The organism is Nonlabens sp., assembly GCF_039941875.1.
Classification (GTDB): domain Bacteria; phylum Bacteroidota; class Bacteroidia; order Flavobacteriales; family Flavobacteriaceae; genus Nonlabens.
This window is the reverse complement of the sequence record NZ_JBDVDQ010000009.1, coordinates 173,014-225,397: the sequence shown is the minus strand read 5'-3', so window position 1 is coordinate 225,397 and position 52,384 is coordinate 173,014. Positions and strand designations below refer to the sequence as shown.

The following is a 52,384-nucleotide window of genomic DNA, read 5'->3' as shown; positions in this document are numbered from 1 at the left end:
CTATTCAAATGCACAAACAAAATCAATTAACAAGAAAAACATACAAATCAAAAAAATCTCAACGAAGCTAGCTTCATTGAGATTTAAATAATAAATTTAATCCTTTAATAATCTGTATCGGTTATTTAGGACTAGACAATTACATCATCTTTGTTTTTTTATTCTATGGATAATTCTAGACTCAAATACGTTTACTTAGTTGTTTTAAGCCTTATTTGGGGTTCTTCTTTTATTTTAATTAAAAAGGCTCTGGGTGAGAATAATGGAGAATTAGTATTGCAGCCATTACAATTAGGCGCAGTACGTACCATGATTTCTGGTGTTATACTTATCGCTATAGGGTGGAAATCTTTTATAGCAACTAAAAGAAAAGACTGGCCATGGCTAGCTGTCTCTGGTTTACTAGGTACATTTTTTCCCGCTTTCCTATTTGCCTATGCGCAAACAGAAATAGATAGTGCGATAAGCGCCATTCTCAACTCTACCGTTCCATTAATAACCCTAATCATGGGTGCTGTTATTTTTGGAATTTCATTTTCTAAAAAACAACTTCTAGGTGTGATTATTGGGCTAGCAGGTGCTGTGGGATTAGTTCTGACAGGAATGGATAGTCATCCAGATCAGAATTATCTATTTGCTGGGCTTGTGCTTATAGCGTGTACTTGTTATGCGAGTAATGTGAATATCATAAAGAGGTATCTTCAAAACATTAAACCACTCGCTATTGCGACAGGTAATTTTGTATTCATCGCTCCGCTTGCAGCTATAGTGTTTTTCAGTGCAGACGGTGCTTCTCTAGAGTATTCTAGTCCAGCAGTACAACGTAGTTTAATGTATATGGTAGTCTTATCTATTTTTGGAACCGTTGCGGCAAAAATTATGTTTAACAAACTGGTCCAGATCACCTCTCCGGTTTTTGCTAGTTCTGTTACCTATTTAATGCCAGTTATAGGTCTCACATGGGGAATAATGGATGGAGAACAATTCCATTTCTGGCAAGGAGTCTCGACAAGTGTTATAATTCTAGCAGTAGTTTTAGTAACTAGAGAGAAAAAGGTAGTGGTTAAATAAATTAATCTATAACCTCACTTACTACCATATAGTTTACGATAGCTTCTTTCATTAATAAAGATTGTTCTCCAGCTTTAAGAGGTGGCAAATTTTCCTTAACGATATAATGTGGCCATTTATCATCGTCATAATGAGAAAATTCATAATAACCATACGGTTCTAAAACTCTACATATAGCAATATGCATCAATTGCAATTTTTCATCTTTTTGAAACTTGCGATGTAACTGTCCTAGTTCCTGTAGGCCTATTATAAATAATATAGCATCTAAGTCCATCTCATCACCATCTGCAAATCGGGATTGAAAAAACGCCACTGTACGTACCCATCTATCTTTTAATTGCTCATCTCTAGTCATGGAACAAAGATACCTCTAGATTGCTTTATTAAGGAGTATATCTTTGTTTTAATTCCGCTTTCGCGAAAGCGGAACACCAATAGCCATCTCTATAAAAAGGCACTGTGTTATCTAAAATGTTAGAGATTTAAAAGTCATTTCTTACATCTATACTTCTTTATCTTTGTAAAATAAATAAGACACATGAAACTTTACCTCGTTCCTACACCTATCGGTAATCTTAAAGACATGACCTATCGCGCGGTAGAAATATTAAAAGAGGTGGATATCATTCTAGCTGAGGACACGAGAACTAGTGGTAAATTATTACAGCATTACGGTATTACTACTCAAATGCTTTCTTACCACATGCATAATGAGCATAAAATAAGTGATGTTATTGTAAAAAGAATACAGGCAGGTGAGACCATGGCGCTTATTACTGATGCTGGCTCTCCAGGGATAAGTGATCCTGGATTTTTACTGACTCGCAAGCTTATTGAAAATGAGTTAGAAGTACAGTCGTTACCTGGTGCTACGGCTTTTGTGCCTGCGCTTACGGTTTCTGGAATGCCATGTGATAAATTTATATTTGAAGGATTTCTTCCCGTTAAAAAAGGAAGGCAAAAACGTTTAGAATTTCTCAAAGAAGAAACGAGAACCATAGTGTTCTATGAATCGCCTCACAAATTATTAAAAACCCTAGCCGACTTTAAATCTCATTACGGTGAGGAACGTCAGGTTTCTGTATCTCGTGAAATAACAAAACTCTACGAAGAGCATTTTAGAGGTACGGTCACAGAAGCTATTGCTCATTTTGAGCATAAGAAGCCTAAGGGAGAATTTGTGGTGGTGCTGGCAGGTAAAGCTTGAGTTTATCAAATTATTATAAATGGTAATTTAACTTAACTACCAAGCACGATTGAGTGTTTTGTTTAAGTTGATTGTCATGCTAATCCTATGCTTACCAACATTATGTAAGTTCTGATCATTGAAACTTATTCCATATCCATAGTTCAGATTTATTAAAGTGAAAAGACTCAATCCTATTTCCGGTAGTATTCTGAATTCAGATTTCGCATCCTGAAAATAATTTACTGCACTCAGTCTAAAGCTAAGAAGTTCTGGGGTATACTCGTAACCTATTTTGGGTGCAAAAGTATAATGGTCAGTACTCAAATTAGATTCAATACCTATTCTAAATCCGCTGTAATACATTATGGGTATTTTCCCAGGTACATTAACTACGTTACCGTAAAGTAAATTAGCTTCTACAAACATATTAGATTGTAGAATTATTCCAGGTGAAAATACAAATCCTTTATTTTCAGTAGGTTTTTCCACTTCTTGAGCTGTTATACTGTAAGTAGCAAACAAAAGCAATAAAATAAGAATGAAGTTTTTAATCATATTTTATTTGAATGGTCATCCCAGAAAATTTGGTAATGAACAGCTATTTTTAATATAGAAGCCTTTCCCAAATTTATCAGGGATCGGCTCGCTATATCTTAATTTATTTTCAAAATCTTAATCAATCTCCACCATCACAGGACAGTGATCACTATGTACGGCCTCACTTAGGATTACAGCGCGTTTTACTCTGTCTTTTAAAGAGTCGTTTACCATGTGGTAGTCTAATCTCCATCCTTTATTTCTTACACGAGAACCACCACGATAACTCCACCAGGAGTACTGGTCAGGCTCTTGGTTAAACATTCTAAATGTGTCTATAAAACCACTTTCTACAAAACGGTCCATCCACTCGCGTTCTTCTGGTAAGAAGCCAGATGTTTTCTTGAGTCCAACAGGGTTATGAATGTCTATAGCTTTATGGCAAATATTATAATCTCCACAAACTAATAAATTAGGACGTTCTTTTCTCAATTCTTTAGAATACTCTAGAAACTGCTCCATGTATTCAAATTTAAAGCCCAGTCGCTCATCATTAGTACCGCTAGGTAAATACATAGACATTATGGATAGATCTCCAAAATCGGCTCTAATATTTCTACCCTCAAAATCCATGGTTTCAATACCAGTTCCATATTCTACGTGATCTGGTTTTATCTTAGAAATGATAGCCGTACCAGAATATCCTTTCTTTTGCGCACTGTAATAATATTGGTATTCATACCCAGCCGCTTTAAAAGCCTCTGTATCTATCTGGTCTTCTTGAGCTTTTATTTCTTGTAAACAAAGTACATCAGGATTTGCCGTAGTAAGCCATGCAATAAATTCTTTCTTCATCGCTGCTCTGATACCGTTTACGTTATAAGATATTATTTTCATTTTCTTTTATTTTTTTAATCGTGAGACCTAATCAAAAATCTGATATCGTTAATCGATCTACTCCTTATACATCCCAATGGTAAGCTGCCCATCGTCATCCATCATGGCGCGATACATTCCTGCGGTGTTGAATTCCATGGAAATGTTTCCTAATCGATCCAGTGCAACTATACCGCCGGTACCACCTAGATCAACTAGTTTTTCTTGGATTACTTCTTCTGTAGCCTCTGCTAGTGTGCGGTCACCATATTCCATTAATGCGCTTATGTCGTAAGCAACTTGTGCCCTAATAAAATACTCGCCATGTCCAGTACTCGATACACCACAAGTTTTATTGTTAGCATAAGTACCGCTACCTATAATAGGAGAATCGCCTATACGACCATGTTTTTTATTGGTCATACCTCCAGTACTCGTTCCTGCTGCAATATTTCCATTTTTATCCAGAGCAACACAACCTACGGTACCGTATTTAGAGTCTTTGATAAATGGATCTTGTAATTCTAAAAGAGACGCCGTTTTTTGATCCTTAGCTTTTTCTCGTTCTATAACTCGTTGTAAAGATTGGAATCTTTTCTCTGTATAGAAATATTTATTATCCACTATTTCAATGTTCTTGTCATCAAGAGATTTTGCAAAAGAGTCTGCTCCTGTACCACTTAATAACACATGTTCAGAATCTGACATTACTTTTCTAGCTAGTGAGATAGGATTTTTAACTGTTGTCACACCGGCGATTGCGCCTGCATTGAGTGTTTTACCATCCATAAAACTAGCATCTAGAGAATTGATACCGTCATGGGTGAAAACAGCTCCTTTACCAGAATTAAATAATGGAGAGTTTTCCATGATTCTTATGCTCGCTTCTACGGCATCCATCGCGCTGCCGCCATTCCTTAAGATTTCATGACCTGCTTTTATCGATTCTGTTAATTTCTCTTCGTATTGCGCTTCTAATTCTGGAGTCATGTTATCCTTTTTTATGGTACCTGCACCGCCATGAATAACTATAGCAAACTCATTAGTTATTTCTTCTATTTCTAGAGTCTCAACATCTGGAGTGGCTGTGGTAGCATCGTTAGTTTTCTGATTGCAAGAAATGAGTAAAATGGATATTAGAATGTATAAGAAGTGCTTCATGGTAAAGGGATTTAATATCTATAATTGCGATCTTTCTTTTTATCGCTTTGTTTCTTTTTGTCGTTAAGACGTTTGCGCTTTACAGACTTAGGTACTGTTCTTTTTCTGCGTACTTTAATAATAACACTAGCTTTAGAAAGTACAGCTAGTAATTTTTTAAAAACCAGCTCTTTATTCTTGGCTTGACTTCTCGATTCTTGACAATTCACTTGGAGAATTCCCTCGGTTGTGAGTTGGTTATTTAATGCTGTTATTATTCTTTCGTGTTCCGCTTTCGCGAAAGCGAGACTACTCAAAACATCAAAATACAATTGAACCTTTGTGGCAACTTTATTCACATTTTGCCCACCAGGGCCACTGCTTGCAACAGCTTTGTACTGAACTTCTTTATGTAATTGTTCTATATTCATTAATCTAACTGGTGTGCAGACTTTAATAAGTCGTTAACCGTTTTTACAGGGTTGAAAGTAATAAGAGGTACTTCTACAAAGATGGTGTTCCAATAAGCCATGCCACCATTCCATAAACCAGGTAACTCTTGTGCTTTTATACACATGCCGTTGCGAGATTTATGGGTTATAAAACCGGTTTCTTCATCACAAAAATCCATCAGATTAAATTTGTTTCCTTTGTAATCACGTACGCTGCATATAAGGTCTACTGGGTTAAAATGTGTAGCTTTTACGGCAATCGCTTGCTGACTTTTATTTTTAGGATCTATTTGCGCGCTTTCTATAATTTGAAGAGAGAGTTCTCCCTTTTGATTGTGAATCCAGAAAGGGCCACCTCCAGGTTCTCCTTCATTTTTAACCATACCACAAACTCTCAATGGGCGATTAAGTTTTTCATATAAATACTCTAATTGGTATTCATAAGCATATTTCTTATAATCTGTCGGTAGTACATTGTCGAGCTGTTGGGTGATAAAATTTTCTATTTCTAGTTTTAATTCATCACTTACTTCCTTGCTGTCTATAGCTTTGAGGTAGTCATATGTTTTATTCCTAATTTGTATTAAATAACCGGCAAGAAACTTTTTATATTCACTCACCTGTTTTTCATATGCAGACGTAGTTACGTTATCAATATTTTTGATGAATATCAAATCAGCATCCAGCTGATTTAAATTTTCTAGTAACGCGCCATGTCCAGCAGGACGGAAAAATAAACATCCGTTATCTAGAACAACAGCCTCATTATTATCATCTACAGCAATAGTGTCTGAGCTAGCAGATTGATGTGAAAAACTGATTTTAAATCTAGTGTTTGTTTTCTCCTCTACTATTTTTTGTATGCGATCAAATTCTTCTTTAAAGTGATTTTTAAAAGCTGGTGCTATAGTAAAATGAAGTCTGGCTACCTGATTACTGCTAGCATATATAGAAGCTTCAAATAAATGTTCTTCAAAGGCAGTTGCTGTGTGGTCTTTATATTTATGAAATGGAACTAAGCCTTTGGGCATTGAGCCATAGTTAGAACCGTTTTCAGAAAGCATTTCTTTGATGAATAGAATCTTTTTAGACTGCACAGGTTTTGCAGCCCAATCAGAATGTTTCTTTTTCAAAGATTTTATTATCTTTTTGTAGAAAGGAAATTTTTCCATTCCGATAAAAAAGGTGAATAATTCTGGTGCTTTATTAAGGTTGATATAACTATTTATAGAATCTTCTTGTGGGTCAAACCCATTTAAAAATTCATGTAAAAATTTAAACATACGTGTGGCAGCACCACTTGCAGGGACAAATTTTATAACATCTAGTTGTGGTACTTGCTCTTCATAAAATTTAATCAGCTCTGTTTTGTTAAGTTGTTTCAAAGAGACAATTCCATCGCCGACTGTAGCAGGGCGATTTAGTCTAATGACTGGGAATCCGTTTTTAAATCGATCTAACTGTTTATGTAGTACTTCTTCAGAAATACCTTTTTCTATAAGTTGTTCTTTATTTTGGTCAGTTAACTTCATTAATTTGTAATATTTTCAATGGCGGCTAGAGCATTTTTAAATCGATTTTCTCCAGTTCCTGATATGATTACGTATTTTTTATTAAAATCTTGTAATCCTTGTTTAAAATATTGAAACATTCCTTTGCGATCTTCTGGTTTATCTCTTAAATCGTCTGCGACCCATGGAATGTCTACATCTAGGAGTAAATATAAGTCATAATCACTTTTACTTACAGCTGTTTTAAGCTCTTCTGGTGCTTTGTCAAAATAGGCTATGGAATACACGTAGGTTTCTAAGGCGTCTGTATCGCAAAATAGATAACCAGTAGCTCTTTGAGCGGCATCATTTTCAGTAATGCGCTGACCTATAGCTATGGGTAGAAGATCGTGATATTCACATATTGTTTTAGTCGCGTCATATTTATCTTGTAAATAATCACGTGCAAACTCTTCAACATGAGCAGTTTTAAAATGCTGTGTAAGTTGTTTGGTAAGCGTGCTTTTTCCCGTACTTTCTGGTCCGTAAAGAACTATTTTAAGGCCGTTGAAGGCTTTTTGTTGAGGTATTTTTTCCATTCTTGATAGCCGAAGATGGCAATAATAAAGAGAAATATGTAAAGTATCGCGCTGAAACTATAGCCTTTGTAAAAATACAATGGTATCGATATAAGATTACCTAGTGCGAGAATAAGCCAATGCTCTAGTTTACGTCTGGCCATGAGCCACATTCCAGCAAAAAATATTCCTGTGGTTATCATGTCTACATAAGAAACCCAGTTCTCTAATCTATCTGTGATGTAATAGAGTAAATAGATCGCTAGTCCGGTAGTTATGGATATTACTATTGCTGTAATCCATTCTTGCCTTAATGTTTTTGATATGGATACTTCTTCCTGATTTTTGTTTCCATATAGCCAAAAGTACCATCCATAGACACTCATTATAAAATAATAAGCGTTAATGACCATGTCGCCCAGTAAGTTCCATTGAAATAATAAGTAGACAAAAATTAGAGTACTAATTATTCCAAAAGGAAATACTAGAACACTGTTTTTGAAAGAATAATAAACACTTATTAAACTAATTATCAGTGCAGCTATCTCTAGTACAATATGTGAGGTACTATATTCTCTATATTGTCCAAAAATAAATTCTAAAACCTCCATTAAAAGAAAGGTTCATAATCATGACGATCTGTCTTAACTACTTTCATGTAGAAAAGAACTGCTTTAGTCTCTTCCATACTTTTTTCCATTGCCTTAGTTAAGAAACTCATCATTGGAGTAAAGTCACCATAAATTTGTGTTGCTAATGGGTTTTCTAATACTTCAAATTCAGAATCACGTAGCACCTTTATAAAATCGATGATGTGTTGCTCGTAATCATCTTGTAAAGGCGACATAGTAAGTTCAATAGATGCTTTCATTTTTTATTTTTTTTGGTTTCGGTGTTACAAAGCTAGCCTTTCCATTTGATATTCTCTTCAATTGCCGTTCCTACTACAGCCATTTGAGCGCCTGCATCATAAATAGAGCGTATATCTTTAATAGTTCTCAAACCGCCGCCTACTATTAATGGTATACGAAGTTGCTGAGCAACCTCACGTACTATTTCTGTAGAAACCGATTTTAGGGCGCCACTACCAGCTTCTAAATAAACTAATTTGTTTCCCATAAGTTGCGCTGCATATGCGTGGTTAGTTATGTTGAGAATATTAGTTTGTGCTAGAGGTTCTGTTTTGGATATACGTTGTACAGCAGTTTCTTTTCCACCATCTATTAATATATATCCAGTAGGAATGACTTCTAGATTTGAATCCTTTAATTTATTTGCAGCATGAACTTGTTGTTCTATTAAAAAATCAGAGTTGCGTCCTGAGACTAGATTTAAAAATAATAATCCGTCGGCATTTTCTGATAGTTGATGGTGTGATCCAGGGAAGATAACGATTGGTATGTTGCTGTTTTCTTTTAGTTCTTTAATCCATTTGTCAAAATCTACATTTTCCATGGTGCTGCCACCTACAAAGAAATAAAATTGATCTATTTGTAGTTTTTCTTCAAGGGTGTGGATGGTTATGGAAACCGCTTTCGCGAAAGCGAGAATCGTACCTATCTCCATTTTTTCTGGATCTATAAGAATGGATAAACAGCGATTTGATTGCTCAATTGTTTTGAGAATATCAGGCATTGCGAGATGGAATTACATAAACTAGCATGAAATTCTCGATTTCTTGAAAATAAACATCGAACTTTAAATTGTCATCTTCATAAACAATACGAGAGATGGTCAGATCGCTATTCATTGTAAAAGGCTCTACTAAACAATGAGCTTTAAAGCCCAAACCTTTTTTGCCGTAAAGTTTATACATAGATTCTTTTGCGCCCCAGACTACAGTAAGTTCTTTTATGGAATTTTCTAAAGAAGATATGAAACCTTCTTCGTAACCTATAAACTTAGGAGCAATGCGTTTTATTTTATCACGTTGCTTTTCTATATCTATCCCTATGGGTACGTCACTTATGATAATAGCAGTAAATTCATAACTATGTGTTATAGAAATATGCTTGCCATCTTCTAGATGTGGTTTTCCATTATCTGTGTAAAATAGTTGTAAATCACTATATCCAGCAATTTTAAGTAAATGTCTAATACTTAAAAAACCTCTTCTATGTAGGTCTGAACTCATGGTAGATAACCTGTTCTTAGAATTTTCTGATAGCTCTATATCAGTTCTTAGAAAGGCTTCAGTTTCAGTGATTTTCCAGATGTAAACCTCTGTATTCTCACGGTTGTTAAGGGAATGAAAAAGTGGCATAAAAATCGGTTGATTTTTTGTAAGTTTGCAGCCGCAATTTAATAAATAAAAAATGCTTTTAATTTGTTGATTTTGAATAGAATCAACGACTTATATATTAAAATAAAATTCTATGAGCAATAAAACAGTTCCTTACGTACCTAATAAAGTAAAAGACATGTCTCTTGCAGAGTATGGACGTTTAGAAATTCAACTTGCCGAGGCAGAGATGCCTGGTTTAATGTCATTAAGAGAAGAATATAAAGATGAGCAGCCACTTAAAGGTGCTCGTATTGCTGGATGTCTTCACATGACTATACAAACTGCAGTTCTTATCGAGACTCTTGTCGCTTTAGGAGCAGATGTTACTTGGTCTTCTTGTAATATCTTTTCTACTCAAGATCATGCAGCTGCTGCTATCGCTGCTGCTGGTATTCCTGTTTATGCTTGGAAAGGTATGAATGAAGAAGAATTTAACTGGTGTATCGAGCAAACTCTTTTCTTTGGAGAAGATCGCAAGCCATTAAACATGATTCTTGATGATGGTGGTGATTTAACTAACATGGTTTTTGATGAATATCCAGAACTAGCTGCTGGTATCAACGGTTTATCTGAAGAGACTACAACTGGTGTGCACAGATTATACGAGCGTATGAAGAATGGTACTCTAGTAATGCCAGCCATCAACGTAAACGATTCTGTTACTAAATCTAAGTTTGATAATAAATATGGCTGTCGTGAGAGTGCTGTAGATGCTGTACGTCGTGCAACAGATACTATGCTTGCAGGTAAGCGTGTGGTAGTTTGTGGATATGGTGATGTAGGTAAAGGTAGTGCTGCTTCTTTTAAAGGAGCTGGTTCTATAGTTACTGTTACTGAAATCGATCCTATTTGTGCATTACAAGCGGTTATGGATGGTTTTGAAGTGAAGAAACTTGAGAACGTAGTAGGTAATGCAGATATCGTTATTACTACTACTGGTAATAAAGATATTATACGTGGTGAGCACTTTGAGGCTATGCGTGATAAAGTAATAGTTTGTAACATCGGACATTTTGACAATGAAATAGATGTTGCTTATTTAAATACTAATCATGGAGATACTAAAGTAGAAATTAAGCCACAAGTAGATAAGTACACGATAAACGGTAAGGATATTATACTTCTTGCTGAAGGTCGTCTTGTGAACTTAGGTTGTGCAACTGGTCACCCTAGTTTTGTAATGAGTAACTCATTTACTAATCAGACACTTGCGCAAATCGAACTTTGGAATAACAGAGATGCTTATGAAAACGAAGTATACATGTTACCTAAGCACCTTGATGAAAAAGTAGCTGCATTACACCTAGAAAGAATGGGAGCAGAGCTTACTGAGTTGAAGAAAGATCAAGCAGAATATATCGGCGTAAAAGTAGAAGGTCCTTTCAAGCCAGAATATTACAGATATTAAGAATTCTTAAATATTCTAGCCTTTTGTTAGGAAATTCAAATAAATTGACTAACTTTTGGCATCGTAATTGCTTTTAAATAGTTACGCTTTCGCGAAAGCGAGATAAAATTAAAGAAGAAATGGATATAATAAAAGACGCAAATGAATGGCTAGGAGCATCGATGAGTAATATGTCGACTAGTGATAGGGTACATTCATCAAGAAAAGCAAAAGAGCTTATTCTAGGCCTTAATGAGATTTACAAGGAAACGAAAGATGTAGAGATAATGGATCTTATGAAACTGCTTACTGCAAAAAAACAAAAGATCGAAAAACGTCTTAAAGGAATTAGAGTATAATTCTCTATGAAAGTTAATAGAAATCCCGATAAAATGTATATGACATTTTATCGGGATTTTTTTATCTCTTAAGTTTTACAGTTTGTTTCTTTCTAGAATAAAGAAACTTTATATTCGTTAATTCTAAAGAATACCCTTAACATGAAGCAGTTTTTTATAGTTATATCGATCGCGATGTGTATTACCTCATGTAGTACAGATTTTCCCAAAAAAGAAGTGCATACCGATCACCTTAATGGTTTTATAATGGGTGGAAATGCAGCAGGTGTTTATGGTAAAGCAGGTCTTAAAATTACTAGAGATTCTATTAAAATGAATGACTGGCCTGTTTCTAGGCTCGTTACAAGTCTTAATACTCTTAGAGACACCTCTATAGTCGATCAGACAGGTTTTGCGGACGTCTATAGTATTCAGATAGCAAATATAGGAGAGTTGGAAGAAGGTGCTTTTTGTGACTCTCTTATCGTAGAATTAGGCAGAGCTGGGTTAGCTAAGTGATCGAGCTTCATTTTTAGCTAACACATCAGGGAATTTCCCACCTAATTCAGAAAGGTGTTATATGTCTAAGCCTTTCTTATTTTAAAAATATACCAATTCATAACTAGCTTTGATAAAGCTTATATTGTTATGGTATTATTTTAAGATAGTTACTCTAAATAGGTGTGGTTTTTACAATCTAGTAAGAGTATGATGAGCATAGAGTGCTGTTTAAAACGGTAATTTTAATAAACATAAAAAATCCCAAACCGAATAAATCGATTTGGGATTTTATCTTTTAAAAAGAATTGTTTCTTAAGCCTCAGCTACAGGAACGATAGATACGTAAGATCTATTATTTCTTTTCTTGGTAAACTTCACTAGTCCGTCTACTCTTGCATGTAATGTAAAGTCCTTACCAGCATATACGTTTTCACCTGGGTGGTGTTCCATACCGCGCTGACGGATTAGGATGTTACCAGCGATTGCTGCTTGACCTCCGTAAATCTTAACGCCTAGACGTTTTGAGTGAGATTCCCTTCCGTTTTTCGAACTACCTACTCCTTTTTTATGAGCCATGATAATTTATTTTATGATCTGTATAAAATTCAGATACGGTTAAACTTATTTTTCTACTCCTCCGTCTAGACGGTCTTGTAATTCTTGTAATTCATCCCATTTACCGTCCACTGCAAGTTGAGCTTGTTGTGGCCATGTAGTTGGTACGTGATTACCTCTTACGTCAGCAATGATTTCAGAAATATTTGCTGGGTCTGCTTTAGCAAGATCTGCAAATGTTACGATACCAGCTTCTACTAGAGTAGATGCAATTTTAGGACCGATACCTTCGATTTTCTTAAGATCGTCTGCTTTACCAGCAGCTTTCTTAGCTGGAGCTTTTTCTGCTTTTGCAGGTGCTGCAGCTTTCTTAGATTCAGACTTCTTTCCACCTGATGCAGAAATGCTTGAAATTTGAATTTGAGTAAGGTACTGACGGTGTCCGTTTTTCTTACGGTATCCTTTTCTACGTTTTTTCTTAAAAACGATTACTTTGTCACCTTTAAGGTGTCCCAGAACTTTTGCTTCTGCAAATGCTCCTTCTACAGCTGGGGCGCCGAGTGTGATGTTGTCACCATTACCTAAAAGAAGAACTTTGTCAATGTTAATTGACGCACCTTCATCTTCTTGTAAACGATGTACAAACAACTTTTGATCTTTCTCGATCTTGAATTGCTGCCCTGCTATCTCTACGATTGCGTACATAATTGTTGCTTATTATTATTAATTTCGGGCTGCAAATATAGTTCTATTACCTTAGATACCAAAGTTATCAACAGATTATACAATTATTTTCTAATTTACTGATTTAGTGGTTTTTGCTTTTCTCTAATTTCTCTGGTATTCCACGATTTTTTATATAATGGTAGAATAACTAATGGAATAACAATCGAGGTAGCAAGTCCAGATAAGAATATAAAGAGCAATAGAGCTATTTTTATACCTTCACCTGCTATAGCAACTTGTTCTTTTAATTCTAGGCATAACTCTGGGTGTATTTCAAATAAATATATTGCCATAAAAATGGTATATAATATTGTAGCGATAAAACCTGCTTTGATACCAGCTACAAAGCCATCCATGTATTTAAACTCCTTCTTATTCTTGTAGACATCCTTAATAACGAGGTAAATACCAGCACCTACTATTATAGCATTGAAAAAACTAAGATAGCTTTGTCCTGCATAACCTATAATGTCGATCAATATAAAGTAAATGATTAAGGCCGAAGCTATGAAGAGTGCGTACTTTATTGTATGTGTAGTGTTCATAATAATTGGTTTACTTCTAAAGTTCGGACATAGCTGTCTATTTATCAGGTATTTTGATTTTACTTTAACTCAATTATTGTAAAAAGCTTTTATTTTTGGGAAGTCTTTAATTTTTATGTAACATTTTATATAGATAAGACACTAACCACAATAAGAAACATAAAAACTATCAAATGAAAAAAATTGTTTTAAGTCTTGCGGTTGCTTTTGCATCAGCTACAGGTTTTGCTCAAGAGGTACAATATACCGAGTATGACCTTGATAATGGACTTCACGTTATATTACATCAAGAAAACGGCGCACCAGTTGTAACTACAGGTGTTATGTATCAAGTAGGTGCAAAAGATGAAGAGCCAGGAAGAACTGGATTTGCTCACTTCTTTGAACACTTGCTTTTTGAAGGTACAGAAAATATAGAGAGAGGTAAATGGTTTGATATTGTTTCTGCAAACGGTGGTAGCAATAATGCAAACACTACTCAAGACCGTACTTATTATTATGAAACTTTTCCTTCTAATAATCTAGAAATGGGTCTATGGATGGAAAGTGAGCGTATGCTACATCCTAAAATCGAACAAATAGGTGTTGATACTCAAAACGAAGTTGTAAAAGAAGAAAAGCGCCAGCGTATTGATAACGCACCTTATGGAGCTATTATTTACAGAACTGGTATTGATAAGCATTTATTCAAATCTCATCCTTATGGACAGAGTGTTATAGGATCTATGGAAGATTTAAATGCGGCAAAGCTTTCTGAATTCCAAGATTTTAATGATAAGTATTACAATCCTAACAATGCAGTTCTAGTTGTAGCTGGTGATATCGATATCAATGCTACTAAGAAAATGATCAAGGACTATTTTGGTCCTATAGAGAATAAAGCGCCTAGAAATGTACGTAAAGCGATTGTTGAGCAGCCTATTACTTCAACACGTTTTGCAACAGAATATGATGCTAACATTCAGATTCCTGTAAAAATATTCTCTTACATCACTCCTAAGTCTACAGATCGTGATGCTTATGTAATCGACTACATCTCTGCGGTACTTACAGGTGGTGCTAGTTCTAGAATGCAAAAAAGAATGGTAGATGAAGAGCAAATAGCACTTCAGGTACTAGCTTTCGGACAGTCTAATCAGGATTATGGTACTTACACTATGGGTGCTCTTGCAAAAGGAGATATTGAGTTGAGTAAGTTAGCTGAGGTAATGGATGAAGAAATTGTAAAACTTCAAACAGAATTAATCTCTGAAAGAGAATATCAAAAATTACAAAATCAATTTGAAGCTCAGTATGTAAGCTCAAATTCTCGTGTAGAAGGTATTGCAGCCTCATTAGCTCGTTATAATATGTTAATGGGTGATACAAGTTTAATTAATCAAGAGTTAGACGTTTATAGAGGTATCACTCGTGAAGATATTAAGCGTGTTGCAAATCAATACTTAATGCCTAATCAAAGATTAGAATTAGATTACCTAGCAGGAAGCGCTCCTACAGAAGAGGAAATGAAAGATGCTATGGACGATGTTAAAGTGGTAGATAATAAATTACAAATCAACAAAATTTACTTTGATAACGATAAGGCTACAATTACAGCTAGTGCTAGTAAAGAATTAGATCGCATTGTTAACATGATGAATAAGAATGCATCAATGGAAATTCTAGCAGAAACGTATACTGATACTAAAGGTAGTGACGCTTATAATAAGACTCTTTCTCAAAAACGTGCAGATGCTGTAAGAAGTTATATGCTAGCAAAAGGTATCGCTGCTAACAGAATCAAAGCAGTAGGTCGTGGAGAAGAGAATCCTATTGTAGATTGTGAAAGCAAAAACTGTTCTGATGAAGAGTTAGAACAATCTAGAAGAACTGAATTTACCATTACAAAAAAATAATTACCACAATGAAAAAGCAACTTATATTTTTAATGGTACTATTCCTTACTGGAGCTACTGCCATTGCACAAATAGATAGATCACAAATGCCTACTTCTGGACCTACTCCAGAAATTAACTTAGGTAAACCCTACACATTTGAATTAAAGAACGGACTTCAAGTTCTTGTAGTGTCAGATAAAAAACTGCCTACTCTTAACATGAGTCTTGACCTTAATAACCCTCCTATTTTTGAAGGTGATAAAGCTGGAGTACAGTCTTTAACTGGTGCTTTAATAGGTAAAGGTTCTACAGAGACTTCTAAGGAAGATTTTAATGAAAAAGTAGATTACCTAGGAGCAAATATCTTTGTAGGTGTTAACGGTGGTTTTGCTGGTGGACTTTCAAAGTATAAAGAAGAAATTTTTCAACTTTTTACTGAAGCAGCTTTTAAGCCTAATTTTACTCAAAAAGAATTAGACTTTGAAAAGTCTCAGGCTATTGAAGGATTAAAATCTGGAGAGAACAGTGCTGCTGCCATTGCTGGTAAAGTACGTAGTGCTTTAGTTTATGGTAAAAATCACCCAGCTGGTGAGTTCTCTACAGAGGAGACTATCAACTCTGTAACTCTAGAAGATGTTAACGCGTTTTACACGAATTACTTTAAGCCATCAAATGGGTATTTAATCATCACTGGTGATATCGAGAAAAAAGAAGCTAAGAAGTTAGTAAAGAAATATTTTGGTGACTGGAAAAAAGGAATGGCTCCTAAGCCAGTTCTTCCAGAATTAGCTGATGTTGAGGAAACTCAAATCAACTTAATTGATGTGCCTAACGCAGTTCAGACAGAGCTTGCTGTTATGAGTCTTTCTGAATTAAAAATGAGTGATCCAGATTATTATGCTGTTCTTGTAGCAAACTATGTATTTGGTGGTTCTTTCGGTTCTTACCTTAATATGAACTTACGTGAGGCAAATGGTTATACATATGGAGCACGTTCTAATATAGGTACAGGTAGAAATTATAAAGGGACTTTTAGCGCAACTGCAAAGGTTCGTAACGAGGTTACGGATAGTGCTCTAGTAGAAACTTTCAAAGAATTGAACAGAATTAGAGATGAGTATGTAGAAGATGAAATGCTTTCTACTGCAAAGGCAAAGTTCTTAGGTAACTTTATCATGCAGTCAGAAGATAAGTCTGTGGTTGCAAGTCGTTCTATTAATATTGAGAAGAATAATCTTGATAAAGATTTTTACAAGAACTTTATTTCTAACATTGATAAAGTAACTAAAGAAGACGTTAAACGCGTTGCAAACAAGTACTTAAGTCCAGATAACTTGCGTATCGTATTAGTAGGTAAGGCTGCTGATATCCTTGAGCCTCTTGAAAAAATGAAATTAAATGGTAAAACAGTACCAGTTAAATTTTATGACAAAGATGCAAACGAGACAGAGCGTCCTTCTACTATAGAAATTCCTGCTGGTTTAACTGCTCAGACGGTAGTAGATAGTTATGTAAAAGCTATAGGTGGTAAAGATGCTGTAACTGCAGTAAATTCTACTTCTTACTTTGCTATTTATACAACACCTCAAGGTGATCTTATATTAGATATGAAAGCTGCAAAAAATGATAAGCTAGTAAAAACTCTTAAAATGGCTGGTAATACTATGATGCGTCAGGTTGTTGCAAACAACAAGGCAAGTGTAAGTGGTATGGGCGGTAGTCAGGAGTTATCTGGTGCAGATTTAGAACTAGCACAAGTGGAGGCTATGTTTATTCCAGAACTTTATTCTGCAGATAAAGCAACTCTTGCAGGTGCTGAAATGATGGGTGATAACCAAGTTTATGTAATCAAGTGGTCTGATAATAAGAAGGCTTTTTATGATGTAAATACAGGTTTAAAAGTAGCTGAAGAAACTACTCAAGAAGCACAAGGTCAGAAAGTAGCTGTTATGATTAAATATTCAGACTATAAAGAGACTAGCGGTGTTAAGTTCCCAATGACTATAACGCAACAAATGATGGGGCAAAACCTTGCTTTTAAAGTTGAAAAGATAACTGTGAATACGGTTAAAGATGCAGACTTTGAATAATAGAGTAAGATAGATAGGTGTTCCGCTTTCGCGAAAGCGGACTAAACATCAACTAATAATAACTAAAAATGGCTTCTAGAAATAGAAGCCATTTTTTTATGCGGTCATTTGAGAATCTACCAGCCACTAAAATTAGGTGGTGTGATGTCTTTAAGATTAAGGTAAACCAGTAACTGACCACGGTGATGTGTTACATGGTCCTGGAGTAAATTCATGAGCTGTAACTTTGATTTAGGACCAGCAAAGAATTTTACTACGTCCTTTAAACTCTTCTCTGGTGTCGCTTCTATGCTGTTGTATGCTTTATTAAAAGTATGCTGTAATAACTCAATGATTTGCTTTTTATTAAAGCTGTAGTAATCCTGAGACTCGGTTTTTACTTCTTGACTTGAGAAATGGGAACTGTCTATCCAGTTAATGTTCCCTTGTATGTGGACCAGTTGTTCTTTAAAAGACTTTTGTCGTGCTGTAGGTTTATAGTCATAAAACTCTTCTGGCATCGCCTCAGCAACAGCGATAAGATAATCGCGTGAGTTATTCCATTTTTCTAAAAAAGCGCCTTTAACGGTTGTTTGTTGTGCCATGCTAATAGTGCTTGTGAATAATAAGAGAGCTATAAGTAACTTTTGCATTTCTAATTTTTAGTATGCTAAAAGTAATTATTTATTCTGAGCTAGATTATTTAAGTGTTAACTACACCAGCAATAATGGCTACTATACCTACTGCAAAACAGTAGTAAGAAAAGTAATGAAGTTTTGCTTTACGTACTAAGGATATCATCCAGGTGCAGGCTAGTAAACCAACTATAAATGCTGCAAAAAAGCCAACGACTAATGGAGTGGTAGAAACGTTTTCTATAACGGTATCTCCTTTTATTACGTCTAATAAATCCTTTGCAATTTTACCAAAAATCAATGGGACAACCATTAAGAATGAAAATCGAGCGGCTTTTGCTCTGTCATTACCTAATAATACAGATGTTGAAATAGTTGCGCCACTTCTAGAAATACCTGGTAACATAGCTATGGCTTGTGATGCTCCTATAATTAAGGCATCTTTCCAGCTTACTCCTTTCTCCGTTTTCTTTGCGCGACCTGCTAGAAATAACAGTAAACCGGTTATGATTAACATGAAACCTACGAGTATTATTTTGCCTTCAAAAAGTTCTTCCAGTTGTTTCTCAAATAATAAACCTACAATAACAGCAGGTATCATGGAAAGAACAATTTTAGAAGCAAATTGTGTCTCTTCATTCCACTTAAAAGCAAAAATACCTTTAAGTAATTCCATAATATCTTTTCTGAAAACGATAATGGTACTTAGCGCAGTAGCAAAATGGACCACCACTGTAAAAAGTAAATTCTCCTCTTTGTTTGCTATATCGGTTCCTAAAACAGCTTTCCCTAATTCTATGTGTCCACTAGAAGAAACAGGTAAAAACTCTGTCATTCCTTGAATAACTCCTAAAACAAATGCGTCTATAGTCTCCATTTACTTTTTATCTGGATTTAAAAGAATAGCATACATCTCGATCCCAAAACCTGCAAGAACCATCATAGGTGCTAGTCTAATGCGTCTCCATGAAAAAATATCTTCATTAAAAACAGCAGGATCTTCACTACCACCGCCGGCCATAAGGGTAAATCCAGCAGCAATAACTACTAGTCCTATAACCATCCATAGATAATTTTTCTTCTTAAAGACAAATTCAAAATTAGGCTTGATATTTTCTTCTATTACTCTATCTTCAGGAGGTTGAAACGTACCTTTGGCTTTATCTCTACTTTCTTTTATTGTTCCTTTTTTCATTGTAATATTTTTTTGTTTTCAATATCCAGCCCTAGAGCTTGAGAAAACTTTACTTTAAATCTTTCCTTATAGAAACCTTCCCTTTAGGGCTAGGGAAAGGTTTCCCTTGCTAGTAATACAACTGATCTGTTTTTAAATTCAAATAGCGAGTTGTTGCAAAAAATGTACTGATCAAACTTATTAATATTCCAAAAACTAAAACACCAACAAATAGGATAGTCAGCATTTCATAATTTTCAAGTATTTCTAATTCTGGCACAAAACCGTCGGCATAATATACCACTACGGCTAGTAAACCTAGAGCTAGTATGGCAGCGATTAGTCCTAATTTTATGCTAGTCATGATAAATGGTCTGCGTATAAAACCTTTGGTAGCGCCTACCATTTGCATGGTTTTTATAGTAAAACGTTTCGCATAAACGCTCAATCTTATAGAACTGTTGATTAATAAAAATGCAATCAACACAAAAATTCCAGACACGATAAGCATCCAGAAAGAGATGCGTTTTACATTTTTATTAAGTAGAGAAACCAGTGGTTTATCATAGCTTACTTCTTGCACATATTCTTTTGCTGCAAGATCGTCTGCGATTTGTTGTATCTCGGTTGCGGTAACAAAATTTGCATTGAGTCGCACGTCGATAGAGTTGGGTATAGGGTTAAAACCGTCTAATTTGGCAATAAAATCTTCTCCTAGATCTTCTTTGGTACGTTGTGCACCTTCTTCACTGCTTACAAAAACTGCATTCTTGGTATAGTCTGCCATTTGTAATGTCTTTTCTAGTTGTCGCATGTCCACATCCTTAGCTGTATCTTTAAAATAGATAGACATTGGCACCTGCTCACGGAAATAATCGGCTAGTTTCTGGCTGTTAAGCAAGAAAAAACCTTGTAAACCTAGCATGAATAAAACTAGAAACAAACTGATTACCACCCAAAAATAAGAGCTGAATAAACGACGTTTCTGATAACTGGACTGTGATGACATAAATTTTACAACGACTAGAATTGATTTACAAAAATAACAAAGTAACACACCTAGAACGATTTCCAGATAGTTATTTTATCTCACAAACGGTATAACTCGTTTTTTAGTCTTTTATTATTGATAAAATGGGATGGATATGGTGCTTAAAAACCATTTTCTATCTCAAAACTTATTTAATACTACAATTCACAAACGCTTTAGTATTTTTGCTACTTAGAAGAAGAAACTATGTTACTCTACGATCACAAAGCAATAGAAGCAAAATGGCAAAAACATTGGGCAGAAAACAAGACCTTTAAAGCCAGCAATACATCAGATAAACCTAAATTCTACGCACTCGATATGTTTCCATATCCTAGTGGTGCTGGGTTGCATGTTGGGCATCCGCTGGGTTATATAGCTAGTGATATAGTCTCTAGATATAAGCGTCACGCTGGTTTTAATGTATTGCACCCTATGGGTTACGATAGTTTTGGACTACCTGCAGAGCAGTATGCGATACAAACTGGTCAGCATCCTGCAGAGACTACTAAAACTAACATAGAAGGTGGAACAGATAAATCTGGAAACAAGATCGCTGGTTACCGCAATCAGATGGATCGCATCGGTTTTAGTTTTGATTGGGATCGAGAGGTAAGAACTTCTTCACCAGATTACTATAAGTATACGCAAGAAATTTTCATCATGCTTTTTAATAGCTGGTATGATAATGATGCAGATAAAGCACAACCTATTAGTTTGTTAGAATCTCGCTTTCGCGAAAGCGGAACAAACAACATCAACGCTGCCACAGAAGAAGATCTGAGACAGTTCACCGCTGCAGAGTGGAACGCGTTTACCGATAAAGAGCAACAAGAGATTTTATTAGATTACAGATTAACTTTTCTTGCAAATACGGAGGTGAACTGGTGTCCTGGATTAGGAACCGTACTTGCAAATGATGAGATTGTAAATGGAGTTTCAGAACGTGGTGGACATCCTGTAGTGCGCAAGAAAATGCGTCAATGGATGATGAGAATTAGCGCGTTTGCAGAGCGATTATTAACAGGTTTAGATGGATTAGACTGGGCAGAATCTATCAAAGAAATTCAACGCAACTGGATCGGGAAATCGGTAGGTGCGATGGTTTCTTTTCAATTAGGCGAGCATAAAATAGATGTTTTCACCACACGACCAGATACTATTTATGGAGTAACATTTATGACTCTTGCTCCAGAACATGAGCTAGTAGATCAAATTACTACTGCGGCACAAAAAGACGCGGTAGAGGCTTATAAAAAAGCAACAGCTGCAAGATCAGAAAGAGAACGTATGGCCGATGTGAAGACTATTTCTGGTGTGTTCACAGGAGCTTATGCTACACATCCATTAAGTGGTGAGCAGGTGCCGGTATGGATCGGTGATTATGTGTTGGCTGGTTATGGTACTGGTGCTGTAATGGCAGTGCCATGTGGTGATGAGCGTGATTATGCATTTGCCAACTACTTTGCAGGTCAGGAAGGAATGCCTGCTATCAAAAACATTTTTGATGGTGTGGATATATCTGAAGAGGCTTATGGAGCTAAGGATAAAACACCGCTTTGTAATAGTGATTTCTTAAATGGAATGAGCTACAAGCAAGCGATGTACACAGCAATTCAAAAACTTGAAGAAATAGGATCTGGAAAAGGGAAAACCAATTACAGATTGCGTGATGCGGTATTTTCTAGACAGCGTTATTGGGGTGAGCCTTTCCCAGTATATTATAAGGATGGTTTACCACAAATGATAGATAACAAATACTTGCCTATCGCATTACCAGAAGTAGATGAATATTTACCTACCGAAGATGGTGCACCACCATTAGGTCGTGCGACCACATGGAGCTGGTGTACTCAAGAAAATAAAGTGGTTTCTAACGATGACGACCGCGATTGTGTGTATCCGCTAGAATTGAACACCATGCCAGGCTGGGCAGGTAGTTCTTGGTACATGTTCAGATACATGGATGCTACTAATGAAAACGAAATGTTCTCAAAAGAAGCACAAGAATATTGGAATAACGTAGATCTATATATAGGTGGTAGCGAGCACGCGACTGGTCACTTGTTGTACAGTAGATTTTGGGTTAAGTTGTTACATGATCTAGGTAAAGTCACGGTAGAAGAACCGTTCCAAAAGATGATCAATCAAGGGATGATTTTGGGTGAAAGTGCTTTTGTGAATTACTTAGATATAGGCTACAAAAATCAAGAAGGACAATTTAAGCAGTTGGTTTGTCAAATAATTATTAATTCTTCTTATGCTAAAACACTACCTGAAGAAGGGTTTATTACAGGGTTACCTCAAATACTGATAGATCATATTATTGAAACAACAGATTCATATCGAAAATTTAATAAGGTGCCAGATGATATAATTTTAATATTTAAAAATTTCCGATCATCACATTTGCCAGTTGAGTATGTCAATTTAGATAACACTGTAAACCTTTCGGACATACCTGTTTCTGAAAGATTTAGATGGACACAGAATGCTTATTATTTTAATGACAATACTTTAACTAGAAGTGATAAAATCGATACTCTACGTGAAGTTGAAAAAATGTCTAAGTCTAAGTTTAACGTTGTGAATCCAGATAATATCTGTGATCAGTACGGAGCAGATACTTTGCGTTTATACGAAATGTTTTTAGGTCCGCTAGAACAGGCAAAACCATGGAATACGGCTGGAATTACAGGAGTTTATGGTTTTATGAAAAAGCTGTGGAAACTCTATCATAACGATGCTGGTTTTTCAGTAAGTGAAGAAAAAGCGTCTCCAGACAGTATGAAAACCTTGCACAAGACTATTAAAAAGGTGCAAGATGACATAGAGAGCTTCTCATTTAATACGAGTGTGAGTAGTTTTATGATTGCCGTAAATGAGTTAACGCAACAAAAATGTAGCAGTCGTGAGGTTTTAGAACCACTTGCTGTTCTTATATCACCATATGCACCACACATTGCAGAGGAATTATGGTCGCTATTAGGTCATAAGGAATCTATAAGTGAAGCGCCTTTCCCGGTGTTTGATGAAAAACACTTAGTAGAAAGTAGCAAAACCTATCCGATATCATTTAATGGTAAAATGAAATTTACACTGGACTTACCAGTAGATGTTTCAAAAGATGAGTTGGAGAAAATGGTTCTTGCAAATGAGAAAGTACAAGAACAATTAGAAGGTAAACAAATACGTAAAACGATTATTGTACCAGGTAAGATTGTGAATTTTGTGGTAGGGTAGTCTTTTAATTATTTATAAAGTGGAAAAGGGAGCGGTTTATAACTGCTCCCTTTTTTTGTTTATCATTTGGTAATTAATCATGATTAAATGCCGTTAATCTTAAAATAAAATTTAGCAAAACAACTTTTAATCGATTAAATAAGCTGATGATCTATATTAATTAATATTGATATATTATTTAATATTCATAAGGTTACTTATTTTCTTAGTTTTATAGTACCCCTGAGATAAATTACATAAATACTTTAAAACTAAAAATTATGAAGAAATTTACTCATATCATGTTGATAGCTATTTTCATGGTTAATTCAATCCAAGTCTTCTCACAATGTGCTCAAGTAGATATTGCAAACCCTCCAACTGGTTCTAATTCTCTTTCAATAGATGTGGGCTTGTTAGATAGGGTAGGACAGTCCTTTACTTCTCACCCAACTAAAGTTTCCTATTTAAATTCAGCAGCTTTTGATATAGATTTATTGGTAGCTGGTGTTGGGCTATCCATACAGGTTAGAGAAGGTGAAGGTATTAATGGTCCTTTACTGGCTTCAAATACTAGCTTAATTGTGGTTTTAAGTACAGAGTTAAAAGCTGTTTTCTCCACACCAGTTAGGTTAGAGCCTAATTCTAAATATACTGTTGTTGTTAATGGTGTTGCTTCTGTTGTTACTAATTTAGGAACCTCTACAGATTCATATGCTGGAGGTAGAGCATTATCAGCAGGTGCGATTCAAGATTTTAATTTTAAATTTGAGACATCTCTGGCTACAGATGCTCCAGTGCAAACTGCTGTGACTAATATGACAAGCGATGCGGTAAATTTGAATTGGAATGCCGTTCCTGGTGCTACGAGCTATCAATATGAAATTTATACTACTGGCGATGATCCAGATGTAGATTCTCCTGTTGTTTCAGGTAGTACTAGTGATACTTTTGTTGCACTCGCTGCTGGTAGTCTAGCTGCAGAAACTACCTACGATTCTTATATAACCGCTAGTTGTGCTTCTGGTATTTTAAGTGATTATTCTAACCTAATCTCTTTCATGACCTACAGTGTTGGTCCTTATGACTACACATGTATGTCTGGTGTATGGGTAGACCATCCAGAGGGTGATTTCAATAATCCTCCATCGAGTGTTAACGACGTGGTTACTGTAGCTGCAGGTGTTGCTGTTTTAAGTTCAGAAATAACGACCAAAGATTTAGTTATAAGTAGTAATGCAGAATTACAGAGTGACTTTGGTATCAATATAAGTGGAAATCTAGAGGTGGAAGGAACGGTTGATGGAGAAGGAACTATTGTTTTGTTACCTAGTGGTGCTGTTTCAGAAATTCGTTACGATCAGTTTTCTCAAGGAGTAAATAATTTGCGCATTGAAAATCCTTTAGGGGCTTCTATAGGTGCGCCTTCTGTAGGAGTCAACGGTGCTACCGGTGATGAGCCTTTTGTTATTTCTGGTGTTTTAGATCTAGCAGGTGGTGGTATTGTTAAGTCTTTAGATCCAGCTTTTTCTACATCTAACATAACATTTTCTAGTGATGTGAATGCTACAGGGTCTATTGTTGGTACAGGAGGTACTATTGACTCACAAATTAATGTTTGTGTAGAGCGTTATATATCAGGTCAACGAGCTTTTAGATTTCTTGCAGGTCCTCTTGCGGGACCGTCTGTTTTTGAAAGTTGGCAAGAAAATGGTGCTTCACCAGTGGGTTACGGTACTCATATTACTGGTGTGGCAGGAACGCCTAATACAGCTGCAGATGGAGTTACTGGATTTGATCCGACCTCTACAGGTAATTTCTCTATGTTTGATTATGATCCGTCACAAGGTTGGGGTAGTATTGATAACACTAAAACAGAGTTGCACAGTATAGGTAAAGGGTATAGATTAATAGTGAGAGGAGATAGAAATGTAGATATTTCTGTTAACGATCCTATGCCTGTAGAAACAGTATTGAGAATTTGCGGTCCAGCATCTGGATTGCAACAAGCTGATTTTACTCAATCACTTGCTACAGGGTATAATTTAGTAGCAAATCCATACCAAGCAAGTGTAGATATGGCATTTGTTGCAAGAACTGCAGGTATTGATGCGATGTATTATTGGGATCCATTGCAAGGAACAAGAGGTGCTTATAGTACCATATTAATTCCTGATGCTGGTATAGCACCTGGGGAATTAGAGGTTTTGGGTACTGTGGGTGATGCTACAAATATTATAGAGCCAGGGGCTGCATTTTTTCTGAATTCAGTTATAGGTGGTAATGTGTTTTTTGAGCTAGATGATAAAGTTTCTCGATGTACTGCAAATAATATTTTTAGATCTTCTAATGTGGTTAGTGACATCAGAGTAAAATTATATGAATCAAATAGATTTGCTACAGGATTAACTGCTCAAGATGGATTAATTATAAGATTAGGTGACGGAGAAAATGATGCAGTAGATGGAAGAGATGCTGTAAAGATTTCTAATCTAGATGAGAGTATTTCTGTAAAGCATAGTTCTGGAGAGTTGTTAGCTATTGAAACGCGCTCAATGCCGTTAAGTAATCATGTAATTAATTTAAATGTAGCAAATTATACTTTTTCAAATTATTCGTTAGATCTTTCAGTGCCAGTTATTCCAGGTATGGAGATCTCATTAAGAGATAATTATAGTGCAAATATGACGCTGCTTAATCAAGGTAGTTCTTCACAAATTACGTTTCAGGTAGATCCTAATATTCCAGAAACAACGGCTGCAGGTAGATTTGATCTGGTTTTTACACCAGTTACACTAGGTAATGAAGACTTAATAGTAGGAAATGAGTTATTGATTTATCCTAACCCTGTACGTGCGGGCCTACTTAATATTAATGTAGGTAACACCATGGTTGGAAAGTGTAATGTTACTTTATTTAATACGGTAGGTCAACAAGTGATAGAAAAAGAAGTTGAAATCGCTTCTAACGGTGTTATTGTCATGGATAAATTGTCTAATTTAAATAGAGGGGTTTATATCCTTAATTTAAATGATGGGAAAAATACCGTTTCCGAAAAAATTGTAATTGAATAAGAATTGCGTGTTTTAATTTAAAATTAAATTTATGAGAAATAAGAAATATGTACTATTGATTTTAATGTTGTTGGTGATTTCAGTATCCTATGCTCAGCCAGGTTTTGATGATGATATTGAAGATACAGCACCTATTCCAGGTCTGGTTGTTGCTGTTGTGGCGGCGATTGGATTAGGAACGGCAAAATTAATTAAGAAAAAATAGTTGTAAAATTCAGTTATATTTAAAAGAGACTCTCATTGAAGGGTCTCTTTTTTTATTTCTATTTCTATTTCTCTGATTATTGAAATTCCGATTTCGCGAAAGCGAGACTTATAAAATTCCATTATTGTTAATTATAGCATTGATTTTTATATTATTAATTCTAAAATATGATAATATAATTCGTTAAACGGACTTTATAATCTCCTCGACGAAAAGATTTTATTGTTTTCTTAAAACGCTTTCACGATTGATATGTAAATGAGTTATTTGCCCTGAATTAATTTTAAGAATTATGAATAGGGGAATTCTAAAGGCCATCATCTTGATGGTCATGACCTCTTGTGCAATAGGGAACGCACAAGTATGGTCTAATGCCGTTATGGCACCAATGCTACCTTCTGGAGCAGATAATGTTAACATTTCAATTGATCTCGTAAGTGATACAGATCCTACCTACGATAGTGCTAGGTCGGGCATCTTTTACTGTTTAGGCGCTGGTTGTGATCCACTGACTGTACCTACAGGTATACGTGCGACGCCAGAAGTGTTGCCACTTAGTTCTACTGATGGTTTAGGTACGTACTCTGGAACGGTACCTCCATATTATGGAACGGTAAGATGGGTGGCTAGAAAAGTATCTGCTTTGCCATCAGAACGAGTAACAGATTCTCCTATACAGGAGTATACTACACCATTGCCTAGCGGCGTGCGAGTGGAGATGGTTACAGCTAGTGCTCTAGAAGGTGATAATGCAACTGATGGTGGTACTTTAGTTTATAGATTTGTAAATACTAATATGGGTGTTACTACTATTAATTATTCTGTCTCAGGAACGGCAAATACTATTCCTGGAGAGGATATTGTAACTAATCTTACAGGTACAATTACTACCGATGCAGATGGTGTTGCATTGTTAAATGTAGGTATTAAAGGAGATGAAGTTTTTGAACATCATGAAACCATTGTTTTAAGTATAGTGCCAGACGCTTCTTATGTGGTGGATTTAAATTACAATAGTGCCACAGGAACTATTACTGATGATGAGGTAGGTAATTATGTTTATAGAAACGATATCATGGGATGGGTTAATGATCCTACTGGTGCAGACGGTGGTAGACCATCTTCTATGCAGGATGTTGTAATTGTAGAAGCAGGTAGTTCTGCTGGGATAAGTGGTTTTCTTTGTAAAGATCTAACGATAAATGATAATGGTACTCTTAATGTTTCATCTGATGTATACGTGGGTAGAAACATTGTTCTAGGTGATAATGCTGCTGTTATGGGTAGTGGATATTTGGTACATGGAGATCGTAATGATATGGTAGATGCTGTCTTGAGATCTACTGCTACTGCCTTTGAGGTATCTTTAACTAATTATAGAACTGCCAGTGATAGAAATCAAATATTATGGTTAAGTGCTGTAAGTGGGCAGACTGTTCTTAATATAGGTGGAGAAATAGATCTTGCTGGTAATGATGTGTCGACTACTGGAGACGTACTAGAGCAGGTGATTTTTAAAAGTAATTCTGTACAAACGGCGCAGGTAGTAGGTGATGGTAATTTTAACCCTAACCCTTTAAACGGGATAGAAGTTGAGCGTTACATTTCTGGAAATCGAGCGTTTAGATTTTTAACATCTTCAGTGTCTGGAGAGTCTTTATTTAATACATGGCAAGAAGGTGGTAATACACCTGTAGGATATGGTATGCAGATAACAGGTATATTAGGTACGTTAAGTGATGTAGGTGGTCCTGCAGATGCTGCTACTGGATTAGATTTCACTACAACTGGTAATCCTAGTGCATTTGAATATACTGGTGGTAGCTGGAATGCAGTTACTAATACTAAAACTACATTACACAGTATAGGTAAAGCTTATAGGGTTCTAGTAAGAGGAGATCGTAATCTAGATCTTAATAATAATAGTTCTGGACAAGGTATGACTACTACTCTTAGAACTCGAGGGATTTTAGAGCAAGATGATATTTCTTTACCTCTTACTACAGGATTTAATCTAGTAGGTAATCCATACCAGTCTAAGGTAGATTTAGGTCTGGCAACTTCTGACACAGCAATAGGGTTTGCTTACTACTGGGATCCAACTTTAGGTACTAGAGGAGCGTATACTACTATTACATTACCTAGTGGTAGTGCAACAGGAGCGTCTCTTGCTAGTAATATTGTAGAGCCAGGACAGTCTTTCTTTATAGAGGCTCTTACTCCTGGGACTATAGATTTTCACATCGATGATAAAGTTTCTTTAATGGATGCTGGAATATTTTCTGCACCTGTTTTAGATAATATGTTAACTGTTAATCTTTATGAAACTAGTAGATATGTAAATAATTTAACTGCCCAAGACGGTGTTTTAGTAAGATTTTCTGATACAGAAAACCTTGCAATTGATGAGCGTGATGCGGTGAAGTTTAGTAATCTAGACGAGACATTATCTATAGTAAGTAACTCTGCTAATCTTGCAATAGAATCAAGACCATTACCTGTTAATGCAGATGTGATTCCTTTACGTATTACTAATTACATGAGTGCTAATTATACCCTAGCAATTAAGATGGAAGCGGTACCTGGTGTAAATGCATTTATCAGAGATAATGTTACAGGTACAGTAACGGCTCTTAATTATGGTGTAAATAATGCTATCGATTTTGTAGTAGATCCTGCAGAGATGGAAGAGCGTTTTGAAATATTTTTTGAGAATGTGACATTATCAAATGAGTCTGTTACAGATCTTGCAGTCTCTGTATATCCTAATCCGGTAACAGGTGATGTGATTCATATAAATACTGGTAATGTAGTTTCAGAAAAATGGACGGCTCGTTTATTTAACTCTCTAGGACAAGAGATTTTGAAAGAAGAACTAGATGTAAATCAGCAAACATTAAGTCTTTCTAACATGTCTAGTGTACGTTCTGGATGGTATATTCTTCAGGTAGAAGGTGACGATAATGTGTTTACTGAAAAGATCATGATTCAATAATTAATATTGTTTTCCATAATAAAAAGCTGTTTCTTGTTATAAAGAGGCAGCTTTTTTTTGTTAAAAAATGTTGTTGAGGTCTGGCTTTCGCGAAAGCGGAACATCTATAAAATTTCATTTTAAATCAATTAATCGTACAATTAATATAAATTAGACCGAAAGCTTTTTAAAACCTTTGCAACAAAGTAGTTGTGAGGTATCTTTGCACTCCTTTAAAAACAGCTTTTTTGACAGAAGTAAATGCCATAGAACGATCTCCTAGTATGTTGAAAAATTACATCGAGATTACTAAGCCTAGACTATCCATAGTTGTGGTGTTTTCATCTATAGCTGGATATTTTCTAGCTGCAAATACATATGAATGGCAAACCCTTGTTCTTTTATGCATAGGTGGTTATTTTCTGGTGGGTTCTTCAAATGTTTTTAATCAGATTATAGAAAAAGATCTAGATGCGTTAATGAAGCGCACCCAAAACAGACCGTTACCTACCGGTAGAGTGTCTGTTAAAAATGCTTGGATTTACGGTATTGTAATGGCTTTGAGCGGTATTTATATGCTGTTTCTTATCAATTTTGCTACGGCATTTTTTGGCGCGTTAAGTATCTTGCTATATGCGGCGGTTTATACTCCGTTAAAGACTAGGACTCCGTTATGTGTGTTTGTAGGTGCCTTTCCAGGAGCGATTCCTTACATGTTAGGTTGGGTTGCTGCTAGTGGAGATTTTGGTATAGAGCCAGGAACTTTGTTTATGTTGCAGTTTTTTTGGCAATTTCCTCACTTTTGGGCGATAGGATGGATGTTAGAAGACGACTATAAAGCCGGAGGGTTTAAAATGCTTCCTACTGGTGCGGCAGATAAAGGTACAGCAGTGCAAATTATATTATATACTATCTGGACAGTTATGGTTTCTTTAGTGCCTGTTTTTGGTGTTACTGGAGATTTATATATGACGCCATATAGTGCCGTGATAGTTGGATTATTAGGAGGGTGGTTTTTATACTACGCGATTAAATTATATAAAGAGAGAAGTAATGCTATTGCAAAAAAATTAATGTTAGTAAGTGTCAGTTACATCACACTTATTCAGATAATTTATGTGGTAGATAAATTTATTAGATAAAAATGACTGATATAACTGAATTACCTTTTAAGGAAAAAATCGCGAGATCTAAGAAACAGATGATGTGGTTTGCCATCATGAGTCTTACCATGATGTTTGCAGGGTTAACTAGTGCTTATATTATAAGTAGCAGCCGTAGAGACTGGGTAGATGTAGATTTACCTACAGAGTTTTTCTATAGCACAGGAGTTATCTTACTGAGTTCTCTAACTTTATTTTTAGCAAAGAAAAGTTTAAAAAGTAATAACTTATCTGGTGCTGCTATTCTTACTTTTATCACTTTTTTACTGGGGACAACCTTTGTAATTATGCAATTTATGGCTTTTGGGTCATTAACCGATGCTGGAATTTTCTTTACAGGAAAAGGAAGTAGCGTCGCTGGATCGTTTATTTACATCATGGTAATGGCGCATCTAGCGCATATAGTTGCAGGGCTTATCTCCCTAACAGTCATTACGTTTAAGGCTGTGACAAAAAAATATTCTAATGAAAAAATGTTAGGTTTTCAATTAGGAGCGATCTTCTGGCACTTTGTAGATGTGCTATGGATTTTTCTTCTTCTGTTTTTAGTTTTTGCTAAAGATATTTTTTAACCTATTTTTGCAATATATTACAACTAATCTAAAGTTATGGACACAACAGTAGCTACTACTGGTACCGAAGGTCAAAAATGGGGTGGAGCGTCTAAGCCGCTTAACGTCAGCTACGGGAAAATGATGATGTGGTTTTTCATCCTATCGGATGCATTAACCTTCACAGGATTTCTTGCAGCCTACGGTTTCTCAAGATTTAAATTTATAGAAGAATGGCCTATCGCAGATGAGGTGTTCAATCACTTCCCATTCTTACATGGCACTGATGCGCCTATGTTCTATGTGGCATTGATGACCTTTATTCTTATCGGTTCTTCTGTTACTATGGTACTTGCAGTAGATGCAGGACACCACATGAATAAGAAAAAAGTATCTCTTTATATGTTACTTACTATTATCGGAGGTTTGATATTCGTAGGCTCTCAGGCTTGGGAATGGAAAAACTTTATCGCTGGTGAGTATGGTGCAGTAAAGACTAAAGGTGGTAAAATACTTCAGTTCTTAGATGTTAAAACTGGTGAAAGAGTCGCTTTAAATGAGTTTGTTGAAGTAGGTCCTAGAGATGTAGATACTTACGGTAATAGCGAAGGTATCTGGTATACTACTTCTGGTGAGTACAATGCTACTTATACTATTGAAGAGGTTAAGAAAGGTTTTGTAGATAATCCTAATGTTACTATAAGAACACAACAGTTAATCGTAAATGAAGAAACTGGTGCTAGTGAGAAATTAGTTCTTTCTAGAGAAGATGCTTTAATAAAATTAAATAAAGACGCTGTAGGTGTTGTGGAAGGTGCAAACCTTACTGAAAATGAATACGGTGCTCCTCTATTTGCAGACTTCTTTTTCTTTATTACTGGTTTTCACGGTTTTCACGTTTTCTCTGGTGTAATTTTTAATATTATCATTTTCTTTAATGTTCTTTTAGGAACATATGAGAAAAGACGTAGTTATGAAATGGTAGAGAAAGTAGGTCTTTACTGGCACTTTGTAGATTTAGTTTGGGTATTTGTATTTACATTCTTCTACCTAGTTTAATTTTTTAAGATATTCAAATGGCAGATCACGCAGCACACGACGGACATAAATTAGCGATTTTTAGAGGGACTTTAAAGTTCAAGTCTAATACGCAAAAGATTTGGGGTGTATTAATATTCCTTTCTTTGATTACGATTGTAGAAGTAGCTTTAGGTTACATTAAACCAGATTTTTTAAATGGGAAAATTATAGGTCTCAAATTATTAAACTGGATATTTATAATTCTTACTTTAGTAAAAGCTTATTATATCACATGGGACTTCATGCACATGAGAGATGAAACGAGCGGCTTAAGAAGATCTGTGGTATGGACTTCAGTTTTCTTAATTATATACTTAATGGTTATTCTGTTAGTAGAAGGAGAGTATATCTATCAAGTTTATAAAAATGCAGCTGTAAGTTTTGACTTCTAGTGGCTACTAAATAAACATATAAAAAAGGACGGTTTTTCCGTCCTTTTTTATACCTCATTTTTAAATAAGAATTATGTCTAAATTTCCTGAAGCCGAAGGGATTAAGCAAACTAATAGAGTTGCAATTATTAGTGTATTAGTTATACTGTTTGCTTTACCATTACTTACTTATTTGTTTTTCTTAAATGGAGAACATCATTTTAAAACTTTGCCTATTGTCACAGAAAAGATTTCAGGTCTAGATGGTTTTAAGAATTTAGATGGCGAGCCTATTCATTTAAAAGACAGTGTCTCTATTATTACTTTCTTAGGTAGTGACCCATATAAAAGAATAGGGTATGTTTCTAACGTAAATGAAAAGGTTTACAAGGACTTCCATGAGTTTGATGGATTTCAAATGATAAGTATTCTTCCAGAAACTGGGGTGGAAGATATAGAAGAGATCAAACTGCAAATGGAAGAAAGTACAGATCTCAAAGATTGGCATTTTTTAGTAGGTAGTGAAAACGCGATAAATAAGTTATTTAATTCTTTTGAGTCTGACTTAAGTCTTAATAAAGATCTGTCTTCAGAGCATGCGTTTATAATCGATAAACAAATGTCCTTGAGAGGTCGCAATGACGATCCTGAACTAGGAATGGTTTATGGTTATGATACATATCTTATCGCAAATCTTAATAAAAGAATGATGGATGATATGAGAGTCTTGCTCGCAGAGTATAGATTTGCATTTAAGAAAAATAGAGATCAAAAAATACAGAAAGATGAGCGATAAGAAAAGCGATACTCCTTACTACGTTGGATTAGGTATTATAATTATCATTTTCGGTTATTTTGCTATTACTAACGTGGTTCATTATGTGAATAAAGATAAGATAGTAGATAGCAACAGGTCAGAAGATCGCGTGCCTGTGGGAGATAAGTTTCTTAAAAAATTCAATAAGGTTCCAGATTTTAAATTTGTAAACCAAGATGGTGATACGATTACAAATGACTCTCTTCTTGGTAAAGTCTATGTAATTGACTTCTTCTTTACTACCTGTCCTACCATCTGCACACCTATGAGTATAAATATGTCTAAGGTTAGTGAAGCACTTTCTAGTCACGAAGATTTCAGAACTGTTTCCATAACTATAGATCCAGATCACGATCAACCAGCTGTTTTAAAAGAGTATGCTGCTAAGTATCATGCAAATGATCACTGGCAATTTCTAGTAGGAGATAAAGAAGCTACTTATAAACTAAGTCGTGAAGGGTTTAACGCTTATGTAGGTGAGAGTGATGACGAGGCGATACGTTTTGAACACAGCGGTAATTTTGCATTAGTAGATCGAGACGGTTACATACGTTCTCGTAAGGTGCGTATCGATAAGGATAATGAAAACTGGATATATCACTATAGTGGTGTTCAGGAAAATGATATACCTGCTCAATTAAACGAGATAATTGAGGATGCAGAAACACTTTTAAATAAGTAAGACATGTTAGAGAAAAGAGGTCCGGCAATTATTATAATCATATCGATTCTAGTACCGCTAGTAGTAGTTTTTTTAATGCTCATGCCAGAGCGTTATAACTTTTTGGGTATAGATTCTGGTTTATTACCATTATTCCATGCTGTTATTAATGGTATGACTGCTGTATTATTAACTACAGGTTTTATTCTTATTAAAAAGCAAAGTAGGACGGCGCACAGGTGGGTAATGACTACAGCTTTTTTGTTGAGTGCTGTGTTTTTAGTTAGTTACGTGATTTCTAAAATAAGCAATGACCCAGTACCTTATCCAGATGAAGCACCGCTCAAAGCACTTTATTTATTTATACTTTTAACTCACATCGTTCTTTCTGGTATTATTTTACCATTAGTGTTGTACACGATGTACTTTGCATGGAATAAAAAGTTTGAAAAACACAAAAAGATAGCTCGTTGGACATTTCCTATTTGGTTATATGTTGCTGTTACTGGTGTTTTAGTGTATGTTTTCATGCAGCCTTACTACTAATATTTTACTATGAAAAAGTTATTTATTCTAGTTATTGTTTTTAGTTTTCCCGCTTTCGCGAAAGCGCAATGCGCCATGTGCCGTGCCGTTATAGAAAGCTCTGGAGATACCGCAGCTGCCGAAGGACTTAACAACGGAATTACCTACTTAATGGTGTTTCCATACTTGTTAGTCGGTGCGATTATTTACATGATTTATAGAAATACCCAAAAGGGGACTAAGGAAAGTGATTCGTAATAATCTGTAAGTCACTATCTATAGAGATTTCAAATAGATGTCGATTTATAGATATTAACATTTTATTATAATTTTTAGTGTAACAAGTGCGCAATTTTAGGGTCTATTAGAAATAGGCCTTTTAATTAGGTTTCATAAACACTAGCCATGATCGAAATTACTAATCTGCAGAAGTCTTACGTTACAGGAAATACCTCATTGCATGTTTTAAAAGGTATTGATTTTTCCGTAAAAGAAGGTGAATTAGTTTCTATTATGGGATCTTCAGGATCTGGAAAATCTACACTTCTTAATATATTAGGTATGTTAGATGAGGCAGATCAAGGTACTTACCTGCTGGATAATACTCCTATAAAAAATCTAAATGAAAAGATTGCTGCACAATATCGCAACAAGTTTTTAGGATTTATTTTTCAATCTTTTAATTTGATCAATTATAAAACGGCAGTTGATAACGTAGCGTTGCCTCTTTATTATCAAAAAGTAGGTCGTAAAGAACGTGATGAAAAAGCTATGCACTATCTAGAAAAAGTAGGTCTTGCAGACTGGGCAAATCACTTGCCTAACCAGCTTTCTGGTGGTCAGAAACAACGTGTTGCTATAGCACGTGCTCTCGCTAGTGATCCTAAGGTTTTACTTGCCGATGAGCCTACAGGAGCTCTAGATACAAAAACTTCTTATGAGGTTATGGAACTTATTCAAGGTATCAACGATGAAGGTAGAACTATTCTTATCGTAACTCACGAACCAGATATAGCCGAAATGACTAAGCGTGTCGTGAATCTTAAGGATGGGAGAATTATAGACGATAGATTAGTAAATCAGGTTAAAGCATCTGCTCATGTTTAATATTGAGAGATGGCAAGAAATTTTTGAAACCATAAGTAAAAATAAGCTGCGTACTTTTTTGACCAGTCTGTCTGTCGCAGCAGGTATATTTATACTCGTTATTCTTTTAGGGTTTTCTTCTGGTATAGAAAATGGTGTTCGCGCTCAGTTTGAGGGAGACGCTACTAACCGCATACAGGTAAGTACGCGTACGACTACCAAAGGTTACAATGGTCTTAACCCTGGTAGGCAGTTGCAAATGACTAATTCTGATTATGAGACTCTTAATAGTAAGTATGAAGATCAAATAGAATACAAGACTAGTCTTTATAATACATGGGGTGGAGAGGTTAATTATAAAGAAAAGCAAGGGACTTACCGTATAGAAGGTGCCTTCCCAGATCAACAATTTATTGAAAATGCAACTTTAACTCAAGGACGATTCTTAAGTCAGTCCGATGTGGATGAGTCTCGTAAAGTTGCCGTGTTAGGATATCAAATGAAGGAAGATCTTTTTCCAGATACGGATCCTATAGGAGAGATTATTCTACTCAATAATAATATTAATTTTACCGTAGTCGGTGTTTATACAGATCCTGGTGGTAGTCGAGAAGAATCTAGGTTATTCATCCCTATGACAACAGCTCAAAAGGTTTTTAACGCAGGTCAAAATATCAATCGTATTGCTTATACCATAAAGATGAGTGATGACTTTGATGAGGCTGTGGCTTTAAGCGCTGCGCTGACTAAATCCATAGATCAAGATTTAAGAACAAAATTCAGTGTTGCGCCAGATGATAGAATTGCGGTAAGAGTTGATGATACTCTTGAAGAGGCTAAGAAAATTTATAGCTTAATAGACACGATAAGAATGGTATTTTGGTTCATAGGTATAGGTACTATTATCGCAGGTGTAGTAGGTGTAGGGAATATCATGTTGATCGTTGTAAAAGAGAGAACAAAAGAGATAGGAATACGTAAGGCTCTAGGTGCGCTGCCTGGTGAAATTGTATGGATGATTTTGCAAGAGTCTATTTTTATAACCGCGCTTTCTGGTTTAATAGGTCTATTTGCTGGTGTAGGATTATTACAGTTGATCGCGCCATATGCAGAGACTGATTTTATAAATAACCCTACAGTAGATTTTACTACTTCTATAACTACAGTTATTATACTAATTGTCGCAGGTACATTAGCTGGATTTATACCTGCTAGACGAGCAGCAAATATTAAACCTATAGAAGCCTTAAGAGACGAGTAATATGTTCAATAGAGACCGCTGGATAGAAATAATAGAAGCACTTAATGCTAATAAGTTGAGAACATTGCTTACCGCTTTTGGTGTGTTTTGGGGTATATTTATTTTAGTAGCATTACTAGCATTAACTAATGGATTGAGAAATGGTGCTACTGCAAATTTTGCAAATAGTGCTACTAACTCTATGTTCATGTGGGGACAAAGTACATCCATACCTTACAAAGGAATGAACAAAGGTCGTAGAGTTCAATTTAAACTTTCTGATGTAGAGGTTCTAAAAGAAAAAATACCTTCTCTTAAATATGTTTCTCCGAGACAACAATTAGGTGGTTATCAAGGTGCAAACAACGTGACTCGTGATGAGAAAACTGGAGCTTTTCAAGTAAACGGTGATTATCCAGAATACATTTACCAACAGTATATGGATATTGTAAAGGGCAGATGGCTCAATTACTCTGATATTCAAAAAGAAATGAAAAGTGCTGTAATAGGTACTGATGTAGTAAAATCACTTTATGACATAGGTGAAGAACCTATAGGAACATATATAAAATTACAAGGAGTAAATTTTAAGGTAGTAGGTGTTTTTGAAAATCCTAATACGCAAGGAGATAGTGAGGAAGAGGCTAATACTATTTTTATACCATTTACGTCATTTGCCAAAGCATTCAATACTGCAGATAATGTACAATGGATGGCTATAACAGCTCGTGATAATGTAAGTATAACAGATGTTAAAGAGCAGGTTCTCTCTGTTATGAGAGAGCAACGTAGTGTCCATCCAGATGATAAACGTGCGATAGGTAATTTTGATAGAGCAGAGCTGTTTGCAAAATTCACAGGCTTATTTGATATTCTCTCTTTCGTAGGGTATTTTGTAGGTGCATTGGTTCTACTTTCCGGTGGTATAGGTATTTCTAACATTATGCTTATTGTAGTTAAAGAACGTACTAATGAAATAGGTGTACGTCGCGCTTTAGGTGCTACTCCTTGGGCTATTAAATCTCAAATTTTACAAGAGTCTATCGTATTGACATTAATTTCAGGGCTTGCAGGTATTGCGTTTTCGGCAGGGCTTATTTGGTTTATGAATTATTTCTTAGATAATAATGGTCCAGTAGAAAACTTTGCAAACCCTTCAGTAAATATTGTAGTAGTAGTTATTGCTTTAATCATATTAAGTATAGCTGGACTACTCGCTGGTTTTATCCCAGCCTCTCGAGCTACCACGATGAAACCGGTAGATGCTTTAAGAACAGAATAAATAAGAATCATCCATTAATAAATCATAAATGAAACGTACAGGAACCGTCATAACATTATTAGTAATCTTGCTTGCAGCAGCAGCAGGTATCTGGTATATCTATACTAAAGATCTTGAAGATCCTATGGAGTATAAGACAGAGCAAGCTGAGAAGAAAACTATTCTAAAAGAAACAGTTGCTACAGGTAGTATAGTCCCTAAAGAAGAGGTGAATATTAAACCTAATATTTCTGGTGTGATTGATAAAATACATGTAGAAGCAGGTGATTATGTAGAGGCTGGTGATTTAATAGCAGAAATTAAAGTAGTTCCTAATGTGAGTTCTCTTACTACGGCAAAAAATAATATCGCCGGACAGCGTACAGCTGTTGAAACTGCACAACTTGCTAGAGATAATCAAAAGGCTATTTATGATAGGCAAAAGGAGTTATTTGATAAAGGAGTAATCGCAGCAAATGACTTTGATATAGCACAAAATGCATACAATAATGCAGTACAGCGTTATAAACAAGAACAAGTGAGTTTAACTAGTTCTTTGCAAAACTATGACATTATTAGAACAGGAACTACTTCTGGATTAGGTGAATATGCCAATACTAGTGTACGTGCAACGGTTTCAGGTATGGTCTTAGATGTACCAGTAAAAGAAGGGAATCAAGTAATAGAAGCAAACAACTTTAATGACGGTACTTCTATAGCTGTTATTGCAGATGTTAAGAAAATGATTTTTGAAGGTAAAGTAGATGAGAGTGAAGTAGGGAAGATAAAAGAAGGACTACCATTAGAGATTACAGTAGGAGCTTATAATAATAAGAAATTTGATGCTGTTTTAGACTACATTGCTCCTAAAGGGCTATCAGAAAATGGAGCTATTCAATTTGAAATTAAGGGAACATTAAAAACTGTTGCGCAAGATTCTACATTTATACGTGCAGGTCTTAGCGCAAATGCAAGTATTATCTTAGATAGAGTAACTGATGTGCTAGCAGTTAAAGAGGCGCTTGTGCAATACGATCCTAAAACTAAAAAACCTTTTATAGAAATTCAGACTGGTGATCAAGAATTTGAAAGAAGAGATATAGAACTAGGTTTAAGCGATGGAATCAACGTAGAAATTAAAAATGGCGTTACAGAATCAGATGAGATTAAAGTTTGGAATCCTCTTAAAGCGCCAATTGGGCGTTAATTTTTAGAGGCTCCTATTTTTTCTGTAACAAATTACATTTTTAATCTACATATAGACATTATCACATTATGAAGAAGTTAATAATTTGCAGTATTGTTCTTTTAAGTTTCGCTTTCGCGAAAGCGCAATCGACAAAAGTCTGGACCCTACAAGAATGTGTCCAGTACGCTATTGAGAATAATATAGATATAAAACAAGCAGACCTGAATACGGAAGTTGCAAAGTTAGATAAGAAAGACGCCTTAGGTTCTTTCCTGCCTTCACTTAATGCAAGTGCTAGTAATTCATGGAATACAGGTCTTACTCAAAATATTACAACAGGAGTTTTACAAACTCAAACTACACGTAACTCCTCTTATGGAATTACATCTGGTGTAACACTATTTGATGGTTGGGCAAATGTTTATAGACTACAAAGAGCAAAGATGAGTATTCTAGCAAGAGAATATAATTCTGAGTTAATAGAAGATAATACCTTACTTAACGTAGCAAACTCTTATCTAAATGTTCTTTTTAATAAAGAAAATTTAAAAAGACTAGAAACTCAACATATACTGACTAAGGCTCAAATAGATCGCACTTCTCAACTAGTAGAAGCCGGTTCATTACCACGTGGTGATTTGTTAGAGATAGCAGCTACATATGCAAATGAAGAACAGCAAATTATATCTGCTACTAACAATATCGTTAATTCTAGAATCGCTTTAGCTCAAATTTTAAACTTAGATGATTTTACAAATTTTGATGTGCAGGACCCTAATTTAACTGATCCTAATGGTTTTGTTCTGGATAAAGCGGTGACAGATATTTATGAAAATGCACGTTCAAAAAGATTTGAAGTAAAAATAGCCGAACAAAATACGTTACTTGCAGAGCAAGATTATAAAATTGCAAAGGCAGCTGTGTTACCTAGACTTTCAGCTTTCTTTAATTACAATACGAGAGAGTCTGGACAGGGTAATTTTAATTCTTTTTTAGATACTAATGCACCTACTAGACAGATAGGTATTGTAGAAGGTACTAACCAGAGTGTTGTAGCTCCTAACTTCACATCTACGGTAGGTAACCCAGATCCATTTTTTGATCAATTATCTCGTAATGATGGTATCTCTTATGGACTAAGCCTTAGTGTACCTATTTTTAATGGTTGGTCTGTGAGCAATAATATTGCGCGTAGTAAGATTAATGTAGAAAGTAATAAACTTACAGAAGACCAGACTAAACTGACTCTAAAACGTAATATTTATCAAGCATATAACGATGCCAAAGGTTCTAAGGCAGCTTATGAAAGTGCTTCCTCTGCATTAGAGGCGAGAGAGCAGGCATTTGATTATGCTAGAGAGCGTTACAATGTAGGTCTTATGAATGCCTTTGACTTTAATCAGGCACAGACGGCACTTACTAATGCTCAAAGTTCTTTGTTAAGCAATAAATACGATTATATCTTTAAGCTAAAAGTATTGGAATTATTCAACGGCATAGCTCCAGAAGAATTAAAACTTTAAAACCCAACCATGAAAAAGGCGATAATAATTATAGTAATACTTCTAGCTATTGGAGCTATAGGCTTTTTTGGCTACCAGAAGATTGCTGGTTCTAGCGATAAAGGTATTTCTGTAGAGGTTATGGATGTGCAATCCATGAATATTATAGAAACGGTAAGTGCTACTGGTAAAATAACACCAGAAGTAGAGGTGAGTATATCGCCAGAAGTGCCAGGTGAGATTATCGAATTACCTATAAGAGAAGGACAGGCAGTTAAAAAAGGAGATTTACTTGCAAAGATAAATCCAGATTTACTGCAGTCTAACGTTAGTAGGTCTAGAGCTGGTCTAGCAAATACTAGAGCAGGTTATGAGCAATCAAAAGCAACTCTTGCCGAAGCTAAGGCTAACTACCAGCGTAGTTCTACCCTTTTTGAAAAAGGAGTGATTTCACAATCAGATTTTGATACAAGTACTGCATCTTATGAAAGAGCAAAAGCTGCAGAACGTTCTGCTTATTATTCAGTTCAAAGTGCTGGAGCAACAGTCAATGAAGCTACAGATAATTTAGGACGTACTAGCATTTTTGCACCTATGACAGGTACTATTTCTTTGCTAGCAGTAGAGTTAGGTGAGAGAGTAGTAGGTACACAACAAATGGCCGGTACAGAATTACTACGCGTTGCAGATCTTTCTCAAATGGAAGTGGAGGTAGATGTAAATGAAAATGATATCGTTAAGATAGAAGTAGGTGACAAAGCTATAGTAGAAGTAGACGCTTATCTTAAAAGAGAATTTAAAGGTGAGGTTACAGAAATAGCAAACACCGCAACAGGTACATTGAGTGCAGACCAGGTGACTAATTTTAAAGTAAAAGTTAGAATCTTGCCAGACAGCTATAAAGAGTTAGTAGAAGGTAAGAGTGAGAACTATAGTCCTTTTAAACCAGGTATGACCGCTACGGTAGACATTATTACTAGAGAAAAGAATGATGCAATCGCAGTGCCTATTAGTTCTATAGTTATTAAAAATGATACGGTAGAAAAAGCATTTCCATCTAAAAACGATGTTTCTACTAGCGATGAAAAATTTGAATGTGTTTATCTGGAAGTTAACGGTAAGGCAAAATTAAGAGTAGTAACAACAGGTATTCAAGACGATAAAAATATCGTTATACTTTCTGGTCTTGATAAAGGTGATAAAGTAATTACTGGACCTTATAGAACAGTTACCAAGACATTGAAATCAGGTAAAGCGGTAAACTCAAAGAATAACGATACTTCTAGAGAATACTCTACAGAAGAATAAGTAAACTAGCACATCTATCCCTATGGCTTTAATTTTATGTGTAGAAACTACCTCTACTAATTGTTCTGTTGCGCTAGCGTCAGATAATGGAGGTTTTAATAATCAGTATGGCATTGTTCACTGTCTAGATCTACTAGAAGATAATAGTGATGGTTATAGCCATGGAGAGCGACTACATATTTACATAAATGAGATCTTAACACGCAATAATATCACTGCAAACGATCTAGATGGTATTGCCGTTAGTGAAGGTCCAGGTTCTTACACCGGTTTACGTATAGGAGTTGCTACTGTAAAAGGATTGTGTTATGCCTTAGGTATACCTATGATGGCTGTGAGTACCTTAGAGTCTTTAAGTAAACAAAATACCAGTTCAAATATTTCTATCGCGATGTTAGATGCAAGAAGGATGGAAGTATATGCAGCGATATTTGATGGTACTGAGCAACTAGAATCTCCTGCTGCTGTTATATTAGATCAAGAAAGTTTTTCTCGCTTTCGCGAAAGCGGAACCGTAACATTCATCGGGACAGGTATTACTAAGTTCGAAGATCTTATAAAGGAAGAGCAACATACCTATACCACTTCTAATCCCACAGCGTTAACATTATGCGACCTAGCAATGGATAAGTATAAAAAAAGCGACACCGTAGATGTCGCTTATTTTGAACCTTTTTACCTTAAAGAATTTAAAGCAGGTTAAAATTAATTAACCTCAAAAGTGATTTTTACATTCACTCTGTATTCAGATACTTTACCATCTTTTACCTGAGCACTTTGCTCGTTTACGTAAACAGACCTTATGTTCTTGACACTTTTTGCAGCGTGTTCAACTGCTTTATTTGTTGCTTCTTCCCAGCTAGTGTCACTGTTTGCTAATACCTCGATTACTTTTAAAACTGCCATGGTTGTAATTTTTTATGATTATTTAATCATAAAAGATACACTTTTTAGCCATTTAGTGCAACTACTCTATCTATTTTACCTGGTATCATATCTTTAAGCATAGTCTCAATACCATTGCGCAAAGTCATGGTAGATGATGGACAGCCGCTACATGCACCTTGTAAAATCACTCTTACCTCACCACTACTTTCTTCATAACCTTCAAAGACTATATTACCTCCATCACTCGCGACAGCTGGTTTTATATATTCATCTAGAATTTCAACTATCTTTTTAGAGATGTCATCTAGGTTTTCAAATTTAGGTAGGTCTGTAGACTCTCCTTTTTCTTTTACAATAGCAGCACTTTCATGCTTAGTTTCACCTATAGAATTACCGTTTTCTATCGACTCTCTAATAAAAGAGCGCACCTCGTGAGTTACTTCGTCCCAAGAAATGACATCGTGCTTTTGAATAGAGATATAGTTTTCATCTACATAAAGCTCTTTAATAAAAGGGAATTTGTATAAATCTCTGGCTATTGTATTCGCTTCAGTATCATTAATGCTTTTAAACTCTTTGCTATTTACAGTAAGTTTTTTATTAGCAACAAATTTCATTGCATTAGGATTAGGAGTAGCCTCTGCATAAACAGTTACTGGCACTTTCTTCTTTTCTTGGTCTGTGGTAACTAGAGTAGCATCACTATTAAGAAAAGTCTCAATTTGCTCTGCCACCTCTGTTTGTACATCTGCCCATTCTACAATATCGTATTTTTCTATTGCGATAAAATTCTGTGCGATATAAACAGTTTTTACAAAAGGAAGGTAAAAAAGCTGTTGTGCTAGAGGTGATGGCTTTGCGTCATCTATATTTTTGAACTCGTAACTATGGTTTTTTACTAAGAAATGATTGCTTTCAAATTTCACAATCGACTCATTACTAGTATTTACAACCTTAATTTGATGATTTTCCATAACTATTTTTAATCTAACACAAAGATAAGGCGCTTAAGAAGGTAAAGCTTCATATAAATCAATCGATTAATTTTATGAGTGTTTTTGTTTTACCAATTCTGTAAGTTTATATCACAAATTTGTGATTTTATTTCATTAGTTGTTCAACATAATCCTTATAAACCCTTGTTCTAAAACAAAAATTTATATATTTGAAACCTTGTCATCTAATCCTAGATTTTTAGACGATGTTTTTCAGAAAATGCGCCCAAACAATTCATTTGTTTCATTTTCGAAAAATCAATTAACTAACAAGGTATAAAACATTTTTAACGTTTATAACGTTAGAGAGTTACACAAAACTAAACATGAAAAAACTATTCATTTTACTAGCTATCGTTTTTAGTGGTCAGCTAGCCATCGCACAAGAAGGTGTTCCAGTTTATTTAGATTATCTAACAGATAACTATTACTTACTTCACCCTTCTATGGCAGGAGCAGCAGCATGTGGTAAAGTAAGAGGTACAGTAAGACAGCAATGGTTTGATCAAGAAGATGCGCCTAACTTACAAACGTTAAGTTTTAATACAGGTATAGGAGAGAATAGTGGTATAGGAGCAATATTATTTAATGATAAGAACGGTTACCATTCACAGACTGGTGCTTATCTTTCTTACGCTTATCACCTACAGATAGGTGGTGGTTTTGAAGACTTAAACAGAATTTCCTTCGGTATGAGTGCTGGTCTAGTACAAAGTAGACTAGATGAGTCAGACTTTAACCTTGCAGACTTTGACCCAATTATCACAGGAGTTCTTAGAAGTGATTCTTACTTTAATGTAGATATAGGTATGTCATACTTCTACAAAGAATTTTATGCACACTTCACTGTAAAGAATGCACTTTTCCAAAACCGTGAAATCTATTCAGAAGGTTTTGAAAGTACTAACCAGCGTCGTTATGTTGCAACAGTAGGATATTTATTTGCTCCACGTAATAGTGACTGGCAGTGGGAACCATCTGTATTATATCAACGTACAGACCGTACAGGAGAACAGTTTATGGATATCAACGCAAAGGCTTATTATGACCTTAACGATACTAGTGTAATTTACATGGGACTTTCTTATCGTCAGAGTTTTGATGGAGCTGAGTTCTTAGATGGAACTAGCGTACAAGAACAAAACCTTTCTCTTCTTTCTCCTATTCTTGGTGTAAAGTACAAAGAATTTACATTCGGTTATAACTATAGTTACCAGTTTGGTGATGTACAGTTTGCAAATGGTGGTTTTCACCAGATTACTTTAGGTATCGATTTCTTATGTAGAAAAGATAGATGGAGTTGTAACTGTCCTGCAGTTAACTTGTAATCTTACATAACATTTTTATAATATAAAAGGATAGCTTTATGGCTATCCTTTTTTTGTGTTCCGCTTTCGCGAAAGCGGAATAATTACAACTCTTTACGCAAATAAAGTTTCTATAAAGAAAAGACAACTTCTTACCTTTGACACATGATGAGAAAACTACTTAACGAAGAACTGGATCGCCTTACTACTGAAGGTTTTAAAGAAAGTGATAAAACACCTTTGATAATTGTTTTAGATAACGTGCGTAGCTTAAATAATATAGGTTCTGTTTTCCGTAGTGCAGATGCTTATCGAGTTGAAAAAATCTATTTATGTGGAATCACTGCACAACCACCGCATAAAGACATTAGAAAAACAGCCTTGGGAGCTACAGAAACTATAGAATGGGAATATGTAGAGAATACTGTAGATATAGTAAACAAACTTAATGAGCGAGGTTATACGACTTGTGCTATAGAACAAGCAGAGCGCTCTCAAAATCTTTACAACTTCTCACCTTCAAAAGGTGATAAAGTTGCCATCTTTCTAGGTAACGAAGTAAAAGGTGTACAGCAAGAAGTAGTAGATGCGTGTAAAGAAGTTATAGAGCTAGATCAATACGGCACTAAACACAGTTTAAATATATCCGTTTGTGCTGGTATAGTGATTTATGATATCTTCAATAAAATTAGTTTACTAAGAAAGTAATTAGATGGAAGAAGGCCAAGAATCTCAAATTCTGGAAAACATACAGGAAGATATAAGTATAGGATTTTATAGTCATGAAGATATTTATGAAAGGGTATGGGATTTATGTACTGATGAAGGTCATACTATAGATTCAACGTGGCTCAATGCTAAGATTTCTCATGAAATGAAGCTCCATGAAAAGAGTAGTTCAAAATGGAGTAAGCCGACAGATTTTCAGAAACTAGTAAAAGCCTTTAATTCTCTTAGAAAATTAGGTGTGGTAAGTTTACATCATGCAGGTTTTACTAAGCAAGAAGGAGATTATGACTGTCGTGTGCTTTTGGATGAGCTAGTTGATTTAGGCTACTTGCTCAAAGGATACTGTTTTTATAATGAACAAGATATTACCGGTGTGATCGATAACATCGGCACGTTACATATAGGTTTTTACAGCAAAGAGAGTAACGAACAAGAAGCTATTATAATTGGACAGTTGATTATTAAAGAGCTGCAAGCTGTAGGTTTTGAAACCATTTGGAACAACTCTGTTGATCAACGTATAGCAATTAATAATTTTCTCTGGCAGAAAACCTACGATGGAATAGACTATAACCTTGAAGAAATTAATTCGTACCCTAGACAGGAAGTGGAGATGAAGCCAAAAGATAGCCAAAAACCATTTTGGAAATTTTGGTAAACGAGCATTTCAGATTTTAGTCATCAACAATTCCCATTTTTCTCAATAAGAAACTCGCATTCATATTAGTAGCGATACCATCTTTAAATTTATAATCAAAGGTGAGCTCGTCATTAGTGATGTCTGCGTCAAAGAAATAATTAGAGATCGTATCGTACTCATTTGCAACTTCAGTAAGACTTAAATCGTGTGTAGCGATAATTCCTGTCGCATGTTTTCTAGAGAGTTTCTCAATAAGCTTGCGAGAACCGTTAGCTTTATCCTGGCTGTTCGTCCCTTTAAGAATCTCATCAAGAACAATAAAATACCGATCGGTTTCTATTTTATCAACTATATATTTAAGACGTTTTAATTCACTAAAGAAGTACGATTCATCATCAGTTAAGGAATCACTAGTTCTCATACTTGTAATAAGCTTAATCGGGCTATAAGTAGCTTCTTTAGCACGTACTGGTAAACCTACATTAGAGAGTACTATCTTCATAGATACCGTTCTCAAGAATGTGCTTTTTCCTGCCATGTTTGCACCAGTAATGATAAAGAACTCACCAGAGGATATGTCTATATTGTTACCTATGGACTTATTAGGATCTAACAAAGGGTGATGTGCCTCTGTTGCTTTTAATTGAAAATCACCTGATACTATTTTAGGATAGGTAAAGTCAGGATGGTTGTAAGCAAAGTTACCTAACGAGCTCATCGCATCTATTTCTGCAGCGGCCTGTAACCAGTTCTCTATATGACTCGCATTTTCTTGCAGCCAGTTTTCTATAGTATGTACTTGTTTTAAATCCCAAAGTCCCAAACCATTTGCCATAACACCAAAAAGCATGTTATTTCTTTGGTCCAGTCTTCCTATGGATCTTGCTAGTTCATAAAAACGTTCTGAAGCCGGCGCTCCATCAGTTGTAATTTTTGATTTCAATTCTACTAGCAATTCACTTTCAAAATTTTCATTTTCTATCGCTAGTATTAACTGACTGTACTGACTAAAAAATAATTCCAGACTACTTATGTTACCAGAAAAAGCAGTGATTCTTTTAATGTATTTACCAGTAATTCCTAAACCTGCAAAAAACACAGCAGATGGTACATAACCGGTAACTAGATCGTAGAAGTATAAGGCAAATGTTGATATACTTAACGCTAGCCATAACCAGCACAACCATGAGAATATCTTAGGGACAAAAGATTCATAACCTTTTACCCATTCTAACATCGATTTAGGATTGCGCTCATTATCAAGCAATGTAGCTGTTGCCCAGAATTCCTGTCTAAAATCGACTTTATTTGCTAGTTCTTTTACAGCACCTTGCTTTTTCTCTATTTGAGAGATGTCGTTGCTGTTCAGTTTATGAGCAAGAGATTTAATACCATCTTTAGTAACACTTCTATTCAGGTATTGAAATATAGACCCTGCACCGAATAAATCAATGTCACGTCCATATTCGTGGTCTTCTGTTAGAAATTCTTTACCATCAGGAAAACCATGAAAATCACGATCTAGAATTTGTAATTCCTTACCATTAATATCTCTCAACGCTATTTGAAAATCGCGTTTGCGTTTTAAATTCTCATGTCTAGAAACTAAAAATAAGAAAATACCGAATATTACAAATGCAGCTAATAATGCATATTGCCAATAATCAAAAAGTAAATAAACGGCAGCACAACCGCCTATAAATATTAGAAACCGTATGGTGCTAGATAATCGCAATTGATTTTGTAAACGGTTGCTAGTGTCTGTAAACTGAGCAATGCGCCCGTTATAAAAGGTGTGGAGTTTTGAATCCAATTAGCTGTTTTTTAAAAGTTCTTTGTCTTTACGAGTCAGTTTTGCGACCACTAGATCATAACTGTGATCTATCCATTGTTGCAGTTCTTCTCGTGGCATATCACGGTCTGTGTATATGGTATTTCAGTGTTTTTTATTAGAATGAAAACCACCTATTACAGTGCCATCATATTGTTCTCTTAACTCTATAGCTTTGTCAGGGTCGCATTTAAGATTTATAGTTTTCTCTCCACGTTCCCATTTTTCGAGACCAGCGAGACAAAACATCTTATTCATAACCTTAAAAACTAAGGTCACTTCGTCAAATGGAAACTCTTCTGTAGCACCTTTTTTAGAAAGACAGTAGTCTCTTAGTTGATCTATTTCCATTTTATGAATCTAGCTTTTTAATCTTTTCAGATTCCTCTAGAACTAGAGCGTTATAATCTAGAGTCCATCCTATGGTAGCTGCGAGCCCTTCCATCATTTTAATGGCAAGAACAGCTTCTTTACGAGCCTGTTCCATAAGGCCACTTTCTGGTACTTTATCAATAATGTGTTGCTTTGCGTTGCGTGTTACCTCAGTAAGGTCGTCGCTAGTAAAGTAATTTGCCCATCCTTCTGACTTATCATAGTAACTAAAATCGGTTTCTATGCTCAAAATTTGCGGCTGTGGAAAGTTCTTTAGGACGATCGTTTTTTTCTCAGGATCACTATCCATTTCTATTTTAGTGAGGTCAAAGCCTATGTGTGCCTTTGCATTAATTAAGATAATGGCTTTTTTCTTTCCTAATAGAAAGTTGGCAATTTTATCCTTTACATTTTGATAGTGGTAGATTTCAGAAAAATCCCCTTCTACGGTTATGAATTTACAAACCGAGCGTATTTTCTCCATAAGAACAACACTTTGCTCGCGAGTGTTCTCTTTTTTGCCATTTTTAAAAAAGAATTTAAAAATAAAAAATGAAGCGACTGCTCCTAATGCCAGTCCGAGAAAAAATAATAATTCCATAAATCAAAGTTACAATATCTCGTAGAGAATAGGACGAGAAGGTGCAGCATCATTTTCTATAGGTGCTACTTGAAGATCTAGCATGTAAAAGCCGTCTTTTATCACATCAGGTACATAAATCAACTCGGTAATAGTAGCGTCCAGTCGTTGCTCACCATTAAAATTCCAAAATTCTTTATGCGCCAGCAACGCACCATTATCTTTTTCTTTATCCACACTAGGTAAATCTATGAGAATGTGTTGGATTCCGCTTTCGCGAAAGCGTAACATTAATCCAGCATCTACATACGGTGGATTGCTATTAGAATAATTCTTGCTCTTATTACTTTCTGGATTAGGCATGGTACGCAACACGACAGCCTTTATTCCAGTAGCTAAAGGAGTTGTTACCGATTCATTAATGACTAGATCGCCATCTATTTCTTGTGGTGTTACACTTATTAACTGCGCTTTAAAGAAGGTCTCATTTAGTACATTATTCACGCTGTGAAACTCTTCTGTAATGTGCCCAATACATTCCGTATGTGTTCCATGACTATGCGGATTAAAATTAACGTCATTAAAATTAGTCGAGCCGCCCAATTTAACATTACCCACATATCCATCTACTTCTACATGTTTAATAACAGGTTGATCTATGTACCACGCACCAACCCCAGCATTATTTTGTACCGCTAGACTAATATCATGTGGTTTTGAAAGATCTATAGATATTTGCTCTGCTTCTAGCTGTATGGTTGTTTTCATGTATGATATTTGTGGTTCAGATTTCTTTTGTTCTGTGCAACTGGTCAATATAATGGTAAGTAATAGAAAGTAATATTTCATAAATAACTTATTAATTTACATTTCGATAACTGAGTGATTCTAAATCTTTTTTTTACGAATTAAAAACTCTGATAGTTGATGTTTTAAAATATTAGACTCTTCGTAACTTATCTTTAATTTTGTTAAAGGTATTGATAGTTGTTGATGGAGATCGATTACTTCTATAACTGAATTATTTCCGTTATAATTTATGGTTTCAAAATCAGAAAAGAAATACTCTTTATGAACTTTATTTCTAATGATTACAATTATTCTTTTTTCAGTTAAAATGAGATGGTCAAGTTTCTTTCGACTTAAAAAATATACGGCAGAAAGTAGGGAGACCCAATTATTAAGAATTACCTCAAAAAAGGTTTGATCTGAATCTTTGACCAATAAAATAGTTCCAGATTCCTTCTCAATAATGTGATCGATCTCTTTCTTTGTCATTTTAGAAAAGCAAATACTTTACTCCACTACTAACTCCTGACTAGCACTTCCACCGTTACCAGATAATTGAACCGTATAAGTTCCTTTAGGCAGGTAGTACTTTCCGTTTTGTGCTTTTACTGGTCTGTTTTCTTTGTCAAATCTTTTCAAAGCATATTCTCCTACAGTACCATTATAAGTGTAAAAGTTAAGACCATTTGTACTCATACTAGCATTTTCATAAATGGTTTTTCCATCTTTGTTGAGTACTTCTATTTTTACTTTTCCAGCCATAGGAGTGTAGTAAGAAAGTTTTATAGCAGGTTCTGGTCCTTTGCTCCACATAAATCCTTGTGATCCATATCTAGACGAGGCTCTGATTTTATCAATTTTCGCGAAAGCGAAACTATCATTATCCATCAATGCAAGGGCATCTAGATTTGCAGTATAAATAGAACGACCGTGCGTACCGATCAATAGATCATTTGCAACTGGTTGTATTTTCATATCGTGAACGGCAACTGGCGGCATACCGTTATTTAGAATATCCCAATTTGCTCCACGATCTGTACTGATGTAACTACCGTTATCTGTTCCTACAAAGAGAGTGTTCTTACTTTTAGGGTGCTCAATAATCACGTTTACAGGAGAGGTAGGAATGTTGTTGCCTATGTTTTTCCAGGTAGTTCCATAATCATCACTCATGAAAACGTAGGTAGTGAAATCATCAAATCGATAACCGTTTAAGGTAACATAAACACGTTCTTTTTTGTGTTGAGAAGCAACTACACGGCTTACCCATAGGTTTGCCGGCCAGTTACCTTTTATGCTTTTCCAGGTTGCACCGCTATCTTGAGTAAGTTGCACTAAACCGTCATCTGAGCCTGTATAGATTAATCCAAACTCAAATGGAGATTCACTAATAGTCGTTAACGTTCCATAAGCTACGTTTCCTTTTTTACCACCTTGAGTAAGGTCTGGTGAGATAGCGGTCCAGTCTGTACCGTTGTTCATAGAACGGTGTAATTTATTGCTACCTAAATAAAGAATGTCTTGGTTATGTGAACTCAATAAAATAGGAGTTTGCCAGTTGAAACG

54 protein-coding genes and 1 pseudogene (1 of these 55 cut by a window edge) are annotated in these 52,384 nt (G+C 35.4%); 29 read left to right on the top strand and 26 right to left on the bottom strand.

The features are described from left to right. Positions 1-165 precede the first annotated feature (165 nt). Positions 166-1,071 carry an EamA family transporter gene (locus ABJF08_RS06320; protein ID WP_348115229.1) on the top strand — a complete coding sequence of 302 codons (906 nt, stop codon included), beginning with the start codon at positions 166-168 and terminating at the stop codon, positions 1,069-1,071. A gap of 1 nt (position 1,072) precedes the next feature. Here ABJF08_RS06320 and ABJF08_RS06315 read toward each other — a convergent pair whose 3' ends face one another. Beyond that, complete coding sequence (locus ABJF08_RS06315) at positions 1,073-1,429, bottom strand: hypothetical protein (RefSeq protein ID WP_348115228.1); 357 nt, start codon at positions 1,427-1,429, stop codon at positions 1,073-1,075. A 183-nt stretch (positions 1,430-1,612) separates the two neighbouring features. On the opposite strand from ABJF08_RS06315, the gene rsmI reads away from it, so the two are divergent. Next, on the top strand, positions 1,613-2,281 hold the full coding sequence (rsmI, locus tag ABJF08_RS06310; protein ID WP_348115227.1) for a 16S rRNA (cytidine(1402)-2'-O)-methyltransferase: 669 nt from the start codon (positions 1,613-1,615) through the stop codon (positions 2,279-2,281). 36 nt (positions 2,282-2,317) lie between these two features. Here rsmI and ABJF08_RS06305 read toward each other — a convergent pair whose 3' ends face one another. The 10 genes from ABJF08_RS06305 to ABJF08_RS06260 form a co-directional block, all read right to left on the bottom strand. Then, a complete protein-coding gene (locus tag ABJF08_RS06305) occupies positions 2,318-2,818 on the bottom strand; it encodes a hypothetical protein (protein ID WP_348115226.1) in 501 nt (166 codons plus the stop codon). Positions 2,819-2,935: 117 nt separating this feature from the next. After that, a complete protein-coding gene (locus ABJF08_RS06300) occupies positions 2,936-3,697 on the bottom strand; it encodes an exodeoxyribonuclease III (RefSeq protein WP_348115225.1) in 762 nt (253 codons plus the stop codon). A 57-nt stretch (positions 3,698-3,754) separates the two neighbouring features. Beyond that, positions 3,755-4,837 carry an isoaspartyl peptidase/L-asparaginase gene (locus ABJF08_RS06295; RefSeq protein WP_348115224.1) on the bottom strand — a complete coding sequence of 361 codons (1,083 nt, stop codon included), beginning with the start codon at positions 4,835-4,837 and terminating at the stop codon, positions 3,755-3,757. An 11-nt stretch (positions 4,838-4,848) separates the two neighbouring features. Continuing rightward, complete coding sequence (gene arfB, locus ABJF08_RS06290) at positions 4,849-5,247, bottom strand: alternative ribosome rescue aminoacyl-tRNA hydrolase ArfB (protein ID WP_348115223.1); 399 nt, start codon at positions 5,245-5,247, stop codon at positions 4,849-4,851. After that, on the bottom strand, positions 5,247-6,800 hold the full coding sequence (locus ABJF08_RS06285; protein WP_348115222.1) for a DUF4301 family protein: 1,554 nt from the start codon (positions 6,798-6,800) through the stop codon (positions 5,247-5,249). The genes arfB and ABJF08_RS06285 overlap by 1 nt, the downstream gene beginning before the upstream one ends. Beyond that, positions 6,800-7,357, bottom strand: coding sequence for an ATP-binding protein (locus tag ABJF08_RS06280; RefSeq protein WP_348115221.1), 558 nt, complete (start codon positions 7,355-7,357; stop codon positions 6,800-6,802). The genes ABJF08_RS06285 and ABJF08_RS06280 overlap by 1 nt, the downstream gene beginning before the upstream one ends. Further along, positions 7,312-7,947, bottom strand: a complete 636-nt coding sequence (gene pnuC / locus ABJF08_RS06275; protein WP_348115220.1) for a nicotinamide riboside transporter PnuC — start codon at positions 7,945-7,947, stop codon at positions 7,312-7,314. The genes ABJF08_RS06280 and pnuC overlap by 46 nt, the downstream gene beginning before the upstream one ends. Next, a complete protein-coding gene (locus ABJF08_RS06270) occupies positions 7,947-8,207 on the bottom strand; it encodes a thiamine-binding protein (protein ID WP_348115219.1) in 261 nt (86 codons plus the stop codon). The genes pnuC and ABJF08_RS06270 overlap by 1 nt, the downstream gene beginning before the upstream one ends. Before the next feature lie 32 nt (positions 8,208-8,239). Next, on the bottom strand, positions 8,240-8,971 hold the full coding sequence (locus tag ABJF08_RS06265) for a geranylgeranylglyceryl/heptaprenylglyceryl phosphate synthase (RefSeq protein WP_348115218.1): 732 nt from the start codon (positions 8,969-8,971) through the stop codon (positions 8,240-8,242). Further along, positions 8,964-9,599 (bottom strand): 4'-phosphopantetheinyl transferase superfamily protein, encoded by a 636-nt coding sequence (locus ABJF08_RS06260; protein ID WP_348115217.1) that lies wholly within the window; start codon positions 9,597-9,599, stop codon positions 8,964-8,966. The genes ABJF08_RS06265 and ABJF08_RS06260 overlap by 8 nt, the downstream gene beginning before the upstream one ends. Before the next feature lie 112 nt (positions 9,600-9,711). On the opposite strand from ABJF08_RS06260, the gene ahcY reads away from it, so the two are divergent. The 3 genes from ahcY (at position 9,712) to ABJF08_RS06245 (ending at position 11,864) form a co-directional block, all read left to right on the top strand. Beyond that, positions 9,712-11,028 (top strand): adenosylhomocysteinase, encoded by a 1,317-nt coding sequence (gene ahcY, locus ABJF08_RS06255; protein ID WP_348115216.1) that lies wholly within the window; start codon positions 9,712-9,714, stop codon positions 11,026-11,028. A 119-nt stretch (positions 11,029-11,147) separates the two neighbouring features. Continuing rightward, a complete protein-coding gene (locus ABJF08_RS06250; RefSeq protein WP_104514330.1) occupies positions 11,148-11,366 on the top strand; it encodes a hypothetical protein in 219 nt (72 codons plus the stop codon). 141 nt (positions 11,367-11,507) lie between these two features. Further along, positions 11,508-11,864 (top strand): hypothetical protein, encoded by a 357-nt coding sequence (locus tag ABJF08_RS06245; protein ID WP_348115215.1) that lies wholly within the window; start codon positions 11,508-11,510, stop codon positions 11,862-11,864. 294 nt (positions 11,865-12,158) lie between these two features. On the opposite strand, the gene rpmA is transcribed toward ABJF08_RS06245, so the two are convergent. From rpmA to ABJF08_RS06230, 3 genes are all read right to left on the bottom strand, one after another. Then, positions 12,159-12,422 (bottom strand): 50S ribosomal protein L27, encoded by a 264-nt coding sequence (rpmA, locus tag ABJF08_RS06240; RefSeq protein WP_104514332.1) that lies wholly within the window; start codon positions 12,420-12,422, stop codon positions 12,159-12,161. 45 nt (positions 12,423-12,467) lie between these two features. Next, positions 12,468-13,106: a 50S ribosomal protein L21 gene (gene rplU / locus ABJF08_RS06235; protein ID WP_348115214.1), complete on the bottom strand. Its 639-nt coding sequence runs from the start codon at positions 13,104-13,106 to the stop codon at positions 12,468-12,470. 95 nt (positions 13,107-13,201) lie between these two features. Then, positions 13,202-13,672, bottom strand: a complete 471-nt coding sequence (locus ABJF08_RS06230; protein WP_348115213.1) for a hypothetical protein — start codon at positions 13,670-13,672, stop codon at positions 13,202-13,204. 173 nt (positions 13,673-13,845) lie between these two features. Here ABJF08_RS06230 and ABJF08_RS06225 point away from each other — a divergent pair, with 173 nt between their 5' ends. Together ABJF08_RS06225 and ABJF08_RS06220 are read left to right on the top strand one after the other, a co-directional pair. Further along, a complete protein-coding gene (locus ABJF08_RS06225) occupies positions 13,846-15,567 on the top strand; it encodes an insulinase family protein (protein WP_348115212.1) in 1,722 nt (573 codons plus the stop codon). A gap of 8 nt (positions 15,568-15,575) precedes the next feature. Beyond that, positions 15,576-17,639 (top strand): pitrilysin family protein, encoded by a 2,064-nt coding sequence (locus ABJF08_RS06220; protein ID WP_348115211.1) that lies wholly within the window; start codon positions 15,576-15,578, stop codon positions 17,637-17,639. A 116-nt stretch (positions 17,640-17,755) separates the two neighbouring features. Here ABJF08_RS06220 and ABJF08_RS06215 read toward each other — a convergent pair whose 3' ends face one another. The 4 genes from ABJF08_RS06215 to ABJF08_RS06200 all read right to left on the bottom strand — a co-directional run bounded on the left by ABJF08_RS06215 (position 17,756) and on the right by ABJF08_RS06200 (position 20,437). Further along, complete coding sequence (locus ABJF08_RS06215) at positions 17,756-18,271, bottom strand: DinB family protein (protein ID WP_348115210.1); 516 nt, start codon at positions 18,269-18,271, stop codon at positions 17,756-17,758. A gap of 50 nt (positions 18,272-18,321) precedes the next feature. After that, positions 18,322-19,131 carry an undecaprenyl-diphosphate phosphatase gene (locus ABJF08_RS06210; protein ID WP_348115209.1) on the bottom strand — a complete coding sequence of 270 codons (810 nt, stop codon included), beginning with the start codon at positions 19,129-19,131 and terminating at the stop codon, positions 18,322-18,324. Next, positions 19,132-19,449, bottom strand: coding sequence for a DUF3098 domain-containing protein (locus ABJF08_RS06205; RefSeq protein WP_348115208.1), 318 nt, complete (start codon positions 19,447-19,449; stop codon positions 19,132-19,134). Between the two features lie 109 nt (positions 19,450-19,558). Further along, positions 19,559-20,437 (bottom strand): permease-like cell division protein FtsX, encoded by an 879-nt coding sequence (locus ABJF08_RS06200; protein WP_104514339.1) that lies wholly within the window; start codon positions 20,435-20,437, stop codon positions 19,559-19,561. 228 nt (positions 20,438-20,665) lie between these two features. Here ABJF08_RS06200 and ABJF08_RS06195 point away from each other — a divergent pair, with 228 nt between their 5' ends. From ABJF08_RS06195 to tsaB, 19 genes are all read left to right on the top strand, one after another. After that, positions 20,666-23,701, top strand: a complete 3,036-nt coding sequence (locus tag ABJF08_RS06195; protein ID WP_348115207.1) for a class I tRNA ligase family protein — start codon at positions 20,666-20,668, stop codon at positions 23,699-23,701. A 260-nt stretch (positions 23,702-23,961) separates the two neighbouring features. Then, the gene (locus ABJF08_RS06190) at positions 23,962-26,754 is read left to right on the top strand and encodes a T9SS type A sorting domain-containing protein (protein ID WP_348115206.1); all 2,793 of its coding nucleotides are present in this window, start codon (positions 23,962-23,964) and stop codon (positions 26,752-26,754) included. Between the two features lie 31 nt (positions 26,755-26,785). Then, on the top strand, positions 26,786-26,959 hold the full coding sequence (locus tag ABJF08_RS06185; protein ID WP_348115205.1) for a hypothetical protein: 174 nt from the start codon (positions 26,786-26,788) through the stop codon (positions 26,957-26,959). Positions 26,960-27,251: 292 nt separating this feature from the next. Next, positions 27,252-29,954: a T9SS type A sorting domain-containing protein gene (locus tag ABJF08_RS06180; protein ID WP_348115204.1), complete on the top strand. Its 2,703-nt coding sequence runs from the start codon at positions 27,252-27,254 to the stop codon at positions 29,952-29,954. Between the two features lie 263 nt (positions 29,955-30,217). Further along, positions 30,218-31,075, top strand: coding sequence for a heme o synthase (gene cyoE, locus ABJF08_RS06175; protein WP_348115233.1), 858 nt, complete (start codon positions 30,218-30,220; stop codon positions 31,073-31,075). Between the two features lie 2 nt (positions 31,076-31,077). Next, positions 31,078-31,668, top strand: coding sequence for a cytochrome c oxidase subunit 3 (locus ABJF08_RS06170; protein ID WP_348115203.1), 591 nt, complete (start codon positions 31,078-31,080; stop codon positions 31,666-31,668). A gap of 36 nt (positions 31,669-31,704) precedes the next feature. After that, complete coding sequence (locus tag ABJF08_RS06165; RefSeq protein ID WP_348115202.1) at positions 31,705-32,706, top strand: cytochrome c oxidase subunit 3; 1,002 nt, start codon at positions 31,705-31,707, stop codon at positions 32,704-32,706. Positions 32,707-32,723: 17 nt separating this feature from the next. Then, positions 32,724-33,119 (top strand): cytochrome C oxidase subunit IV family protein, encoded by a 396-nt coding sequence (locus ABJF08_RS06160; RefSeq protein WP_298952214.1) that lies wholly within the window; start codon positions 32,724-32,726, stop codon positions 33,117-33,119. Positions 33,120-33,192: 73 nt separating this feature from the next. Then, entirely contained in the window at positions 33,193-33,894 is a 702-nt protein-coding gene (locus tag ABJF08_RS06155) for a membrane or secreted protein (protein ID WP_348115201.1), read from the top strand. Next, on the top strand, positions 33,884-34,597 hold the full coding sequence (locus ABJF08_RS06150; protein WP_348115200.1) for an SCO family protein: 714 nt from the start codon (positions 33,884-33,886) through the stop codon (positions 34,595-34,597). Before ABJF08_RS06155 ends, ABJF08_RS06150 begins: the two co-directional genes overlap by 11 nt. Positions 34,598-34,600: 3 nt before the next feature. Continuing rightward, on the top strand, positions 34,601-35,122 hold the full coding sequence (locus tag ABJF08_RS06145; RefSeq protein ID WP_348115199.1) for a DUF420 domain-containing protein: 522 nt from the start codon (positions 34,601-34,603) through the stop codon (positions 35,120-35,122). Between the two features lie 9 nt (positions 35,123-35,131). Further along, on the top strand, positions 35,132-35,359 hold the full coding sequence (locus ABJF08_RS06140) for a hypothetical protein (protein WP_348115198.1): 228 nt from the start codon (positions 35,132-35,134) through the stop codon (positions 35,357-35,359). A 147-nt stretch (positions 35,360-35,506) separates the two neighbouring features. Next, on the top strand, positions 35,507-36,208 hold the full coding sequence (locus ABJF08_RS06135) for an ABC transporter ATP-binding protein (RefSeq protein WP_348115197.1): 702 nt from the start codon (positions 35,507-35,509) through the stop codon (positions 36,206-36,208). After that, positions 36,201-37,448 (top strand): ABC transporter permease, encoded by a 1,248-nt coding sequence (locus ABJF08_RS06130; RefSeq protein WP_348115196.1) that lies wholly within the window; start codon positions 36,201-36,203, stop codon positions 37,446-37,448. The genes ABJF08_RS06135 and ABJF08_RS06130 overlap by 8 nt, the downstream gene beginning before the upstream one ends. 1 nt (position 37,449) lies before the next feature. Further along, positions 37,450-38,709, top strand: coding sequence for an ABC transporter permease (locus ABJF08_RS06125; protein ID WP_348115195.1), 1,260 nt, complete (start codon positions 37,450-37,452; stop codon positions 38,707-38,709). Between the two features lie 28 nt (positions 38,710-38,737). Beyond that, a complete protein-coding gene (locus ABJF08_RS06120; RefSeq protein ID WP_348115194.1) occupies positions 38,738-39,895 on the top strand; it encodes an HlyD family efflux transporter periplasmic adaptor subunit in 1,158 nt (385 codons plus the stop codon). Positions 39,896-39,963: 68 nt separating this feature from the next. Next, positions 39,964-41,400, top strand: a complete 1,437-nt coding sequence (locus ABJF08_RS06115; RefSeq protein WP_348115193.1) for a TolC family protein — start codon at positions 39,964-39,966, stop codon at positions 41,398-41,400. A gap of 9 nt (positions 41,401-41,409) precedes the next feature. Further along, on the top strand, positions 41,410-42,687 hold the full coding sequence (locus ABJF08_RS06110) for an efflux RND transporter periplasmic adaptor subunit (RefSeq protein WP_348115192.1): 1,278 nt from the start codon (positions 41,410-41,412) through the stop codon (positions 42,685-42,687). A gap of 22 nt (positions 42,688-42,709) precedes the next feature. Next, positions 42,710-43,390: a tRNA (adenosine(37)-N6)-threonylcarbamoyltransferase complex dimerization subunit type 1 TsaB gene (tsaB, locus tag ABJF08_RS06105; RefSeq protein ID WP_348115191.1), complete on the top strand. Its 681-nt coding sequence runs from the start codon at positions 42,710-42,712 to the stop codon at positions 43,388-43,390. A 2-nt stretch (positions 43,391-43,392) separates the two neighbouring features. Here the strand turns inward: tsaB and ABJF08_RS06100 are convergent, their stop codons facing one another. Both ABJF08_RS06100 and ABJF08_RS06095 read right to left on the bottom strand, forming a co-directional pair. Further along, the gene (locus ABJF08_RS06100; protein WP_104514356.1) at positions 43,393-43,593 is read right to left on the bottom strand and encodes a dodecin family protein; all 201 of its coding nucleotides are present in this window, start codon (positions 43,591-43,593) and stop codon (positions 43,393-43,395) included. A 44-nt stretch (positions 43,594-43,637) separates the two neighbouring features. Then, complete coding sequence (locus tag ABJF08_RS06095; RefSeq protein WP_348115190.1) at positions 43,638-44,549, bottom strand: NifU family protein; 912 nt, start codon at positions 44,547-44,549, stop codon at positions 43,638-43,640. A gap of 347 nt (positions 44,550-44,896) precedes the next feature. On the opposite strand from ABJF08_RS06095, the gene ABJF08_RS06090 reads away from it, so the two are divergent. The 3 genes from ABJF08_RS06090 to ABJF08_RS06080 all read left to right on the top strand — a co-directional run bounded on the left by ABJF08_RS06090 (position 44,897) and on the right by ABJF08_RS06080 (position 47,264). Next, on the top strand, positions 44,897-45,898 hold the full coding sequence (locus ABJF08_RS06090; RefSeq protein ID WP_348115189.1) for a type IX secretion system membrane protein PorP/SprF: 1,002 nt from the start codon (positions 44,897-44,899) through the stop codon (positions 45,896-45,898). Between the two features lie 147 nt (positions 45,899-46,045). Further along, positions 46,046-46,585, top strand: a complete 540-nt coding sequence (locus ABJF08_RS06085) for an RNA methyltransferase (protein ID WP_348115232.1) — start codon at positions 46,046-46,048, stop codon at positions 46,583-46,585. A gap of 4 nt (positions 46,586-46,589) precedes the next feature. Further along, on the top strand, positions 46,590-47,264 hold the full coding sequence (locus ABJF08_RS06080) for a hypothetical protein (RefSeq protein WP_348115188.1): 675 nt from the start codon (positions 46,590-46,592) through the stop codon (positions 47,262-47,264). A gap of 16 nt (positions 47,265-47,280) precedes the next feature. On the opposite strand, the gene ABJF08_RS06075 is transcribed toward ABJF08_RS06080, so the two are convergent. The 6 genes and pseudogenes from ABJF08_RS06075 to ABJF08_RS06050 form a co-directional block, all read right to left on the bottom strand. After that, positions 47,281-49,059 carry a DNA mismatch repair protein MutS gene (locus ABJF08_RS06075; RefSeq protein WP_348115187.1) on the bottom strand — a complete coding sequence of 593 codons (1,779 nt, stop codon included), beginning with the start codon at positions 49,057-49,059 and terminating at the stop codon, positions 47,281-47,283. Next, positions 49,060-49,428: pseudogene (locus tag ABJF08_RS06070) on the bottom strand (MmcQ/YjbR family DNA-binding protein). 1 nt (position 49,429) lies between these two features. Beyond that, complete coding sequence (locus tag ABJF08_RS06065) at positions 49,430-50,050, bottom strand: DUF4230 domain-containing protein (protein ID WP_348115186.1); 621 nt, start codon at positions 50,048-50,050, stop codon at positions 49,430-49,432. 9 nt (positions 50,051-50,059) lie between these two features. Continuing rightward, entirely contained in the window at positions 50,060-50,797 is a 738-nt protein-coding gene (locus ABJF08_RS06060) for a cyclase family protein (RefSeq protein WP_348115185.1), read from the bottom strand. 120 nt (positions 50,798-50,917) lie between these two features. Next, positions 50,918-51,307 carry a hypothetical protein gene (locus ABJF08_RS06055; protein WP_348115184.1) on the bottom strand — a complete coding sequence of 130 codons (390 nt, stop codon included), beginning with the start codon at positions 51,305-51,307 and terminating at the stop codon, positions 50,918-50,920. Between the two features lie 18 nt (positions 51,308-51,325). Further along, on the bottom strand, positions 51,326-52,384 hold the 3' portion of the coding sequence (locus ABJF08_RS06050; protein ID WP_348115183.1) for a glycosyl hydrolase. It continues 1,782 nt past the right edge of the window; the window shows 1,059 of its 2,841 coding nt (coding positions 1,783-2,841); the start codon falls outside the window, past its right edge — the gene reads right to left on this strand; the stop codon is at positions 51,326-51,328.

Coding starts and splice junctions, on each gene's coding strand:
- arfB (WP_348115223.1), bottom strand. CDS start 5,247: ATGAATATAGAACAATTACATAAAGAAGTTCAGTACAAAGCTGTTGCA.
- ABJF08_RS06135 (WP_348115197.1), top strand. CDS start 35,507: ATGATCGAAATTACTAATCTGCAGAAGTCTTACGTTACAGGAAATACC.
- ABJF08_RS06120 (WP_348115194.1), top strand. CDS start 38,738: ATGAAACGTACAGGAACCGTCATAACATTATTAGTAATCTTGCTTGCA.
- ABJF08_RS06245 (WP_348115215.1), top strand. CDS start 11,508: ATGAAGCAGTTTTTTATAGTTATATCGATCGCGATGTGTATTACCTCA.
- ABJF08_RS06150 (WP_348115200.1), top strand. CDS start 33,884: ATGAGCGATAAGAAAAGCGATACTCCTTACTACGTTGGATTAGGTATT.
- rplU (WP_348115214.1), bottom strand. CDS start 13,106: ATGTACGCAATCGTAGAGATAGCAGGGCAGCAATTCAAGATCGAGAAA.
- ABJF08_RS06205 (WP_348115208.1), bottom strand. CDS start 19,449: ATGAAAAAAGGAACAATAAAAGAAAGTAGAGATAAAGCCAAAGGTACG.
- ABJF08_RS06125 (WP_348115195.1), top strand. CDS start 37,450: ATGTTCAATAGAGACCGCTGGATAGAAATAATAGAAGCACTTAATGCT.
- ABJF08_RS06215 (WP_348115210.1), bottom strand. CDS start 18,271: ATGCAAAAGTTACTTATAGCTCTCTTATTATTCACAAGCACTATTAGC.
- ABJF08_RS06060 (WP_348115185.1), bottom strand. CDS start 50,797: ATGAAAACAACCATACAGCTAGAAGCAGAGCAAATATCTATAGATCTT.
- ahcY (WP_348115216.1), top strand. CDS start 9,712: ATGAGCAATAAAACAGTTCCTTACGTACCTAATAAAGTAAAAGACATG.
- ABJF08_RS06160 (WP_298952214.1), top strand. CDS start 32,724: ATGGCAGATCACGCAGCACACGACGGACATAAATTAGCGATTTTTAGA.
- ABJF08_RS06300 (WP_348115225.1), bottom strand. CDS start 3,697: ATGAAAATAATATCTTATAACGTAAACGGTATCAGAGCAGCGATGAAG.
- ABJF08_RS06295 (WP_348115224.1), bottom strand. CDS start 4,837: ATGAAGCACTTCTTATACATTCTAATATCCATTTTACTCATTTCTTGC.
- ABJF08_RS06280 (WP_348115221.1), bottom strand. CDS start 7,357: ATGGAAAAAATACCTCAACAAAAAGCCTTCAACGGCCTTAAAATAGTT.
- ABJF08_RS06095 (WP_348115190.1), bottom strand. CDS start 44,549: ATGGAAAATCATCAAATTAAGGTTGTAAATACTAGTAATGAGTCGATT.
- ABJF08_RS06260 (WP_348115217.1), bottom strand. CDS start 9,599: ATGCCACTTTTTCATTCCCTTAACAACCGTGAGAATACAGAGGTTTAC.
- ABJF08_RS06305 (WP_348115226.1), bottom strand. CDS start 2,818: ATGATTAAAAACTTCATTCTTATTTTATTGCTTTTGTTTGCTACTTAC.
- ABJF08_RS06225 (WP_348115212.1), top strand. CDS start 13,846: ATGAAAAAAATTGTTTTAAGTCTTGCGGTTGCTTTTGCATCAGCTACA.
- cyoE (WP_348115233.1), top strand. CDS start 30,218: ATGTTGAAAAATTACATCGAGATTACTAAGCCTAGACTATCCATAGTT.
- ABJF08_RS06155 (WP_348115201.1), top strand. CDS start 33,193: ATGTCTAAATTTCCTGAAGCCGAAGGGATTAAGCAAACTAATAGAGTT.
- ABJF08_RS06080 (WP_348115188.1), top strand. CDS start 46,590: ATGGAAGAAGGCCAAGAATCTCAAATTCTGGAAAACATACAGGAAGAT.
- ABJF08_RS06185 (WP_348115205.1), top strand. CDS start 26,786: ATGAGAAATAAGAAATATGTACTATTGATTTTAATGTTGTTGGTGATT.
- ABJF08_RS06230 (WP_348115213.1), bottom strand. CDS start 13,672: ATGAACACTACACATACAATAAAGTACGCACTCTTCATAGCTTCGGCC.
- ABJF08_RS06315 (WP_348115228.1), bottom strand. CDS start 1,429: ATGACTAGAGATGAGCAATTAAAAGATAGATGGGTACGTACAGTGGCG.
- tsaB (WP_348115191.1), top strand. CDS start 42,710: ATGGCTTTAATTTTATGTGTAGAAACTACCTCTACTAATTGTTCTGTT.
- ABJF08_RS06180 (WP_348115204.1), top strand. CDS start 27,252: ATGAATAGGGGAATTCTAAAGGCCATCATCTTGATGGTCATGACCTCT.
- ABJF08_RS06320 (WP_348115229.1), top strand. CDS start 166: ATGGATAATTCTAGACTCAAATACGTTTACTTAGTTGTTTTAAGCCTT.
- ABJF08_RS06055 (WP_348115184.1), bottom strand. CDS start 51,307: ATGACAAAGAAAGAGATCGATCACATTATTGAGAAGGAATCTGGAACT.
- ABJF08_RS06190 (WP_348115206.1), top strand. CDS start 23,962: ATGAAGAAATTTACTCATATCATGTTGATAGCTATTTTCATGGTTAAT.
- ABJF08_RS06265 (WP_348115218.1), bottom strand. CDS start 8,971: ATGCCTGATATTCTCAAAACAATTGAGCAATCAAATCGCTGTTTATCC.
- ABJF08_RS06270 (WP_348115219.1), bottom strand. CDS start 8,207: ATGAAAGCATCTATTGAACTTACTATGTCGCCTTTACAAGATGATTAC.
- rpmA (WP_104514332.1), bottom strand. CDS start 12,422: ATGGCTCATAAAAAAGGAGTAGGTAGTTCGAAAAACGGAAGGGAATCT.
- ABJF08_RS06065 (WP_348115186.1), bottom strand. CDS start 50,050: ATGGAATTATTATTTTTTCTCGGACTGGCATTAGGAGCAGTCGCTTCA.
- ABJF08_RS06100 (WP_104514356.1), bottom strand. CDS start 43,593: ATGGCAGTTTTAAAAGTAATCGAGGTATTAGCAAACAGTGACACTAGC.
- ABJF08_RS06090 (WP_348115189.1), top strand. CDS start 44,897: ATGAAAAAACTATTCATTTTACTAGCTATCGTTTTTAGTGGTCAGCTA.
- ABJF08_RS06210 (WP_348115209.1), bottom strand. CDS start 19,131: ATGGAGACTATAGACGCATTTGTTTTAGGAGTTATTCAAGGAATGACA.
- ABJF08_RS06165 (WP_348115202.1), top strand. CDS start 31,705: ATGGACACAACAGTAGCTACTACTGGTACCGAAGGTCAAAAATGGGGT.
- ABJF08_RS06140 (WP_348115198.1), top strand. CDS start 35,132: ATGAAAAAGTTATTTATTCTAGTTATTGTTTTTAGTTTTCCCGCTTTC.
- ABJF08_RS06145 (WP_348115199.1), top strand. CDS start 34,601: ATGTTAGAGAAAAGAGGTCCGGCAATTATTATAATCATATCGATTCTA.
- pnuC (WP_348115220.1), bottom strand. CDS start 7,947: ATGGAGGTTTTAGAATTTATTTTTGGACAATATAGAGAATATAGTACC.
- ABJF08_RS06195 (WP_348115207.1), top strand. CDS start 20,666: ATGTTACTCTACGATCACAAAGCAATAGAAGCAAAATGGCAAAAACAT.
- ABJF08_RS06085 (WP_348115232.1), top strand. CDS start 46,046: ATGAGAAAACTACTTAACGAAGAACTGGATCGCCTTACTACTGAAGGT.
- ABJF08_RS06250 (WP_104514330.1), top strand. CDS start 11,148: ATGGATATAATAAAAGACGCAAATGAATGGCTAGGAGCATCGATGAGT.
- ABJF08_RS06170 (WP_348115203.1), top strand. CDS start 31,078: ATGACTGATATAACTGAATTACCTTTTAAGGAAAAAATCGCGAGATCT.
- ABJF08_RS06285 (WP_348115222.1), bottom strand. CDS start 6,800: ATGAAGTTAACTGACCAAAATAAAGAACAACTTATAGAAAAAGGTATT.
- ABJF08_RS06130 (WP_348115196.1), top strand. CDS start 36,201: ATGTTTAATATTGAGAGATGGCAAGAAATTTTTGAAACCATAAGTAAA.
- ABJF08_RS06220 (WP_348115211.1), top strand. CDS start 15,576: ATGAAAAAGCAACTTATATTTTTAATGGTACTATTCCTTACTGGAGCT.
- ABJF08_RS06110 (WP_348115192.1), top strand. CDS start 41,410: ATGAAAAAGGCGATAATAATTATAGTAATACTTCTAGCTATTGGAGCT.
- rsmI (WP_348115227.1), top strand. CDS start 1,613: ATGAAACTTTACCTCGTTCCTACACCTATCGGTAATCTTAAAGACATG.
- ABJF08_RS06115 (WP_348115193.1), top strand. CDS start 39,964: ATGAAGAAGTTAATAATTTGCAGTATTGTTCTTTTAAGTTTCGCTTTC.
- ABJF08_RS06200 (WP_104514339.1), bottom strand. CDS start 20,437: ATGTCATCACAGTCCAGTTATCAGAAACGTCGTTTATTCAGCTCTTAT.